The organism is Roseburia sp. AM16-25 (assembly GCF_003473825.1).
GTDB classification, from domain to species: domain Bacteria; phylum Bacillota; class Clostridia; order Lachnospirales; family Lachnospiraceae; genus Pararoseburia; species Pararoseburia lenta.
In genome coordinates this window covers 136,529-194,199 of record NZ_QUCW01000001.1, presented here as the reverse complement: position 1 = coordinate 194,199, position 57,671 = coordinate 136,529, and the positions used below count along the sequence as shown (strand labels likewise).

At 45.4% G+C, this 57,671-nt stretch carries 57 protein-coding genes, 1 riboswitch and 1 other annotated feature (2 of these 59 running past the window's edge); of the genes, 51 read left to right on the top strand and 6 right to left on the bottom strand.

Annotated features, from left to right (window positions below):
* A protein-coding gene (locus DW183_RS00930; RefSeq protein WP_118280227.1) for a WD40/YVTN/BNR-like repeat-containing protein crosses the window boundary here: on the bottom strand, window positions 1-1,147 show its 5' portion. It extends 257 nt beyond the left edge of the window; 1,147 of the gene's 1,404 nt are visible here — the first part of the coding sequence; the start codon lies at window positions 1,145-1,147; its stop codon lies beyond the left edge, outside the window.
* An 83-nt stretch (window positions 1,148-1,230) separates the two neighbouring features.
* On the bottom strand, window positions 1,231-3,006 hold the full coding sequence (gene thrS / locus DW183_RS00925; RefSeq protein WP_243069483.1) for a threonine--tRNA ligase: 1,776 nt from the start codon (window positions 3,004-3,006) through the stop codon (window positions 1,231-1,233).
* Between the two features lie 56 nt (window positions 3,007-3,062).
* Window positions 3,063-3,263, bottom strand: a binding site (T-box leader).
* A gap of 164 nt (window positions 3,264-3,427) precedes the next feature.
* Between thrS and DW183_RS00920 the strand changes: the two genes are divergently transcribed.
* From DW183_RS00920 to DW183_RS00905, 4 genes are all read left to right on the top strand, one after another.
* Window positions 3,428-3,913 carry an RNA polymerase sigma factor gene (locus DW183_RS00920; protein WP_118280226.1) on the top strand — a complete coding sequence of 162 codons (486 nt, stop codon included), beginning with the start codon at window positions 3,428-3,430 and terminating at the stop codon, window positions 3,911-3,913.
* On the top strand, window positions 3,906-4,880 hold the full coding sequence (locus tag DW183_RS00915) for a zf-HC2 domain-containing protein (protein WP_118280225.1): 975 nt from the start codon (window positions 3,906-3,908) through the stop codon (window positions 4,878-4,880). The genes DW183_RS00920 and DW183_RS00915 overlap by 8 nt, the downstream gene beginning before the upstream one ends.
* Before the next feature lie 77 nt (window positions 4,881-4,957).
* Entirely contained in the window at window positions 4,958-5,380 is a 423-nt protein-coding gene (locus DW183_RS00910) for an HIT family protein (protein WP_118280224.1), read from the top strand.
* Between the two features lie 119 nt (window positions 5,381-5,499).
* Window positions 5,500-7,935, top strand: a complete 2,436-nt coding sequence (locus DW183_RS00905) for a glycoside hydrolase family 3 protein (RefSeq protein ID WP_118280223.1) — start codon at window positions 5,500-5,502, stop codon at window positions 7,933-7,935.
* 69 nt (window positions 7,936-8,004) lie between these two features.
* Here the strand turns inward: DW183_RS00905 and DW183_RS00900 are convergent, their stop codons facing one another.
* On the bottom strand, window positions 8,005-9,429 hold the full coding sequence (locus tag DW183_RS00900) for an alanine/glycine:cation symporter family protein (protein ID WP_118280222.1): 1,425 nt from the start codon (window positions 9,427-9,429) through the stop codon (window positions 8,005-8,007).
* Window positions 9,430-9,504: 75 nt separating this feature from the next.
* Window positions 9,505-9,609, bottom strand: a riboswitch (glycine riboswitch).
* A 282-nt stretch (window positions 9,610-9,891) separates the two neighbouring features.
* Between DW183_RS00900 and DW183_RS00895 the strand changes: the two genes are divergently transcribed.
* The 8 genes from DW183_RS00895 (at window position 9,892) to DW183_RS00860 (ending at window position 16,228) form a co-directional block, all read left to right on the top strand.
* Complete coding sequence (locus tag DW183_RS00895) at window positions 9,892-10,146, top strand: heavy-metal-associated domain-containing protein (protein WP_118280684.1); 255 nt, start codon at window positions 9,892-9,894, stop codon at window positions 10,144-10,146.
* Between the two features lie 98 nt (window positions 10,147-10,244).
* Window positions 10,245-12,623, top strand: a complete 2,379-nt coding sequence (locus DW183_RS00890; RefSeq protein ID WP_118280221.1) for a cation-translocating P-type ATPase — start codon at window positions 10,245-10,247, stop codon at window positions 12,621-12,623.
* 78 nt (window positions 12,624-12,701) lie between these two features.
* Window positions 12,702-13,013 (top strand): thioredoxin, encoded by a 312-nt coding sequence (gene trxA / locus DW183_RS00885; protein WP_256386562.1) that lies wholly within the window; start codon window positions 12,702-12,704, stop codon window positions 13,011-13,013.
* Window positions 13,014-13,027: 14 nt separating this feature from the next.
* A complete protein-coding gene (locus DW183_RS00880; RefSeq protein WP_158572988.1) occupies window positions 13,028-13,609 on the top strand; it encodes an HdeD family acid-resistance protein in 582 nt (193 codons plus the stop codon).
* Window positions 13,610-13,633: 24 nt separating this feature from the next.
* Window positions 13,634-13,864 (top strand): hypothetical protein, encoded by a 231-nt coding sequence (locus tag DW183_RS00875; RefSeq protein WP_178009532.1) that lies wholly within the window; start codon window positions 13,634-13,636, stop codon window positions 13,862-13,864.
* A 12-nt stretch (window positions 13,865-13,876) separates the two neighbouring features.
* Window positions 13,877-14,929 carry an HD-GYP domain-containing protein gene (locus DW183_RS00870; RefSeq protein ID WP_118280218.1) on the top strand — a complete coding sequence of 351 codons (1,053 nt, stop codon included), beginning with the start codon at window positions 13,877-13,879 and terminating at the stop codon, window positions 14,927-14,929.
* Window positions 14,930-14,937: 8 nt separating this feature from the next.
* Window positions 14,938-15,498 (top strand): TetR/AcrR family transcriptional regulator C-terminal domain-containing protein, encoded by a 561-nt coding sequence (locus DW183_RS00865; RefSeq protein WP_118280217.1) that lies wholly within the window; start codon window positions 14,938-14,940, stop codon window positions 15,496-15,498.
* A gap of 145 nt (window positions 15,499-15,643) precedes the next feature.
* Entirely contained in the window at window positions 15,644-16,228 is a 585-nt protein-coding gene (locus tag DW183_RS00860) for a manganese efflux pump (RefSeq protein WP_118280216.1), read from the top strand.
* A gap of 56 nt (window positions 16,229-16,284) precedes the next feature.
* On the opposite strand, the gene DW183_RS00855 is transcribed toward DW183_RS00860, so the two are convergent.
* Window positions 16,285-16,947 (bottom strand): hypothetical protein, encoded by a 663-nt coding sequence (locus DW183_RS00855; protein WP_118280215.1) that lies wholly within the window; start codon window positions 16,945-16,947, stop codon window positions 16,285-16,287.
* Between the two features lie 312 nt (window positions 16,948-17,259).
* Here DW183_RS00855 and DW183_RS00850 point away from each other — a divergent pair, with 312 nt between their 5' ends.
* The 11 genes from DW183_RS00850 to rpsI all read left to right on the top strand — a co-directional run bounded on the left by DW183_RS00850 (window position 17,260) and on the right by rpsI (window position 26,459).
* Window positions 17,260-18,906 carry a VanW family protein gene (locus DW183_RS00850; protein ID WP_118280214.1) on the top strand — a complete coding sequence of 549 codons (1,647 nt, stop codon included), beginning with the start codon at window positions 17,260-17,262 and terminating at the stop codon, window positions 18,904-18,906.
* Between the two features lie 112 nt (window positions 18,907-19,018).
* Window positions 19,019-20,002: an AIR synthase family protein gene (locus DW183_RS00845; RefSeq protein WP_118280213.1), complete on the top strand. Its 984-nt coding sequence runs from the start codon at window positions 19,019-19,021 to the stop codon at window positions 20,000-20,002.
* Window positions 20,003-20,023: 21 nt separating this feature from the next.
* The gene (locus DW183_RS00840) at window positions 20,024-20,506 is read left to right on the top strand and encodes an Lrp/AsnC family transcriptional regulator (RefSeq protein ID WP_118280212.1); all 483 of its coding nucleotides are present in this window, start codon (window positions 20,024-20,026) and stop codon (window positions 20,504-20,506) included.
* Window positions 20,503-21,681, top strand: coding sequence for an aminotransferase class I/II-fold pyridoxal phosphate-dependent enzyme (locus tag DW183_RS00835; protein WP_118280211.1), 1,179 nt, complete (start codon window positions 20,503-20,505; stop codon window positions 21,679-21,681). The genes DW183_RS00840 and DW183_RS00835 overlap by 4 nt, the downstream gene beginning before the upstream one ends.
* On the top strand, window positions 21,682-22,179 hold the full coding sequence (gene trmL, locus DW183_RS00830) for a tRNA (uridine(34)/cytosine(34)/5-carboxymethylaminomethyluridine(34)-2'-O)-methyltransferase TrmL (protein ID WP_118280210.1): 498 nt from the start codon (window positions 21,682-21,684) through the stop codon (window positions 22,177-22,179).
* Between the two features lie 12 nt (window positions 22,180-22,191).
* Complete coding sequence (locus DW183_RS00825) at window positions 22,192-23,055, top strand: energy-coupling factor transporter ATPase (protein ID WP_118280209.1); 864 nt, start codon at window positions 22,192-22,194, stop codon at window positions 23,053-23,055.
* Between the two features lie 8 nt (window positions 23,056-23,063).
* Window positions 23,064-23,909: an energy-coupling factor transporter ATPase gene (locus DW183_RS00820; protein WP_118280208.1), complete on the top strand. Its 846-nt coding sequence runs from the start codon at window positions 23,064-23,066 to the stop codon at window positions 23,907-23,909.
* A gap of 4 nt (window positions 23,910-23,913) precedes the next feature.
* A complete protein-coding gene (locus DW183_RS00815) occupies window positions 23,914-24,714 on the top strand; it encodes an energy-coupling factor transporter transmembrane component T family protein (RefSeq protein ID WP_118280207.1) in 801 nt (266 codons plus the stop codon).
* Entirely contained in the window at window positions 24,714-25,448 is a 735-nt protein-coding gene (truA, locus tag DW183_RS00810) for a tRNA pseudouridine(38-40) synthase TruA (RefSeq protein ID WP_118280206.1), read from the top strand. The genes DW183_RS00815 and truA overlap by 1 nt, the downstream gene beginning before the upstream one ends.
* Before the next feature lie 167 nt (window positions 25,449-25,615).
* Window positions 25,616-26,044, top strand: a complete 429-nt coding sequence (gene rplM / locus DW183_RS00805; protein WP_118280205.1) for a 50S ribosomal protein L13 — start codon at window positions 25,616-25,618, stop codon at window positions 26,042-26,044.
* A 22-nt stretch (window positions 26,045-26,066) separates the two neighbouring features.
* Window positions 26,067-26,459, top strand: coding sequence for a 30S ribosomal protein S9 (rpsI, locus tag DW183_RS00800; RefSeq protein ID WP_118280204.1), 393 nt, complete (start codon window positions 26,067-26,069; stop codon window positions 26,457-26,459).
* 276 nt (window positions 26,460-26,735) lie between these two features.
* Here rpsI and DW183_RS00795 read toward each other — a convergent pair whose 3' ends face one another.
* A complete protein-coding gene (locus DW183_RS00795; RefSeq protein WP_147403358.1) occupies window positions 26,736-27,029 on the bottom strand; it encodes a hypothetical protein in 294 nt (97 codons plus the stop codon).
* On the opposite strand from DW183_RS00795, the gene DW183_RS00790 reads away from it, so the two are divergent.
* The 18 genes from DW183_RS00790 (at window position 27,007) to DW183_RS00705 (ending at window position 45,932) form a co-directional block, all read left to right on the top strand.
* On the top strand, window positions 27,007-27,534 hold the full coding sequence (locus tag DW183_RS00790) for a hypothetical protein (RefSeq protein WP_147403357.1): 528 nt from the start codon (window positions 27,007-27,009) through the stop codon (window positions 27,532-27,534). The genes DW183_RS00795 and DW183_RS00790 overlap by 23 nt on opposite strands.
* Window positions 27,535-27,554: 20 nt before the next feature.
* Window positions 27,555-27,836: a hypothetical protein gene (locus DW183_RS00785; protein ID WP_118280201.1), complete on the top strand. Its 282-nt coding sequence runs from the start codon at window positions 27,555-27,557 to the stop codon at window positions 27,834-27,836.
* Window positions 27,837-28,099: 263 nt separating this feature from the next.
* Entirely contained in the window at window positions 28,100-29,740 is a 1,641-nt protein-coding gene (locus DW183_RS00780) for an amino acid adenylation domain-containing protein (protein ID WP_118280682.1), read from the top strand.
* Between the two features lie 24 nt (window positions 29,741-29,764).
* A complete protein-coding gene (locus DW183_RS00775) occupies window positions 29,765-30,964 on the top strand; it encodes a diaminopimelate decarboxylase family protein (protein ID WP_118280200.1) in 1,200 nt (399 codons plus the stop codon).
* Window positions 30,965-30,990: 26 nt separating this feature from the next.
* Complete coding sequence (locus DW183_RS00770) at window positions 30,991-31,218, top strand: phosphopantetheine-binding protein (protein WP_118280199.1); 228 nt, start codon at window positions 30,991-30,993, stop codon at window positions 31,216-31,218.
* Between the two features lies 1 nt (window position 31,219).
* The gene (locus DW183_RS00765) at window positions 31,220-32,758 is read left to right on the top strand and encodes an MBOAT family O-acyltransferase (RefSeq protein WP_118280198.1); all 1,539 of its coding nucleotides are present in this window, start codon (window positions 31,220-31,222) and stop codon (window positions 32,756-32,758) included.
* Window positions 32,745-33,734 carry an SGNH/GDSL hydrolase family protein gene (locus DW183_RS00760; protein ID WP_118280197.1) on the top strand — a complete coding sequence of 330 codons (990 nt, stop codon included), beginning with the start codon at window positions 32,745-32,747 and terminating at the stop codon, window positions 33,732-33,734. Before DW183_RS00765 ends, DW183_RS00760 begins: the two co-directional genes overlap by 14 nt.
* A gap of 96 nt (window positions 33,735-33,830) precedes the next feature.
* Complete coding sequence (locus DW183_RS00755; RefSeq protein WP_118280196.1) at window positions 33,831-35,003, top strand: FprA family A-type flavoprotein; 1,173 nt, start codon at window positions 33,831-33,833, stop codon at window positions 35,001-35,003.
* A 13-nt stretch (window positions 35,004-35,016) separates the two neighbouring features.
* A complete protein-coding gene (locus DW183_RS00750) occupies window positions 35,017-36,060 on the top strand; it encodes an acyltransferase family protein (RefSeq protein ID WP_118280195.1) in 1,044 nt (347 codons plus the stop codon).
* Window positions 36,061-36,175: 115 nt separating this feature from the next.
* On the top strand, window positions 36,176-37,450 hold the full coding sequence (locus DW183_RS00745; protein ID WP_118280194.1) for an O-acetylhomoserine aminocarboxypropyltransferase/cysteine synthase family protein: 1,275 nt from the start codon (window positions 36,176-36,178) through the stop codon (window positions 37,448-37,450).
* Between the two features lie 277 nt (window positions 37,451-37,727).
* Window positions 37,728-38,402, top strand: coding sequence for a hydrogenase nickel incorporation protein HypB (gene hypB / locus DW183_RS00740; RefSeq protein WP_118280193.1), 675 nt, complete (start codon window positions 37,728-37,730; stop codon window positions 38,400-38,402).
* Window positions 38,403-38,433: 31 nt separating this feature from the next.
* Window positions 38,434-41,289: an FAD-dependent oxidoreductase gene (locus DW183_RS00735; RefSeq protein WP_118280192.1), complete on the top strand. Its 2,856-nt coding sequence runs from the start codon at window positions 38,434-38,436 to the stop codon at window positions 41,287-41,289.
* Between the two features lie 175 nt (window positions 41,290-41,464).
* Entirely contained in the window at window positions 41,465-41,959 is a 495-nt protein-coding gene (locus DW183_RS00730) for an RNA polymerase sigma factor (protein ID WP_118280191.1), read from the top strand.
* The gene (locus DW183_RS00725) at window positions 41,952-43,097 is read left to right on the top strand and encodes a hypothetical protein (protein ID WP_118280190.1); all 1,146 of its coding nucleotides are present in this window, start codon (window positions 41,952-41,954) and stop codon (window positions 43,095-43,097) included. Before DW183_RS00730 ends, DW183_RS00725 begins: the two co-directional genes overlap by 8 nt.
* 14 nt (window positions 43,098-43,111) lie before the next feature.
* The gene (locus tag DW183_RS00720) at window positions 43,112-43,501 is read left to right on the top strand and encodes an SH3 domain-containing protein (protein ID WP_118280189.1); all 390 of its coding nucleotides are present in this window, start codon (window positions 43,112-43,114) and stop codon (window positions 43,499-43,501) included.
* A gap of 123 nt (window positions 43,502-43,624) precedes the next feature.
* Window positions 43,625-44,335: a hypothetical protein gene (locus tag DW183_RS00715; protein ID WP_118280188.1), complete on the top strand. Its 711-nt coding sequence runs from the start codon at window positions 43,625-43,627 to the stop codon at window positions 44,333-44,335.
* Between the two features lie 86 nt (window positions 44,336-44,421).
* On the top strand, window positions 44,422-44,820 hold the full coding sequence (locus DW183_RS00710; RefSeq protein WP_118280187.1) for a hypothetical protein: 399 nt from the start codon (window positions 44,422-44,424) through the stop codon (window positions 44,818-44,820).
* 101 nt (window positions 44,821-44,921) lie between these two features.
* Complete coding sequence (locus DW183_RS00705) at window positions 44,922-45,932, top strand: alpha/beta hydrolase (RefSeq protein WP_158572987.1); 1,011 nt, start codon at window positions 44,922-44,924, stop codon at window positions 45,930-45,932.
* A gap of 71 nt (window positions 45,933-46,003) precedes the next feature.
* On the opposite strand, the gene DW183_RS00700 is transcribed toward DW183_RS00705, so the two are convergent.
* A complete protein-coding gene (locus DW183_RS00700) occupies window positions 46,004-46,600 on the bottom strand; it encodes a cytidylate kinase-like family protein (protein WP_118280185.1) in 597 nt (198 codons plus the stop codon).
* A gap of 191 nt (window positions 46,601-46,791) precedes the next feature.
* Between DW183_RS00700 and DW183_RS00695 the strand changes: the two genes are divergently transcribed.
* The 10 genes from DW183_RS00695 to DW183_RS00650 all read left to right on the top strand — a co-directional run.
* The gene (locus tag DW183_RS00695) at window positions 46,792-47,691 is read left to right on the top strand and encodes a GTP pyrophosphokinase (protein ID WP_243069482.1); all 900 of its coding nucleotides are present in this window, start codon (window positions 46,792-46,794) and stop codon (window positions 47,689-47,691) included.
* Between the two features lie 233 nt (window positions 47,692-47,924).
* On the top strand, window positions 47,925-48,371 hold the full coding sequence (locus DW183_RS00690) for an Hsp20/alpha crystallin family protein (RefSeq protein ID WP_118280184.1): 447 nt from the start codon (window positions 47,925-47,927) through the stop codon (window positions 48,369-48,371).
* A 127-nt stretch (window positions 48,372-48,498) separates the two neighbouring features.
* On the top strand, window positions 48,499-49,365 hold the full coding sequence (locus DW183_RS00685; RefSeq protein ID WP_118280183.1) for a DMT family transporter: 867 nt from the start codon (window positions 48,499-48,501) through the stop codon (window positions 49,363-49,365).
* 10 nt (window positions 49,366-49,375) lie between these two features.
* Entirely contained in the window at window positions 49,376-50,164 is a 789-nt protein-coding gene (locus tag DW183_RS00680) for an arginase family protein (RefSeq protein ID WP_118280182.1), read from the top strand.
* A gap of 559 nt (window positions 50,165-50,723) precedes the next feature.
* Window positions 50,724-52,544 (top strand): glutamine--fructose-6-phosphate transaminase (isomerizing), encoded by a 1,821-nt coding sequence (gene glmS / locus DW183_RS00675; RefSeq protein ID WP_118280181.1) that lies wholly within the window; start codon window positions 50,724-50,726, stop codon window positions 52,542-52,544.
* 217 nt (window positions 52,545-52,761) lie between these two features.
* Window positions 52,762-54,711 carry an alpha-glucosidase gene (locus DW183_RS00670; RefSeq protein ID WP_118280180.1) on the top strand — a complete coding sequence of 650 codons (1,950 nt, stop codon included), beginning with the start codon at window positions 52,762-52,764 and terminating at the stop codon, window positions 54,709-54,711.
* Between the two features lie 25 nt (window positions 54,712-54,736).
* Window positions 54,737-55,423, top strand: a complete 687-nt coding sequence (locus tag DW183_RS00665) for a transaldolase family protein (RefSeq protein WP_118280179.1) — start codon at window positions 54,737-54,739, stop codon at window positions 55,421-55,423.
* A 28-nt stretch (window positions 55,424-55,451) separates the two neighbouring features.
* On the top strand, window positions 55,452-56,309 hold the full coding sequence (locus tag DW183_RS00660) for an NAD(P)-dependent oxidoreductase (protein WP_118280178.1): 858 nt from the start codon (window positions 55,452-55,454) through the stop codon (window positions 56,307-56,309).
* A 12-nt stretch (window positions 56,310-56,321) separates the two neighbouring features.
* The gene (locus DW183_RS00655) at window positions 56,322-57,017 is read left to right on the top strand and encodes a DUF4867 family protein (protein WP_118280177.1); all 696 of its coding nucleotides are present in this window, start codon (window positions 56,322-56,324) and stop codon (window positions 57,015-57,017) included.
* Between the two features lie 3 nt (window positions 57,018-57,020).
* Window positions 57,021-57,671 carry the 5' portion of a sulfite exporter TauE/SafE family protein gene (locus DW183_RS00650; protein WP_118280176.1) on the top strand. It continues 150 nt past the right edge of the window, so only the first 651 of its 801 coding nucleotides appear in the window; its start codon is at window positions 57,021-57,023; its stop codon lies off the right edge, out of view.

Here is a 57,671-nt window from a genome sequence, read left to right as displayed (position 1 = left end):
CGTAAAATACGAGACCTTCGCTGACACCAATATTTCCGATAAAAGGATCTTCGGTGATCATTTCCCACGTGTTACCGCCGTCTGTTGTTTTTTGTAAGCCATAAAAACGGCTTCCTGCGGCAGCATCTAAAATCTTAAATTTCCACCCAATTTGTTCTGTGAGATAAAAATATTGTATACCATCTTCGTCAGTATCACATTTGCCGATTCCTGAGGAGTTTTTAGTAGAAGCATCCGTTTGCTCCTGTTCTTTTTGTTCCTGCAAAGATGTGTATTTGGGGTTGGCGATATAACGTATTGGTGTAACCGTATCAAGCTCTGGCATGTGTAAGGATACTTCGTATCCTTTTACAGAGCCACCGGCATTTAACTTTTGGATTTCGGAGCTATCTCCGGAAACCGTAACGAGACCATCTTTTATTTCAAAAGAACGATTTCCCAAATATAGTAATTGGTAGGAGGAGACATCATAATCTTGTTCCCACTCTGCCACCTGTTCTTTCCAATTGGCTAGAGCAAGCACATCGATCATAGGAGACAGTAAGGAGTCTGTATCAAAATCTGCCGATGCATACCCATCCATATTAACATAAATTTTTTTGCTTTTTTGGGCATTGTAACTGATTAAATAGGTGCGCGTCTGATCGTTCTCATCTTTTCCATATAAGAAACCTTCGATTGCACTTATTTTTCCAGTACCGTCAAAATCTACAGTAAATTGTTCTGCAATATAGAGTTTTTCCGGAAGGTTTAATGCGGCAGTCAAATCATCCAGAATGCCTTCTATACCAGTGTCAAAAACATTATTATGTGTCAATGTAACTTCGCGTGAATGTATCAAATCCTGAATTTTCCACGACAGAGCACCATGATAAGGGATTGCAGAATAAATGATACTGCTGGAAAAGAGAACACATGCTGCAATGACAGAAGTTAATTTAACAATAAATGCAGTTTTGTTTTTCATAGTCGCAGGTTCTGTTGTTTGTCGCAGAATGAGTGCGCCACTGAAGACGAGCAAACCGAAAAACATCCATAATAGATGACGTCTGGTACCGCCATATTTGCAAAGAACACTTAGGTGGTACAGATCAAAAATAAAGGACAGAATCATAACAATTTCTGCTATTTGGCGCTTGTTTTTCATAAAAAGCTCCTTTTACGGATGACAATTAAAAAAGGATACCCTGATCATTATAGTGCATCAGGGTATCACCTTTTGTGTTTGTTCTAGTTTACATGAATATGTTCTTTTGATTTCTCAGCAATTTCAGCTTTGATTTTTTCAACGAATTCGTCTAATGGAAGCACAGTCGTTTCTTTTTCACCATGAAGACGGAAGGAAACGGTACGGTCATCCTTTTCATTAAATCCGACAACCAGCAGATAAGGTACTTTCTGAACTTGTCCCTCACGCATACGGTAGCCGAGTTTTTCGGCACGGTCGTCAAGTTCTACGCGGACATTTGCATCTTCCAGGGCATCTACGATTTCCTGCGCATAAGCATTCAGACCGTCGTCATCTGTCTTGACCGGCATAACGCGAACCTGAACAGGAGCAAGCCAGGTAGGAAGATTTCCCTTGGTCTCTTCCAGGATATAAGCCATAAAGCGATCCAAAGATCCAAGGATGGCACGGTGCAATACGACCGGTGTCTGCTTTTCGCCGTTGCTGTCAATATAATAGAGGTTGAACTTGGCTGGCAGACAGAAGTCCAACTGACAGGTAGAGAGTGTGATCTCATTACCGATCGCCGGCTGTACGTTTACGTCAAGTTTCGGACCATAGAAAGCAGCCTCGCCGATCTCCTCGGTGTATTCGATGCCGATACTGTTTAATACATCACGCAGTGCATCTTCTGCTGTATTCCACATTTCATCATCATCATGATACTTTTCTTTATTCGCCGGATCACGAAGGGAAAGTACACAACGATAATTGGTAATTCCAAAATCCTTATAGGTATCAAAGATCAGATTTACAACGCTGGTAAATTCTTCCTTGATCTGTTCCGGTGTCACGAAGAGGTGGGCATCATTCTGACAGAAATGTCTGCCACGCTCGATACCCTTTAAGGTTCCGCTGGACTCATAACGGAAGTCGTGTGCAATCTCACCGATACGGATTGGCAGGTCTTTGTAAGAATGTCTTCTGTTTGCGTAGATCATCATATGATGTGGGCAGTTCATAGGGCGAAGTACAAAGGATTCCCCTTCCATTTCCATTGGTGGGAACATGTTTTCCTTGTAATGATCCCAGTGACCGGATGTCTTGTAAAGATTGACCGTGCCGACACATGGAGTCATAACATGGAGATAACCGAGTTTTCTCTCTTTACGCTTGATATAGTTTTCTAATTCCTGCCAGATGGTGTATCCCTTTGGCAGGAACATTGGAAGACCACGACCAACCAGGTCATCTACCATAAAGAGGTTCATGTCCTTGCCGATCTTTCTGTGGTCTCTTTCTTTGGCTTCCTCTAATAATTGCAAATGTGCATCCAGTTCTTCCGGTGTTGGGAAACATACGCCGTAGATACGCTGGAGCATCTTGTTCTTGCTGTCGCCCTTCCAATAAGCACCGGAGTGGCGGATCAACTTGAAGTGCTTGCAGAGTTTTACATTGTCTACGTGAGGTCCACGGCAGAGATCAGTAAAATCGCCCTGATCGTAAACCGTGATATTGCCATCCTCAAGATCCTCGATCAGGTCTAACTTGTAAGGGTCATCCTTAAACATTTCCAAGGCTTCTTCCTTGGAAACTTCGCGGCGGATGATCTTTTTGCCGGATTTGATGACTTTCTTCATTTCCTTTGTGATTGCTTCGATGTCTTCATCACGGATAACGTCATCGCCAAGGTCAATATCATAATAGAAACCTTCTGCGACAACTGGTCCAACCCAGAATTTAGCCTGTGGGTAAAGATGCTTGATTGCCTGTGCCATCACATGGGCACATGAGTGGTTCAGCGTATTCAGACGCTCGTCTTCTTTGAAATTTACCATTTTCATTCTCCTTTTCATTTTTAGTATGAAAAAAGCACCCATAGACTGATACATCATCTAAGGGTGCTTGCACACGGTTCCACCTTAATTTTTACTCTTGCAGCCTGTAACGGGGCTATCCGGTAACGCTTCGGAATCATCCTTCCACGTACAGCTTCGAAGTGGTCTTCATGTAATCCGTTTCTAAGGAACTTCCAGCAAATGTTCCTCTCTCTGTGAGAACCTGATTGCATTACTCTCTTCATCATTGCTTTTATGGGTACTATTCATTTCTAAATCTGCTTCATTATAGTATAATAATGGCGGAAATTCAATGGATTTTGAAAAAGTGGAAAAATTTCCTAAATTTTTAAATTTTTTTGTAACGAAATAGGGAAAACATCGTCTAACCTACGAAAAAAGGAAAGGAAGGTGAGAAAGACTGGATACCGAGAAGTTATATCGAACGTATTTTATGAAGGTATATTCGTACGTGATGAATATCGTAAAAAATCCTGCTGCAGCAGAAGAAATCACACAAAATACCTTTGTGAAAGCAATGACTACAAAAAGTGAATACGAAGGGTCATCCAGCCCATACACCTGGTTGTGCGCGATTGCGAAAAATCAGTGTTATGATTACTTCCGTAAAAATGGCAGAATTGCAGATGCTGTGGAACCAGAGCAGGAGGCAGTGTGTGCTTCGGATGTGACGGAGGATTTTGTCGTACGTGAAACTTCGTTGTCTATTCATCGGATTTTGCATGATATGGAAGAACCATATAAAGAAGTGTTTGAACTTCGTGTTTTTGGAGAACTGTCATTTGCGGAAATTGCTTCGATATTTCGAAAAACAGATAGTTGGGCGCGTGTGACGTATCACCGTGCAAGAATAAAAATAAAAGAGAGGTTAGAAGAAGATGAGTAATATAGAACAGAAATTACCGTGTGAGGTAGTGCAGGATATTTTGCCACTCTATCATGATGGTGTGTGTAGTGGTGCAAGTCGCAAAATGGTGGAAAATCATTTGCAGGAATGCCGTACGTGTAAAACACTGTTGCAGGAAATGGATGAGACGGAAATGGATATGGCACTTGCTGATGAGACAAAAGAAGTGCTGGAACACCATGCAAAAAGGGAGCGTACGTTGGCATATAAGACAGCAGTAGTTATTGCAGGACTCTTATTGTTACCAATTGTCATTGCGCTTCTCATGACACTTCCGGGCTATTCTGATTTAAAGACGGATGCGGCAATTATGGCATCTATGCTATTAGTGGCAGGTTTTACAGTAGTTCCACTGTTATCGCGAGGAAAGAAGCTGGCAAAGACCATTGTGGCATCGACAGCTGCATTGATTCTTTTGATTTTTATTGTGGAAATGTTTTTTGACCATGGCAACTGGATTACGTTTGGCGAGATTGCCTGCTCAACGATGTTTGGTCTTTCTTTGGTTTTTGCGCCATTTGTGGTAAAACAGTTAGACTTGCCGGAAACGCTGGTGAACCAGAAAGCACTTCTGACGGTGGCATGGGATACGATTTGGTTTTATCTGATGATGGTTATGTTTGCTATCGATAATCCAATTTATACGCAGGATCTTTTCCTTCCGGGTACATTTTTTGTTGCTCTTGGCTGGGCAATCTTTTGCGATTATCGTTATTTACCGGGAAATGGTTGGATGAAGACAGCAGTTTTTTCATTGTTGGTTGGTATCTGGGGAACCATTGGAAATGCTCTCGGCTGGGTATCGGTTTCTGTGATGACAAAGGCGGGAGAGACACCGCTGGATCTCAGAGGCTGGATTCTTGCGATCACCCTTGGGCTGGCAATCGTCCTCTTTGTCATTGGACTGCTCCGGCAAAAGGGACAGCCTAAGAGAATCAAAGCCTAAAGTCATGCATTGCTATTTGCCCTGGGTCTGCGTATAATAAAGACAGTCACAAGGGAAAACGAGAGGAGAATCAGGACATGATAGATCAAAATTGTGCATACTGCGTAGAGGGAGAACTGGTCGATGCTTTTGGTATCAAGATTTGCGAACTGCCGACTTCCAAGGTATATTTATTTAAGGAGCAGAGCCATCCGGGCAGAGTGATCGTGGCACACAAGAAGCATGTGAGCGAGTTGATCGAACTGAGCCCGGAAGAAAGAGCGGCTTACATGGAGGATATTGCAAAGGTGGCAAATGCCATGCATGAGATCTTCCATCCGAATAAGGTCAACTATGGTGCTTACGGAGATACCGGACACCATTTACATTTTCATCTGGTTCCAAAGTATGAAAATGAATATGAGTGGGGTGGCGTTTTTGCCATGAATCCACAGGTCAAGACTTTAAGCGATGCAGAATATACCGAAATGGTAGAAAAATATCGTAAGGCACTTGCATAATTGCCTAAATATTTGATAAAAAAATCAAAAATTTAATAGTGAGGAGAGTCCTTCTGGTTTATAATGAGTATAAATTGCACAAGTCAGTATGTGCTCAGACAAACAGGGAGGACTTTTTTATGGAATTGATGGAATATGAAAAGAAACATACAGAGGCGGTCAAAGGCTCACTTGCCGAGTGTACCGTACTCTTGAAAAAAGATGGTAAATTTCCACTGGAGGCGGCAGGCAAGATCGCAGCCTTTGGTAGTGGTGTGCGCCTGACAGTTAAGGGTGGAACCGGATCCGGCGAAGTCAATTCACACTATTCTGTGAATATCGAAGAGGGCTTAGAGCAGGCAGGCTTTGAGATCACGACCAAGGCGTGGCTGGACGCTTATGATGCCAAGCGCGCAGAGGCAAAGACGGATTTTATCAAGCGTATGAAGGCAGAAGCCAAGGCGAACCATCAGAATGTCATGGTCTATGCCATGGGAAAATCCATGCCGGAACCAAATTACCAGATCCCTTTGGAGGGGCAGGGCGACGTGGCAATCTATGTATTGTCCCGTATTTCCGGTGAGGGAAATGACCGTCCGGTAGAAGAGGGAGAGATCAAATTATCCGCTACGGAAAAGAGAGATATCTTAGCCCTCAATGAAAAGTATGATAAATTCATGCTGGTACTCAATGTCGGTGGCGTAGTCGATCTGTCCGATGTGACGGAGGTCAAGAATATCTTAGTTCTTTCACAACTTGGCGTAGATACCGGAACAGCCCTGGTAGACATTCTGCTTGGCAGACAGAATCCATCCGGTAAACTGGCAACGACCTGGGCGGCATGGGATCAGTATGCGCCGATGGATGACTTTGAGGACATCAATGATACCAGATATCAGGAAGGCATCTATGTCGGCTACCGCTATTTTGATTCCTTCCACAAAAAGGCACTCTTTCCATTTGGTTATGGCTTGTCCTATACAGAATTTGCACACAAACTGTCCGGTGTCAGCGCAGACGGCGAAAAGATCACGGTGCGCGCACAGGTGACCAATACAGGTCAGCGGGCAGGTAAGCAGGTGGTGCAGGTCTATGTATCGGCTCCAAGCGTAAAACTGGATAAGGCATATCAGGATCTCTGCGGATTTGCCAAGACTAAGGAACTGGCATCGGGAGAGAGCCAGGAAGTAGCCATTACCTTTGCCCTTTCTGATTTTGCTTCCTATGATGAGGCATCTGCTTCTTATATTCTGGAAGCCGGCAACTATATCGTGCGCATGGGCGTAAGCAGCCAGGATACGGCTCCGGTCGCTCTGCTTCGTCTGCAAGAAGACGTTACGACTCTGGTGGCAAAGAATGTTTTGGGAGATCCGGGATTTACAGACCTGCGTGCAGAGGCTGGCCAGACAGAAAATATTCCGGCAGATATCTGTGTCATCACTTTAAGCGCAGATGATTTTACGACAGAGCAGGTAGATTACCAGCCAAAATATGAGATCTTGCCGGAAGTGGAGGCGCTGTCTATCGATGAGGCAGCCCTGATGAACATCGGCGGACATGATCCAAACAAGGGTGGACTGGTATCCATCATCGGCAGCGCCGGATCACAGGTCTGCGGTGCAGCAGGTGAGACAACGACTCATGTCAAAGATTTCCCATCCCTTGTTATGGCAGACGGTCCTGCGGGCCTTCGTCTGGCGAGAGAATACTATCGCGATGAGAAGGGCTTGCATGCAGTAGGGCAGGCAGGTATTCCGGAAAGTTTTATGGACTACATGCCAAAGCCGATACTCTTTTTCTCAAAACTGATCATGGGCGGAAATAAGGGACCGAAGGCTGGAACGGAAGTAAAGACCCAGTATTGCACAGCCATCCCGATCGGTACAGCCATTGCCCAGTCTTTCAATACAGATCTGGCAGAAAAATATGGCGATATCGTGGGCTATGAAATGGAAATGTTCGGCGTACATCTGTGGCTGGCTCCGGCACTCAACATCCACAGATCTATCCGCTGTGGACGAAACTTTGAGTATTATTCAGAAGATCCGCTGGTTTCCGGTTTGATGGCGGCAGGGATCACAAATGGCGTGCAGAAGCATCCGGGATGCGGAACGACCATCAAGCATTATGCTGCCAATAACAAGGAGTTGAACCGCTATGCCAACAACAGCCATGTGTCTGAGCGTGCCATGCGTGAGATCTATACCAAGGGCTTTGGTATCTGCGTAAAGAAGTCACAGCCGCATGCCGTGATGACTTCCTACAACCTCTTAAATGGCGTACATACTGCAGAAAACCGCGGCTTAATCGAGGACATCTTACGCTGTGAATATGGCTATGAAGGCATTGTTATGACAGACTGGGTTGTACCAATGACCGCAGACAAGCGTTCTGCTAACCGCAATTCTCTGGCAAGATTTGTAGCCGCTGCCGGTGGCGACCTCTTTATGCCGGGCGGAAAGAGCGATTACGAAGATCTGAAAAAGGGCATTCAGGAAGGTGACGTATCCGAGGAACAGGTACGGATCAATGCGACCAGAGTGCTTAAGATGGCAAGAAAATTAGTAGAAAAATAAGCATAAAAACAGAAGGGAGCCTGTGACTGGAGAATCAGTCACAGGCTCCCTTTTTGTATGAAATGCATTTTATTGGATCTCTCCATTTTTATGCCGTTCAAAGAATTTCTTTGTCTCGGCAACAACCACACCGTTTAAGGCAAAGAGTGCGATCATGTTTGGCAGTGCCATCAGACCGTTAAAGATATCTGCGATCGTCCAGACAGCGCTGACGGTCATGTATGGTCCGATAAAGACGGCAAAGATATAAAGCCAGCGGAATATCTTGATGGCTTTCTGATTGCCCTTTGTCAGATATTCCAGACAACGCTCACTGTAATAGTCCCAGCCAAGAATGGTCGTAAAGGCAAAGAATACCAGACAGAGCATAAGGATAAAGGAAGATACCTCTGCCGGGAAAGGCAGCCCCTGTTGGAATGCATAGGTCGTCACGGCAACACCTTCCAGACCGTCTACCTGCCAGGCACCGGTCAGTACGATGGAAAGACCGGTCAGAGTACAGATCACGATGGTATCGATAAAGGTTCCGGTCATGCTGACAAGTCCCTGACGTACCGGCTCTTTTGTCTTTGCGGCAGCAGCGGCGATCGGTGCGCTACCAAGTCCTGCTTCATTGGAAAAGATACCGCGGGCAACACCCTTTTGCATAGCGACTAACATGGAACCGACGGCACCACCTGTGATCGCTTTTGGTGTAAAGGCTGCAACCACGATCGTCTTAAAAGCAGCCGGAACGGCAGTAATATTGCAGATCACAAGGCTCAGAACAAATACGATATAAATAACTGCCATAAAAGGAACGATGATCTGGCTGACACTTGCGATTCTCTTGACACCACCGATCAGTACGGCAGCCACACAAAAGGCAAGTACCAAAGAGGCGATAACGACCGCCCAGGAATAATCGCCTAAGAAAGGTAAAAGTTTTACCGTGTGGGCATCTGCCGGATCAAAGAAATTATGTACAGCGGAGGAGATACCGTTGACCTGACTGAAGGTTCCGATACCAAAAAGTCCTACGCACACGCCAAAGAAGGCAAATAACTTGGCGAGCCAGGTCCATTTTTTTCCCATGCCCTGCTCGATATAATAAAAAGGTCCGCCAAGGCTGTGCCCGTCCGGGGCAACGACACGATATTTCACGGCAAGTAATCCCTCTGCATATTTGGTCGCCATACCAAAGAAGGCGGTAACGACCATCCAGAACAAGGCGCCGGGACCACCGGTGCCGACTGCCGTAGCAACACCGACGATATTTCCGGTACCGATCGTAGCACTTAAGGCAGTGCAAAGTGCAGAGAAACTGGAAATTTCTCCATGACCTTCGTCCTCATTTTTGACCATCCATTTGAGTGCCAGAGGAAGTTTTCGGATCTGCAAGAAGCCCAGTCTTGCGGTCAAAAGCAGACCACCGGCAAGGATCAGCACCATGAGTGGGACACCCCACACAAAGTCATCGATTGTTGTTAAAACATCATTGATAAAGTTCCACATGTTTTTCATACCTCTTTCGTTTTAGTAAGGGATGCAAAATTCTTGTGGAGAGATTGGAAAGAAAATAGAAAGATAGATATCTTCTCTGTCCATTTGCCTGAGAGATTCCTGCGTGCATGCACGCATCTTGCACCTTCGGCCCCCGGCTCGTCGTGTCCGGGTGTCTCCAGAGAGTCGATCCATTTGCAGTTGCACCGGCACGGCCGGCACCTGAGAGTGTTACTCCTTCGGTAGACAAAAACGTCGTTTTCCTGCAAACTTCATCTCGAAAATTGCTCCAATCACTACTATATAGGTTCTTCCTATGGATTTCAATAGTTTGCATACAATTTTGAGATAAAGTGAAAAAGTATGAAGTTAGCAAAGACTAACAAAAAGGCTTGACAGTAGAAAAAAGCAGGAGTATATATAAGACGTAGATACCCGATGGGGGTATATAAAAGAAAGGAGATCATAGAAATTATGATACAGACAACTTTAAAGATCGATGGGATGATGTGCGGTATGTGCGAGGCGCATATGAATGATGTCGTGCGCAAGAATTGCCAGATTAAAAAGGTCACCTCCTCTGCAAAAGATGGCGAGACCGTAGTTATCAGCGAGAATGAACTGGATATCCCATGGCTGAAAAAGGAGATCAAAGCCATTGGCTATGAACTGGTTTCTTACGAGAGCAAGCCATACGAAAAGAAGGGACTGTTTGGCTTCCTAAAGTAAAGAAAATTTAAGAAAATCTTTATAGAATTTTTATTGCGAAATCAGGTGTCATGTTTTATTCTGATGGTAAGAAATGGCAGTAAGGAGCGTGGCACTTTATGACAATATTCCCTGAGGACAAAGAGACAGAGACCGAGATCAGAGGTCTTTGTGCGGCGGAAGTAGAGGAAAGGATTCGACAGGGAAAGGACAATCGTGCGGATGTGGGTACGGGTCTGACGACCGCAGAGATCATACGCTCGAACACATTTACTTACTTTAACTTTATCTTTCTCGTTATCACGATTCTCTTATGTCTGGTGGGATCTTTCCGCAATCTGACATTTTTACCGATCATCATTGCAAATACCCTGATTGGGATCATACAGGAGATCCGCGCCAAGCGAACGCTGGAAAAGATGAGCATTTTAAATGCGCCGCATGCGATCGTGGTGCGTGATGGCAGTCAAAAGCAGGTCGCCTCGGAAGAACTGGTCGAAGATGATGTGATCCTGCTGCGGGCAGGCGACCAGATCTGCGGGGATGCCAGTGTCCTATCCGGAGAGGTCATGGTCAATGAATCGCTTTTGACAGGCGAATCCGATGAGATCAACAAGACGCAGGGTGACGAACTTTTATCCGGCAGTTTTGTGGTGTCCGGTCAGTGCTATGCCCGACTGACCCATGTGGGCATGGATTCTTATATATCCAAGTTATCGCTGGAAGCCAAGTCCATGGAACGCACAGAGCAATCCGAAATGATCCGGTCGATCAACCAACTGGTCAAGTGGGTTGGAATCGCCATCATACCGATCGGTATTGTCTTATTCTCGCAGAGTTATTTCTTCAATGGGGAAACGATCGCCCGCAGTGTGACGGCAACCGTGGCAGCCGTCATTGGCATGATACCGGAAGGACTCTACCTTCTGGCAACGATCGCACTGGCGCTGGGAACCATCCGGCTGGCAACGAAAAAGGTGCTTTTGCATGATATGAAAAGCATTGAGACCTTATCGCGGGTCGATGTTCTTTGCGTAGATAAGACAGGGACGATCACGGAGCCGGGTATGCAGGTTTCCCATATTTTATGGCGCAGACAGGTCATGGAAGAAAATGGGGCAGAAGGCGAAAAAGGGCTGTGGGATCGTGAGGCTCTACAGGGGATGCTGGCGGATTATGTCTATGCCTCCACGGATAACAATGCAACGATGGATGCGCTGCGGGCAGCCTTAGATAAGATGCCGGAAGCCAAAGCGGGCAGGCGTAGACCGTCTCATATCCAAGCCTTTTCGTCTGCAAATAAATACGGCAGTATGACCTTTTCGGACGGCACCTATTTTCTTGGCGCGCCGGAATTTATTATGAAGGATTCCTATGATGCGATCGCAGAGGAAATCGCGTCTTATGTGCAAAAGGGCTACCGTCTGCTTTTATTTGCCAAGCAGGAAGCGGACGGCATTTTACCACTGGGCTATGTGACCTTATCCAATCCGATCCGTGCCAATGCAAAGGAGACTTTTTCTTATTTTAAAGAGCAGGATGTGGCGATCCGAGTGATCTCCGGAGACAATCCCCAGACGGTGTCTGAGGTTGCAAAGCGTGCCGGGATCGAGGGCGCAGAGAATTACGTCGATGCGACGACACTGGATAGTAAGGCAAAGATAAGGGATGCCGTAGAACGTTACGTCGTCTTTGGCAGGGTGACGCCAAAGCAGAAGCAGTTGATCGTCAAAGCCTTGCAGGAGGCAGGACATACCGTTGCCATGACAGGCGATGGTGTCAACGACATCCTGGCAATGAAGGATGCGGATTGCAGTGTGGCAATGGCATCCGGCAGCGAGGCGTGTGCGCAGGCGGCACAGGTCGTCCTCCTCGATTCGGATTTTGCAAAAATGCCAGAGGTTGTATATGAGGGCAGACAGGTCGTCAATAATGTAGGTCGTTCTGCCAGCCTCTTTTTGGTAAAGAATATATTCTCCCTTCTGATGTCGGTATTTTCGGCGCTTTTTATGATCACTTATCCACTGGAGCCGTCACAGATCTCCTTGATCAGTATGTTTACGATCGGTATTCCGGGATTTTTGCTGGCATTGGAGCCAAACCGCGAGCGGATCAAGGGACATTTTATGCGAGGGGTTCTAGTGCGGGCACTTCCGGCAGGGCTGACGGATGTTCTGGCAGTCGGTGCGCTGGTGATCTGCGGGCAGGTCTTTTCCCTTCCGTCGGAAGATATTGCGACAGCGGCGACCCTGCTTTTGTGTGTGGTCGGCTTTATGATCCTGATCAAGATATCCAAACCGATGAGTGGCATCAAATATGCCATTGTGATCGGCAATATCGCAGGACTGATCTTTGCAGGGATCTTTTGCCATCAGTTGTTTGCCTTAAGCGCTATGTCAAAAGTCTGCGTCCTTCTGATGGTCGTCTTTGCTTTTGCGGCAGAGTCCCTTTTGCGTTATCTGTCACTCTTGGTTGAAAAAATTGACTGTAAATTTTAGGTGTTATATAATATATGTTCATTCAATGGAACATAATAAAATGTAAGTGCCCGTCAAGGGCAGGAAAGGCAGGAATTTATTATGGTGAAAAAGATTGCAAATAATGATATGACAGAGGTTTTAGCAGAAAAGGTCGCACTGGTCGACTTCTCGGCAACATGGTGTGGTCCTTGTCAGATGCTGGCACCGGTTGTGGATGCTTTGGCAGAGGAACTGGAAGGACAGGTGGCTGTCTATAATGTAGATGTAGATGCCAACTCGGATCTTGCTATGCAGTATAGAGTGATGAGCGTTCCGTCTTTGCTCCTTTTCAAGGATGGACAGGTGGCAGGACAGACTGTAGGCTACCAGAGTGCGGATGAGATCAAGGCATTTATTACAAACAATTAGGAGGTATGACCCTTATGATGGATAAATTAAAAAGTATTAAGATTGATGTGACCTTAGCAGCAGTGCTGAGTGTGGTACTGGGGGTACTGCTCGTGATATGGCCGGCAACCGTGATCACGGTCTTGGCACGCGTGATCGCTATTATCCTTATGGTATCGGGGATCGTTTCTCTGATACCGCGCCTGATGGATGAGGTCAAGTCTTATACCTCAATCATTGTTTCCCTACTTATTACACTAATCGGTCTTTGGATGTTCTTAAGCCCGCAGGCAGTCGCATCCATCATCCCGATCGCGATCGGTGTCCTTTTGGTGGTACATGGTGTGCAGGATCTTTCCCTCGCCCTTGAGGGCAAAAAGACCAAGGCACACAACTGGTGGAGTATTCCTTTGATGGCGATCTTAAATATCGTCTTAGGTGTGCTTTGCATCTGTAATGCTTTTGGTCTGGTAAAATTAGGCATGATCCTGATCGGTATCATGCTGATCTACGATGGCTTATCCGATATGTTCATCGTACATAAGGTCAACAAGGCATCCAAGGAGTTTGTGGACTCTACTATCCTTCACGAAGAAAATCTGGATGACTACATGTAAGATAGGAAAGTTGGCGAAGCATTTATGAGACAGATGGAGTTTAAGATGGAGAGACAGAATCTGGTTGAAGTAGGACAGACTCTCTCGGTAACAGAAAGCAAACTCCCGAATTCCTACTACTATACGCTGGAGCATGCCTATGCCATGTCCGGCAACTATACGACCTTGGAACGTTTGAAATCGCGTCAGGGCAAGGTCGTGGATATCAAGGAAACGCCAAAAGGTTTTTTTGTAACCATGGAATTTGACGAATAAAGAGGTAAGATAATGCGATATGTTCCAGCGGGGCAGCTGCAGCCGGGTATGGTCCTGGGGCAGGGGCTTCATGATGCATCGGGGCGGATGCTTTTGGCTCCGAATACATCACTGACAAATGAAAATATTACATACATAAAGTTTTTGGGAACCGCTGGGGTCTATATCGATGATGAGATCACAAGAGATATTCAGGTAACGGACGTGGTGCGTCCGGAGGTCAAGAGCGAAGCGGTATCCATGATCCAACAGTTTTTTTGCCGTTCGGCAGAGAATGTGGAACTGGATGCAGAGGAGCGCCTGGTACGCCTGGTGGTTGAGAATGTCGTAAATGATGTGCTTTCCAACGAAGCCGTCATGTATAATATGGTCGATATCAAGACCTATAATGATTATACCTATTTTCACTCCATGAATACCGGGGTGATGGCTGGTATTTTAGGTGTGAAGATGGAACTGCCGGAAGATGATCTAAATGACTTGGTGACGGCGGCGTTTTTGCATGATGTCGGAAAGGTCTTAGTCCTGCCGGATCTGGTCAATGCGACACGCAAACTGACACCGGCAGAGGAAGAAGAAATGAAGAAGCACGCCTGGGCGGGCTACGAGTATCTGCGCAAAGAATATTCTTTTGGCGACCAGGTCAATGAGACAGTCTATCAGCACCATGAGTGGTACAATGGCGGTGGCTATCCCAACCACTTAAAAGGCAGGGAACTGTTGCGCAATGCAAGGATATTAAAGGCGGCAGATGTCTATGATACCATGACCTCACAGCGGCCGGGACGTAAGTCTTACCAGCCGGCAGAGGTGATCGAATATATCATGTCGCGCACCGGCATGGAGTTTGATCCTAAGGTCGTGGAGACTATGAACGCAGGCTTTTGTATCTATCCGGTGGGGAGTGAAGTCGTCCTGTCGGATGGCAGGCATGCGATCGTTGTGGAAAATCATCCGGGATTTGTGCAAAGACCGACCGTCCGCCTCTTGGAGGATGGCAAGGAAATCAATCTGCGCGGAGATAGGAACGCATACAACATTACCATTGTAAAACTAATGATCTAGGAGAGCATATGGCAAATCAGGGCAAGAATGGGATCGATGTGATTCTTGCGGAAAGTCTGAAAGAATTAAGTAAGACAAGACCCATCGAAAAAATTACAATCAAGGAAATAACGGATAAGGCGGGCGTGATCCGTCCGACTTTTTATAACCATTTTCAGGATAAGTATGAATTGTTGGAGTGGATCGTGCGCGAAGATCTGATGGAATCGGCAATGCCGCTTTTCGATAACGGACTTTTGCGGGAGGGGATTACCTATCTCTTTACTGCCATGGAAAAGGAGCGGGATTTCTATGAGAAGGCAGTCCGCTTAGAGGGGCAGAATTCTTTCGTGGGGATGATGGAAGATGCTGTGCAGGAGTTGATCTTACAGCGGATGAACAAGGATAAACTGCGGGAAAAGATTACCTATTCCTGGCTGAGCCCAGAGAGAGTCGCGGCTTATTACGCCCACATGGCATGCAATGTTGCCGTGCAGTGGATCGAGGGCGGCATGCAGGTGCCGATAGCAGAATTGGTCGAAGTTTATGTGATTATGGCGCAGAAATCCATGATCGAAATCATCAGTTGATATATACATATCAGTTAAAATGTATAGTGCTTTATTACAGTGGTCTGTGTTTGCATATGTAATGGAGCAAACAAGTCTCTTATACTAAAATAGCGGTTTCGGCAGAGACCATAGTTTGATTCTAAGTTATCGGTAGGAGGATTCCATGAGTTGGATTGAAAATATATTGATCATTGCAGGTATCAGTCTTGATATTTTTGCCGCAATGGAGATCGAGGGGGCTATGCTTGCAGATGTCAAGCGTAAGTCGTTGATGATCGCAAGTACGATCGTGACCGTATTACAGTTGATCTTTTTCTTTGGCGGCTATTTTGTCTGCTATGAGTTGGAAAAACATCAGATCATTCAGAATGCAGAGGAAATCGGATATATCGTGGCAACCGTTGTGTTTGCCCTTCTGGGAATCCGCCTGATCGTCAAGGCGATCAAACGTGAATTTGTCCAAGAAAAGCGCAGGGATGATATCCGTGTGCGTGACTATATCAAGATCATCGCCATTACCAGTTTTTATACCCTGTGTGCCGGTTGTGCCTGCGGCTTTGTCGGTACATCCATTGCAATGATGGGGCTTGTTATTCTGGTATGTTCGATCTTAGTCGTTGTTTCCGGTATCTACACGGGATATCATTTCGGTTTTGAGTCCAAGACCGGTGCTTATGCTGCAGGAGCACTTTTGCTCTGGGTCGCAGGAGGCGAGATCTTACTGCGCAATGTGATGCATATGATCTAATAAAATAAGCCTGTATATATCAAATAAAACTTTGGTATATACAGGCTTTTTGTGTCTTAATTTTTGTTTATCTCAAAATTTTCCGGGGTTTTTACGGGACCGTCTGTGCTGTCTTCGGACAAAAGCCCCCGCAAATGCCGCAGGATACTTGGTGCCAGCATGAGGTTTCTGGATTCGACCTGTTCGATCAGATAAGAGATCTTGTCTGTCTTTCCGAGTGCCAGATAACAGTCGCCCAGCATGTTGTAATTCTGGCTGATGTCGGTGCCGATGGCAACGCCAAATTCTAAGACGCTGATGGCATCTGCCAAAAGACCCTGTTCGATCAGGGCAGCACCATAATCCTTGAGGGTAATGGTCAAAAGATCAAAATCCTCGCCGATGGACTGCATGGTCGTCAAGTTAGCAACGCCGTAGGCTTCCTTCAATTCGGTGTTAGTCTTACCGGTCAGATTTAAGAGGCGTTTTTTAGATAAATCTCTCAGGCTATTTTCCAGAGAACAAATCGCGGGATCTTTTGAGAAACCCAGTGGAAATTTATCCAGAGGAATGGTAATATATTTAATATTGTCAAGATTGGCAGTGGGAGCCGCGTTGGCAGTCGCCTCTCTTTCCCAGAAAGATTGTGTGACTTCATCCTGCTTCTTGTTGAGGCTTTTATAACGGATGGCAAGAAAGATGCCAATGCCGAGAAATATGGCTAAAAAAGGGAACTGCATACCCTGTCCTTTCTGAAACAAAGTCGTATTTACGATATGTTTCTTAAAATAAATGAAAACTAAGCGAGGTGTTTGAAATGACATACTATAAGCAGTCAAAAAAAAGAAGGATCGCATCTGCTGTGATCATTTTGGTGATCATCGGATGTATGCTTGCTACGATGCTTCTTGCCTGTCTTCTTTAAAAATATACTAAAACTGCCGGACCACGTCAACGATATTCGTCTCTTTGAATATTGAAAAGCGGGGGCAAGGTAGTATAAAATGAACTCTGAACCGATAGAATAGAGATAATAATGATGAGAGGTTATTATGAAAAATAGAATGAGAATGTTAGTTGCGGCATTTGGGATCGTATGCGGTATAGGTCTTGCTTTCCCGGTGCAGCAGGTTGCAGCAGAAGAGAATACCGATGATACAACACAGGACAGTGCAGTTATCCCGGAGCATATTTCCATTGGCGGAACGGATGTGTCCGGTATGAGCCTGGACGAGGCAAATGCGGTTGTGCAGCAGTATGTCGACCAGTATCAGGATGTGACTTTCACCCTGACCGCAGATGATAAGAGCATTGAGGCGGATGGCGATGACATCGGTCTTTGTGCCAAGAATGCAGATGTGACAGAGCGTGCCCTTAATTATGGAAAAGAAGGCAATCTGATCGAACGCTTCAAGGCAAATGCGGATATGCAGGCTGGAAAGGAAAAGGACTTTTCTATTTCCCTGACTTCCGATACGGCAACGGTCGAGGCTTTCTTAAATGAAAACAAATCAGACCTTGTTACAGAGGCAGTGGACAATACGGTAAAACGTGTGGATGGCAAGTTTGAGTATGTGGAAGGATCTGAGGGCGTGACCCTTATGACCGGAAAATCTGCGGTCAAGATCGCTGATTTCATTTCTACAGACTGGGATGGCAAAGATGCTTCCATCGAACTTTTGACAGAAAAAGATGAGCCGAGAGGCACCAAGGAAGAACTGGAAAGCATTCAGGATGTACTTGGATCTTATCATACAGACTTTGGTACGGTGGTAAACGGACGTACCAACAATATCAAGACCGGCGCAAGCAAGTTGGATGGTCTTGTGGTATATCCGGGAGAGACTATCTCCGTTTCCGAAGCCATCGGACCGACAACCGCAGAGAACGGCTATTATCCGGCTGGCTCTTATGAGAACGGAACGACGGTTGAGACCTATGGCGGTGGTATCTGCCAGGTATCGACGACGCTTTACAATGCAGTTATCCGTGCAGAACTTGAGATCGTGACCAGAGCCGCACACTCCATGATCGTTTCCTATGTAGAACCGTCCATGGATGCAGCGATCGCAGATGGCATCAAGGATCTGCAATTTAAGAACAATCAGGAAACTCCGATCTATATCGAGGGTTACACCAGTGGCGGTATCATTTACTTCAATATTTATGGTAAGGAAACCAGACCTTCCAACCGTCGTGTGGATTTTGTCAGTGAAGTGACAAGCCAGACAGAGCCGGAGAAGGAATATGTTGCCGTTGGCGATCAGCCGGTAGGCTACATCGAGACAACGACCAAGCCGCACATTGGCTATACGGCAAGACTTTGGAAGATCGTTTATGAAAATGATGTGGAAGTCAGCCGCAAGGTATTTAACAACAGCAAATATAATCCTTCCAAGGAAGTGATCTCTGTAGGCGTTGGCGGTGCTACGCCGGAAGCGGCAGCAGCCATCAATGCGGCGATCGCAACCAAGGATGATGCAACGATTCGTGCTACGGTTGCGAATTATACGCCAGAGGCACAGGCGGCAGCGGCGCAAGCGGCAGCAGACGCAGCTGCGGCACAGGCAGCAGCTGCTGCAGCAGCACAACAGCAACAGCAGCAGACACAGACGACTACAACGCCATCTGCAGCGGGAACGCCAGCAGGTACCACTACGGGGGCGACACCAGGTACGACATCTGGAACAGCACAGTAAATGATGTGCTGTGATAAATGAAACAAATAAGGATAATGCAACAAGGCTGCTTGGTTTCAAGCAGCCTTATGGTACATATATATAGGGAATAGAACAAGAGGATAGAACGAGGATGAAAATAGGCAAAGTTCCGGAAAACGTGTTAAAACGTTCTGTTATGAAACAATTGCATTACAAACGCGATGAAGTCGTTTTGGGACCAGGAATCGGAGAAGATTGTGCGGCATTAGCATTGGCAGAAGATGAAATTTTTGTGATGTCAACAGATCCGATTACCGGTACAGCCAAAGATATCGGAAAATTGGCAATTCAGATTACAGCAAATGATCTTGCCAGTGCAGGGGCAGAACCGATTGGCGTGTTGTTAACAATTTTACTTCCAGATGGAACAAGAGAGATTGCATTGAAGCGTATTATGGAACAGATGGAACTTGCCTGTCGAGAAGCAAAAATGCAGATTCTCGGTGGACACACCGAGGTGACAGCGGTAGTGAATCAGCCGGTAGTGAATGTCGCTGGTGTGGCAAAGGCAAAAAAAGGAAAACTGATTTCTACGGCAGGAGCCAGAAGTGGCATGGATATTGTTGTCACAAAATGGATTGGTCTGGAAGGAACAACCATTTTTGCCAAAGAAAAAGAAATGGAATTAAAAGAACACTTTCCGGCATCTTTTGTGGATACGGCAAAAGCATTTGATCAGTATCTGTCAGTTGTACCGGAGGCGGCAGTCGCCGTGAAGTCTGGCGTCGCGGCAATGCATGATGTCACAGAAGGAGGCTTGTTTGGTGCACTCTGGGAGATGGCAGAAGCATCCGGCGTTGGACTGGAAATTGATTTGAAGAAGATACCAATTCGTCAGGAAACAGTGGAAATCTGCGAATATTTTGATGTCAATCCATATGGACTCATATCCAGCGGCATGATGCTGATGGCATCAGAAGATGGAAATGCACTTGTGCATGCGCTTGCAGAGGCAAATATCCCGGCAACAGTCATTGGAAAAGCAACAGAAGGAAATGATCGTGTGATTGTCAGAGATGAAGAACGCAGATTTTTAGAGCCGCCGAAGACGGATGAATTGTATAAAGTTTTATAATCGAGTGTGAGGAGAAATCAAATGAGAGAGAAGATTTTAAATTATATTGAGACGAATAGCAGAATTGATATCCACGATCTTGCTATTATGATGGGAACGGATGAAACAACCATCATGAATGAATTGGAAGAAATGGAACAGTCACATATTATTTGTGGCTATCATACATTGATTAACTGGGAAAAGGCTGGAATTGAGAAAGTAACAGCAATGATCGAAGTGCGCGTTACACCGCAGCGTGGCATGGGATTTGATAAAGTGGCAGAACGTATTTACAATTATCCGGAAGTTAATTCTGTATATCTTATTTCCGGTGGATTTGATTTTATGGTGACATTGGAAGGAAGGACATTGCGTGAGGTATCTGAGTTTGTATCGGATAAGTTATCACCATTGGATTCCGTACTTAGCACCAAGACAAACTTTATTTTAAAGAAGTATAAGGATCATGGCACAATCATGGCGGAACAGCGCAAAGATGAGAGAGAGTTGGTGAGCTTATGAGAAACCCACTTTCAAAGACCATCGTAGAAATTGAACCTTCGGGTATTCGTAAATTTTTTGATATTGTCAGTGAAATGGAGGATGCGATCTCACTGGGTGTTGGTGAGCCGGATTTTGATACACCTTGGCGTGTGCGTGACGAGGCGATCTACTCTTTGGAACGTGGACGTACGTTTTATACCTCCAATGCAGGTCTCAAGGAATTAAAGATAGAAATCGCAAATTATCTGCATCGCAGATTTGATCTGGACTATGATTATCGGGATGAGATCCTGGTGACGGTCGGCGGTAGTGAAGCGATCGATATTGCCCTGCGTACTATGTTAGATCCCGGGGATGAGGTCCTGATCCCACAGCCGAGTTATGTCTCTTATCTGCCATGTACGGTTTTGGCAGGAGGCGTTCCGGTAGTGATCAACCTGAAAGAGGAAAATCAGTTCCGTCTGACGGCAGAGGAATTGGAAGCAGCCATCACGGATAAGACCAAGATCCTGATCATGCCGTTTCCGAACAATCCGACCGGGGCTGTCATGGAAAGAAAGGATCTGGAAGCGATCGCGGATGTGGTAAAGAAACATGATCTTTATGTCTTAAGTGATGAGATCTATGCAGAACTTACCTATTTGGAAAAGCATGTGTCCATCGCATCTTTGCCGGGCATGAAGGAGAGGACTGTCCTTATCAACGGATTTTCCAAGTCCCATGCCATGACCGGATGGCGACTGGGCTATGCCTGTGCGCCAAAGATCATTATCAAGCAGATGTTAAAGATCCATCAGTATGCGATCATGTGTGCGCCGACGACCAGCCAGTATGCGGCAGTTGAGGCATTGCGTCATTGTGACGAGGACGTGGCACACATGCGGGAAGAATACAATGGGCGCAGACGCTATCTGATCCATCGTTTTGAGGAGATGCATCTGCAATGCTTTGAGCCTTTTGGTGCTTTTTACATTTTCCCATCTATTCAGGAATTTGGCATGACATCGGAAGAATTTGCGACAGAATTTTTGAATCGAAAAAAGGTTGCTGTTGTGCCGGGTACGGCATTTGGTGCTTGCGGAGAGGGATTTTTGCGAATTTCCTATGCCTACTCTTTGGATAATCTGAAAGTGGCATTGGATCGTCTGGAAGAATTTGTGACAGAATTAAGAGAAGAAAGAAAAGGTGCGTAAATGGCAGCGCTGAATATTATTTTACATGAACCGGAAATTCCGGGAAATACAGGAAATATCGGTCGTACCTGTGTGGCTACCGGGACAAGACTGCATTTGATTGAGCCGCTGGGCTTTCAGTTGAATGACAAGACTGTCAAACGCGCGGGCATGGACTACTGGGATCAGTTGGATGTGACGCGTTATGACGATTGGAATGACTTTTTGGAACGCAACCCGGGAGCAAAGATTTATTATGCAACGACCAAGGGAAAACATGTCTATTCGGATGTGTCTTTTGAGCCGGACTGTTTTATCATGTTTGGCAAGGAGAGTGCAGGTATCCCGGAGGAGATCTTAGTCGAGCACCCGGAGGAATGCATCCGTATCCCGATGATCGGTGAGACAAGATCACTCAACCTGTCAAATTCTGTGGCGATCGTCCTCTATGAGGCATTGCGTCAGAATCATTTCGACCACATGAAACTGGAGGGCGAGTTGCATCGCCTGCACTGGTAAAAAGGAACAGATATGGGAATCATTGAAGCAAAAGATTTAGTACATGAATATATCATCCGCGATGAAGAAGGCAATGTGGAGAGCATCCGCACAGCCCTCGATCATATGGATCTTTCCGTGGAAGCGGGACAGTTTATCGCGGTATTGGGGCATAACGGATCGGGCAAGTCTACCTTTGCCAAGCATCTGAATGCTCTTTTGACACCGAGCGAGGGAACTCTGATCGTAGACGGCATGGATGTATCGGACGAGAGCCTGACCTATGATATCCGACAGGAAGCCGGTATGGTCTTTCAGAATCCGGACAATCAGATCATTGCCAGTGTGGTACAGGAAGATGTCGGTTTTGGACCGGAAAATATCGGTGTGCCGACAGAGGAGATCTGGGAGCGGGTGGAAAAGAGCCTGAAGGCTGTCGGTATGTGGCAGTATCGGGAACACTCTCCCAATAAATTATCCGGTGGACAAAAGCAGCGTGTGGCAATCGCCGGAGTTATGGCGATGGAGCCAAAGTGTATCATTTTGGACGAGCCTACTGCTATGCTGGATCCGAATGGACGAAAGGAAGTTTTGGAGGCTGTGCATGCGCTCAACCGTGAGAAAGGTGTGACCATTATTTTGATCACACATTATATGGAAGAAGTTGTGGACGCAGACTATGTATATGTCATGGATCAGGGCAAAGTCGTTTTGGAGGGCAATCCGCGTGGTATCTTTTCACAGGTGGAGACACTCAAGGAACACAGGCTGGATGTGCCGCAGATCACGCTTTTGGCGCATGAACTGCAAAAAGCAGGACTTGCTATACCGGATGGTATTCTGACAAGAGAAGAATTGATCGATGCCCTGCAAAAAGTGGCAGACAAGAGAAAATAAGGTGAATTATGTCATTTATATTAGATAATGTATCTTATCGTTACAGTGAAAAAACAGCATATGAGATCACAGCACTGGATCATGTGAATTTGCAGATCGGTGACGGTGAATTTATCGGCGTGATCGGGCATACCGGGTCCGGAAAGTCGACCCTGATCCAGCATCTGAACGGGCTGCTGAAGGCGACGGAAGGCACGATCTACTTTAATGGACAGGATATTTATGAGGAAGATTATGATCTTCGTGATCTGCGTATGCAGGTGGGCATGGTCTTTCAGTATCCGGAACATCAACTTTTTGAGGAGACAGTCTTTAAGGATGTCTGTTTCGGTCCTAAGAACCAAGGCTTGCCGGAAAAGGATGTTACGCTTCGTGCCTATGAAGCATTGCAAAATGTGGGCTTGCCGGAAAAATATTTTGATGTTTCTCCTTTTGAATTGTCCGGAGGACAAAAGCGTCGTGCTGCAATCGCCGGTGTGATCGCCATGAAACCGCAGGTGCTGATCTTAGATGAGCCAACGGCGGGGTTGGATCCGAAAGGACGTGACGAGATCCTGGATATGATCGCAGATATGCATGCCAGATATGGCAACACGGTTATATTGGTCTCTCATAGTATGGAAGATGTGGCAAAGTATGTAGACCGTATCATTGTCATGGATCACGGACATGTCAAGTTTGATGATGCGCCGCGTCAGGTCTTTCATCATTATAAGGAGTTGGAGGAGATCGGACTTGCGGCACCGCAGGTGACATACCTGATGCATGAGATGAAGGAAAAGGGCATGGATGTGTCAACAGAGGCGACGACCGTAGACGAAGCAAAAGAGGCGATACTACGCCTGATAGGATAGAATTATGTTAAGAGATATTACATTAGGACAATATTATCCGGCGGATTCCATCATTCATAAACTGGATCCCCGGACAAAGTTATTTGCAACACTTCTGTTTATCATCAGTGTCTTTTCTTTTGACGGCATTGTGGGATTTATCGTCATGACCGCCTTTTTATTCGGCGTGATCGCCCTGAGCAAGGTGCCTTTGTCTTTTATGCTGCGCGGACTCAAGGCTATTATGATCCTGCTTGTGATCGCGGGTCTTTTTAACCTTTTTCTGACACCTGGACAGGTGCTCTGGAGTATCTGGAAGATCCACATCACGCGGGAAGGACTGCGCAATGCGGTGCTGATGACCATCCGCATGATCTATCTGATCATGGGATCGTCGGTAATGACGCTGACGACAACCCCGAACCAGTTGACGGACGGCTTGGAAAAGGCATTGAAGCCTTTGCAGAAGATCAATGTACCGGTGCATGAGATCGCAATGATGATGTCAATCGCCCTTCGTTTTATCCCGATCCTGATCGAGGAGACGGATAAGATCATGAAGGCGCAGATGGCAAGAGGTGCGGATTTTGAAACGGGTGGACTTGTCAAAAAGGCAAAGAATATGGTGCCGCTCTTAGTACCGCTTTTTGTATCAGCGTTCCGCCGTGCCAATGATCTGGCACTGGCGATGGAAGCAAGATGTTATGTTGGTGGCGAGGGCAGGACCAAGATGATACCACTGGCCTATCATAAGGTCGATCGTCTGGCGTATGTGGTCGTGATCGCCTACTTTGTCCTCTTGATGGTCATAAAGGTGGTGCTTTAATGCGGGTAAAACTGGTTGTGGCATACGAGGGAACCAACTACTGCGGATGGCAGATCCAGCCAAACGGGATTACGATCGAACAGGTGCTCAATGAGACCTTGAGTTCTCTTTTAGGGGAAGAGATCACGGTGACGGGAGCCAGCCGGACGGATGCCGGTGTGCATTCTCTGGGCAATGTTGCTGTTTTTGAAACCCATACCAAAATGCCGGCGGAGAAGATCTCTTTTGCACTCAATCAGCGCCTGCCGGAAGATATCGTGGTGCAGGAGTCCTGCCAGGTGCCAGAGGATTTTCACCCACGTTTTTCCAAAAGCAGGAAGACATATGAATATTGTATTTTAAATTGTCGTTTCCGCCAGCCGCTGGAGAGAAGGACAAGTTATTTTTATCACTATCCGCTGGATGTTCGTGCCATGCAAAAGGCGGCGGCTTATCTGGTGGGGGAACATGACTTTACTTCCTTTGCGTCCATGCATGCGCAGACCAATACTTATGTGCGCATGATCTATGCACTGGATGTGGTGCGTGAGGGAGACATGATCCGTATCCGCGTGCAGGGGAACGGATTCCTTTACAATATGGTGCGCATCATAGCCGGAACCCTGATCCAGGTGGGCGCAGGGATCAAAAAGCCGGAGGATATGGAAAGCATCCTTGCGGGAAAGGACAGAGAATTGGCAGGACCGACAGCACCGGCGCATGGACTTACCATGATCGGGCTGGAATATTTATAGAAAAGAATTGACAAAAAGCCGTGTGCGTAATATAATGTAACGGCTGATGTAGTTTAGAAGCACAGTTTCATTAGCCCCGAAACGTGTTTTGACTATAGACATGTCAGTGATCGTATTTCGGACATTGTACGAGACTGACGCTTTATGTTATTTAAGGAGGAAACCAAATGAAGACTTATATGCCAAACCCAAGTCAGGTTGAGAGAAAATGGTATGTAGTAGATGCAGAAGGACAGACATTAGGTCGTCTTGCTTCTGAAGTTGCTAAGGTATTAAGAGGAAAGAACAAAGCGATTTACACACCTCATGCTGATTGCGGAGATTATGTGATCGTTGTTAATGCAGAGAAGATCAAGGTTACTGGTAAGAAGTTAGACCAGAAGATCTATTATCATCATTCAGACTATGTTGGTGGAATGAAAGAGACAACTTTAAAGGAGATGTTAGCTAAGCATCCTGACAGAGTTATCGAACATGCAGTTAAGGGAATGCTTCCAAAGGGACCTTTAGGAAGAGAGATGTACACAAAGTTATTTGTATACGCTGGCCCAGATCACAAGCATGCAGCTCAGAAACCAGAAGAGTTGACATTTTAATTCGGTAAGGAGGTAAATCACATTGGCTAATACAAAGTATTACGGAACAGGAAGAAGAAAATCATCTGTTGCTAGAGTATATTTAGTACCTGGAACAGGTAAGATCACAATCAATAAAAGAGATATCGATGAGTATCTTGGACTTGAGACTTTAAAGGTTGTTGTTCGTCAGCCACTCGTTGCTACAGACAATCTTGACAAGTTCGATGTTTTAGTAAACGTTAAGGGTGGCGGTTACACAGGTCAGGCTGGTGCCATCAGACACGGTATTGCTAGAGCGTTACTTCAGGTAGACGCTGATTACAGACCGGTTCTGAAGTCTAACGGATATCTTACAAGAGATCCTAGAATGAAAGAACGTAAGAAGTACGGCTTGAAGGCAGCTCGTAGAGCACCGCAGTTCTCAAAGAGATAGGATTTTCACAATTCAGAACATCCTACGATGTTTCAGAAGAGTATATTACACCTCAGGACTTTTGCCCTGGGGTGTTTTTTAGTTAGAAAATATCCATCTTCTAATCGCATCTTCTTGCAGAAATTGCGGATACAAGTACAAGTACACCGACAAATGTCATACCAACATAGGAAATCTGCATTGCCGCTATAATACCTATACTATCTTCCAGTATGGCTTCCAGAGACATAAAGATGGTGCTGCCGAGCGCACCGGAAATTGTGCGAAGGGATGTGATCAAAGACTGACCGAAAAACCGGTTGAAAGTTGAAAGATCGAACCTTTACCGAGGTTGCTGATACCATACAAAATACCGGTAAATCCAGTAACTGCGAGAATGGCAGATAAAATATCCAGTTTACTATGTTCATTTTCCAGAACATTATCCATGGCGAAAAAAGCAACCACAAGAGCAATGATACACAAAACTGCCAGACTATAAAAGATCATGCGCCAGCCCCAGTGATCGACAATGATACCGGCAGCCTGCATTATTCTGCCAAGCATCATGACAGTAAAACTTTGTGCCAATCCATTCAAAATCACCCCGATAGAAAACAGCAATGAACTTTGCTATGCAACAAGTCAGAACTACAATGGACCTTACCATTTTGGCGGAACCATTATTTCCAATGGAGATGTGGGATACCACGGAAGGAGTGGGGGAAATCGTACCAATCAGACGGCAAACGACCATGGAAGTCTGGCATGCATAAAGGGACAGTGGTATATTTTCCACCACAGACAGACGCACAGTGGTACTTTCAGCCGACAGGCATGCGCAGAACCGGTAAGGATCGCAGAGGATGGAAGTATTGCCCAGGTAGAATGTACTTCTATGGGATTCCATAGGGGAGCACTGGAAACGAAGGGATCTTATCCGGCAATTATTTCCTGTGTCTTGACCAATGGTGCTATGCCGCACATTACCAACACTTTGATACAGGAGGATATCATCTTCTCTGCCCGACCGAAGATGTGGTGGGTATTATTGCGGCTAATTTTGAGTGGCGCTTTCGTACCATACCGGCATTGAAGCCGCAGGCTGGACACAGTATGGAAAAGAGTTATGAAGAAGGTTGTAAACTCTTAAAACTTATGGATATTGATGATGTTCCCATCTATCATGGAGTCAAAGATTTTATAGAAAACAGGGCAGATCTTCCAACTTCCGAGGGATCGCGTTTCATTATTGAAGAAGCCATGCGGGAGTGTGAGGAGCCGTTGTATATTGCACTGCTTGAAAATGTCGCAGGACAAAAGCGGCATATAGAAAAAGCACCGCGGATTCTGGATGATTTTTTTGCCAGATTAAAACTTTGTTATGGCAATGAATAAATTCTTAAGAAAATCTTAAAGACTTGCCTCATTGAATCTTAATGCTATAAAAGCCACAATGGATATGTAAGAAAAACATATCTCTTGTGGCTTTTTTATATGGATCGTACATCTGTTTCCAAAGAAAAGATTTAGAAAAGTTAAGAAGTGTTTTTAGGGGATTGTTAAGAAATAAACACCATACTATAGGACGAAAAAAGATTGTAACAAATGATAGGTTTCTGCGTCTAATGATAGAAGACAAGAGAGAAAGGACAGAAAAGATGGAAAATGTACTGGATTATTTGGAAAAAACGGCAAAGAAGTATCCGACACAGATTGCCGTGGAGGACGAAAATACATCTTTGATGTGGGCGGAACTGGTCTATCGGGCAAAGCGGATCGGCAGTGTCCTGTGCGATCAGATGAAAAGACAGGATGCCGTGGTCATCGTTGCGGAAAAGAGCACACAGACCCTGGCACATATGTTTGGCGTTTTGTATGCAGGAGGCTTTTATGTGATGGTCGATCCTATGCAGCCCCAAGACCGCATCCAGAGGATCTTTTCGGTTTTACGACCAAGCCTTGTGATCGCAGATGAAAAATACATGGAAAATGTAAAGCAGATCCTGAGTACTATGCAAAAGAAAGAGACAGAAGACAGACCAAGGCTCACGGCTATGCAAACGCTGCTGCCTTCCTATGATGTGACGGATAAGGTTACAGAAGGTAGTGGCACTGCGGAAAATACAGCCGACCAGCCTTGGAATGATCTGGTCGCAGAAGTCAAATTACAGAAGATCCGAGCCAAGAGCCGGCCGACCGATATTCTATACGGTATTTTCACTTCCGGCTCCACCGGCATGCCAAAAGGAATTGCAGTCAGTCATGGTGCTGTCATTGATTTTATTTCACATTTTACACAGACCTTTTCCATCACAAAAGAGGATCGTCTGGGAAATCAGGCTCCCTTTGACTTTGATGTGTCGGTCAAGGATATCTACTCCTGTGTGATGACCGGAGCAACCTTGGTACTGATTCCGCGCACCTATTTTTCGGCACCACCACTGCTTTTGGACTATTTGTGTGACCGGCATGTGACCAGCCTGACCTGGGCGGTATCGGCACTGACCATTATTTCTTCTTTGGGAGGCTTGAAGTACCGGGTGCCGACAGAGATAAAGCGTGTCATGTTCAGTGGCGAGGTTATGCCGAACAAACAGTTAAAACTCTGGCAGGAGGCTTTGCCGGACGCTATGTTTGTCAATCTCTACGGACCATCGGAGATCACCTGTAACTGCACCTATCACATCATCAACCATGCGGTGACCGAGGGTGAAAAACTGCCGATCGGAAAGGCATTTGCCGGAAGAAGCGTCTTTCTTTTGGATGAGCATCATAGGCTCATCACAGAAGCCGGGCGACAGGGGGAGATCTGTGTAAGCGGGCAGTCCCTTGCCAACGGTTATTATAACAATGAACTGGAGACAAGAAAGCAATTCTGTTATTTGGAAAAAGAGCAGTTGCCAACTGACATAACAGGACAAGTTCTGACGGAGGGACAGCGTTTTTATCGCACGGGAGACTTGGGATATTTTGATGAGGAAGGACTGCTCTATTTCTGTGGGCGTAAGGATTTTCAGATCAAACACATGGGGCATCGGATCGAACTTGAGGAGATCGAGCAGGCTTTGGATATGGTGCCAAATCTCAAACGTTCCTGTTGTCTGATGGATACAGCGCACAATCGGATCGTTGCCTTTTATCTGGGAAATGTGAAAAGTGCAGAGATCCGCAGGGCTCTGAAGGAACATGTGCCGGATTATATGGTACCGCGTAAGTTTATCCAGGCAGAGACTTTTCCGCTCAATAAAAATGGAAAGACTGACCGTGCTTATTTTAAGAGCATATTGGAATCGGCATAATGAAAAAGATAGGAGACAGGAAACATGCAAGAAGAAAAATTTCCTTACATAGACCGGTTGGACGAGACCGTTTTAGATGAAGCCATCCTGCGCTTTGGTACACCGACCTATGTCTTTGATGTAGAGCAGGCAAAAAAGCGTGCCCGGGCATTCCGGGGGATCATAGGGCAGGCGGCGGATCTTTGTTATGCCATGAAAGCCAATCCCTTTTTGGTAAGAGCCATGGCAGAGGAAGTCAATCGCATTGAAGTGTGTTCCATGGGCGAATTCCGCATCTGTAAACAGAAGGAGATTCCGGCGGAGAAACTTTTGATCTCCGGCGTGATGAAAGACCGGGATGATCTGTGGGAGATCTTGGAGACTTATGGAAACCGCTGCCATTATACGATCGAGTCCTTAAATCAATATGCCATTTTAAATGAATGGGCACGAAGCAGCGGGAAAAAGGTTCCGGTATATTTGCGCCTGACTTCCGGTAACCAGTTTGGCATGGATGAGGAAACGCTGACCAATATTGTGGAACTGGAACAGGATAAAGATCTTTTGGAGATCTGTGGCATCCACTATTTTTCCGGGACACAGAAGAAGCGGAAAAAGACCTTGGAGGAATTGACATATCTGGATGAAGTCTTTGCCCGATTAAAGGAAAAAACAGGCTATCAGGTGACGGAACTTGAATACGGACCGGGGCTGGCAGTACCTTATTTTGCCAGACAGGCGGATGAGCGTTTTGAGACTTTGGAAGCCATTGCGGATGCCTTGGCAAAAATGCAGTGGCAGGGCAAGGTTACTTTAGAAATGGGACGTGCCTTTGTGGCGGATTGTGGCTATTATATTACGACGGTCAAGGATACCAAGCGAAGCGGTGACCAGAATTACTGCATTGTCGATGGCGGTATGCATCAGGTCAATTATGACGGACAGATTCGGGGCATGTATCAGCCCAAACTGACCATCCGTCCGCAGGGAGCCAGAGGAATCTATCAAAACTGGACGATCTGCGGCGAACTCTGCACGGGAAATGATATCCTGGTGCAGAATATCAAGATTGATGATCTGCGGGTCGGCTCGACCATCATCTTTGAGAATACCGGAGCCTATGCAGTCACGGAAGGGATGGCACTTTTCTTAAGTCATGTGCTTCCGTCGGTCGTTCTCTACGATCCGGTCGGTGGTTTTACGCAAGTCCGGGCAAGACGCGAGACTTATGTTTGGAACTCATAAAATACAGAATAAGAGGAGAAATAAAAATGGAAGAATTACTTACTATCTTAAATGACGTGGATGACAGCATTGATTGGGAACATGAGGAGGGATTGATCGATAATCGCATCTTAGATTCCTTTGGCGTGATCTCCCTTGTGGCAGAATTGGACGAGACTTTTGATATTGAGATCGAAGCATCCGAGATCATCCCGCAGAATTTCAATTCTGTGCAAGCCATTTATGCTATGGTAAAGAGATTGCAGGAGAACTAAGATGGCTTACCATGAAGTGACCTATCTCTTTCTCTTTTTGCCACTGGTGCTGATCGCCTATCAGATCGTGCCACAAAAGAGGCGCTGGTGTGTCCTGCTTCTGGCAGGATATGCATTCTTTTGGTCTTTCAGCAAAAGTCTGGTATTGGTGTTGATGGCAACGTCCATGTTTACGCATTATATCGGACTTTGGCTGGAACGGGTCAAAGAGGACGGAGATAAGAAAAAACAAAAGTGGATTTTATTTTTCGGTGTCTTTGTCCTGCTGGCTGTCTTGGGCTATTTAAAGTATGCAAATTTCTTTGTAGAAAATGTCAATGGTCTGCTGACGGCAGTGGGTAAGTCAGGCATGGCACTGGAGACGAAAAAAATAGCCGTTCCCATCGGTATTTCTTTTTACACCTTGCAGGCGATCGGCTATATGGCGGATGTCTACTGGGGCAAGATCCCGGCAGAACGACATCTTGGGAAAGTGGCACTTTTCCTAGGCTTTTTCCCGCAGATCATGGAAGGACCCATTGCCATGTATTCCCAGACAGCGGATGCACTGTGGAGTGGAGAAAGCCTGAAATCCGAAAATCTGGCGCAGGGATCTATCCGTATCCTCTGGGGACTTTTTAAAAAGATGATCATTGCAGATCGCCTTTATTATCTGGTAACAGAGGTCTTTGACCACTATGAGAACTACAGCGGTGCCATCGTGATCGTGGCAGCCGTTTCCTATGCCGTGCAGTTGTATATGGAGTTTTCCGGCTGTATGGATATCGTGATCGGAAGCGGACAGATGTTTGGTGTGAGACTGCCGGATAATTTCAACCAGCCCTTTGCCTCCAAGAGCGCGGCAGAGTTTTGGCGCAGGTGGCATATGACACTGGGCGTATGGTTTAAGACCTATGTCTTTTATCCGGTATCTGTTTCACCATTCATGCGAAAATGGAATAAATTTGGAAAAAAACATGTGGGAAAATATATGACAAAACTGGTGGGGTCTGCCATCGCTCTTTTCCCGGTCTGGCTTTTTAACGGACTTTGGCACGGACCGCAATGGAACTATATCTTTTATGGTATGTATTATTTTGTCATCCTCTTGCTGGAAGTGGCATGTGAACCGCTCAAGGAGAAGTTTTATGCTAAGACCGGTACAAGCGAGACAACCGGCTGGTGGAATGTCCTGCGGATTGCAAAGACCTGGATCATTATTTTTACCGGAGAACTTTTCTTCCGTGCCAATACGCTGACGGCGGGCTTTTCCATGTTTGCAAGCATTTTCCGGGGATTTGCACCGGAAAGGCTCTGGGACGGAACCCTGCTTCGCATGGGACTGGACCTGGCAGATTATAGCATTATCATTGCCGGCTGTATCGTAGTCGGTATTGTGGGACATTTGCGGGAAAAGAAAAAATTGAGTCTGGATCAGATCGCTGGCATGCGTCTGCCGGCTCGCTGGGGACTTTATTACGCGCTTATTTTTGCCGTGATCCTATTCGGCGCATATGGCGTGGGTTATCAACAGGTGGATTTGATTTATGCTGGATTTTAAAGAAAAAATGAAAATAAAAAAATATAGAAACAGCCTATTTTTTGTCATACTGGCACTGCTGATCATCGGCAGTTCTGCCGGGTTGTCCTATTTGTCCATGCAGGACGATCATCTGCTCCAGAGCCGCAATAAGAGCATGATCCGTATTCAAAAACAGAGGGAGGACTCACTGGATGCCCTCGTGGTCGGAGACAGTTTGAGTTACAGTGCTATCTCTCCTATGAAAATGTGGGAAGAGAAGGGCATTGCATCCTATGTCTGTGGACAATCCGGGCAAAAGCTACAGGAGACCTATTCCATGCTGGAGATCGCCTTTAAGACCCAGCATCCCAAGGTAGTAGTCATGGAGACAGGACCTCTCTTTCGTGTGCGCGGTAAGAGCGAGGAGATCAAGTCAACGCTTTCCGAGATGGGCAACCGCTATTTTCCGATCTTTCGCTATCATGATGTCTGGAAGACCCTGCTCTTTGGCAAAAAGTATGCAGAACAGGATTTTGAGGGCTATCTGGTGCGCGGAACAAAGATCCCTTATGCCCATGGCGATACTTATATGAGCGAGGCAAAGACGCTGGAGGAGATCAAACCAAGCATTGATCTGTATATGCAAAAGATCATTGCACTGTGCGAGCAAAATGATGCCAAACTTTTGTTGGTAAGCGCGCCATCACCGCACAACTATAATACGGCACGCTGTAATGCGATCGCGGCATATGCAAGGGAAAATGATATTGCCTATCTCAATCTCAATGATACGGCAAATCCGGTCGGGATTGACTGGTCAAAGGACTGTCTGGATAAGGGAGATCATCTGAATGCATCCGGCGCAGAGCGGGTCAGCATCTATCTGGCTGCCTATCTCAAGGAAAACTATGATCTGCCGGATCACAGAGGAGAGGAGGCTTATGCGTCCTATACACAAATGGAAAAACAGTACGATCGGATCGTGAATGAGAAAATAAAAGAGATCCGTGAGTAAGGAAGAAAAAGACAGGGAGTTCCCCCTTGTCTTTTTTTGTATTTTTGGCTAAGATACAGAGTATAGAGATATAGAAAAGAGCAGGAGGTTTTTCATATGAAAGTAACAATTTCAGATGCTATTCGATACATCGGTGTGGATGATACCACCATCGATCTGTTTGAAAGTCAGTATGTTGTGCCGGAGGGCGTTTCCTACAATTCCTATCTGATTCTGGATGAGAAGGTCGCGCTTATGGATACAGTGGATGCCAGAGGTGCCGAGGCATGGGAAAAGAATCTCATGGATACTTTGGCAGGACGCAAGGTAGATTATCTGGTGATCTCCCACTTGGAACCGGATCATGCCGGAAGCATTGGCAGACTGGTGGAATTGTTTCCGGAAGTGACGCTGGTGGGCAATGCTAAGACTTTTGCCATGCTGCCACAGTTTTTCCCGGATGGTGTGATGGAGTGCGAAAAATTAACGGTCAAAGAGGGCGATACCTTATCTTTGGGCAGCCATACACTGACCTTTGTCATGGCACCCATGGTACACTGGCCGGAAGTTATGGTTTCCTATGAGTCCAGTGAAAAAGTCTTATTCTCTGCGGACGGTTTTGGCAAGTTTGGCGCCCTGTCTTTGACAGAAGATGCGGACTGGGCTTGCGAAGCGCGCAGATATTACTTTAATATCGTAGGAAAATACGGCAATCCGGTGCAGGCACTTTTAAAGAAGGCGGCAGGACTTGATATTGCCACGATCTGTCCTTTGCATGGTCCTGTTTTAAAAGAAAATCTGGGTTATTACATCGGACTTTATGATACCTGGAGCAAGTATGAACCGGAAAGCAAGGGCGTTTTGGTGGCATATGCATCCATCCATGGAAACACGAAAAAGGCGGCAGAAGCGCTGGGGCAGATGCTTCGGGAAAAAGGCGTAGAAAAGGTGGTTGTCAGTGATCTTGCCAGAGAGGATATGGCAGAAGTCATCGAGGATGCTTTCCGCTATGACCGTATGGTACTTTGCGCAGCATCTTATGATGGCGGCGTATTCCCATGCATGCAGGACTTCTTACATCATTTGCAGTCCAAGGCATATCAGAAGCGCACGATCGGCATGGTAGAAAATGGTTCCTGGGCGCCATGCGCAGCCAAGGCAATGCGTGAGATCGTGGATACTTTCAAGGATGTGACTGTGGTAGAACCGCTTGTGACGATCCGCTCTACCATGAAGGACTCTGATCGTAAGACCATGGAGGCTTTGGCGACCGCAATCGCAGAGGCATAGACTTTGGGTGAAAATGAAAGAGAGAGATTATTTATTTGATAATTACAAGGCATTTCTGATCGTACTGGTGGTTGTTGGACATTTTATTGAAGTGGCATCGGATGACAATGTGGTGATGGAAACGACAAAGTGGATCATCTTTTCCTTTCACATGCCTGCTTTTGTATTTATCTCAGGGTATTTCTCGAAAAAAACACAGGGCATCTACAAGTTGTTACAACAACTTGTGGTGCCTTATCTTGTGTTCGAGATTCTTTACTACATACTTTATACTTACATTCTGAATAGGGACACGGAACTGGCGTTTTTATATCCAAAATTTTCTCTATGGTATCTGCTTGCCATGTTTATGTGGAAGATGATTACACCGCTGTTTCGTCGACTGCCGGGTTATCTTTGGATTGCATTTGTGCTGGGACTTTTCGTAGGGGCATCATCCTTGGATGATAACTATCTGACTTTGCCGCGTATGTTTACCTTTTATCCCTTTTTCCTATTGGGGATGGACTTAGATCGGAACAGGATTGACCTACTTCGTGCGCGCATCCGTCGTATGTGGGCATTTGGTATATTTTTAACCATCAATGCATTTTTGGCATGGGTTGCAGTAAGTGATCGTATTTCTATCAAAATTTTTTATGGCAGGTACGACTACGAATATCTGGGATTGTCTGTGCCCATGGGGATCGCACTTCGCGCAGCCTGCTATCTGATTTCCTATATTATGATCTATGTTGTTGCTATCATGATTCCGGGAGCGAAAAACAGTCTTTCTGCCCTGGGGCAAAAGACCATGGCGATCTATCTGTTTCATGGATTGATTTTTGCAGTCTTCCGGCGCGGAGAAATCTGGTATCAGAGTTTGGGGGAGATTGTGGAGGATGCTATTTTGGTGGAGGCATCCATCGGAACCATCTGGCTTCTCTGCCAACGGCCATTCGTAGCATTTACGGATTGGGTAACGCATATCCCGATGCCGTTGCTGCAAAAAATCGCTAACTTCGGGTTTATAGGTCGTTTGGAAAAATTACGTGGTGTAGGGCAACAAAAATTGTAAGGAAAACAGGAGTCTTGTCTTGCTATGAACCAAATCCTAGTATAAAATAGGAAAAGATGTTAAAAACACCGTCAAACATTGCGGTGATCAAGATAGCACAGATAAGGAGGAGACTATGGAACAAAATACGATTTGTGTGCAGGGAGGTTACACACCGGGCAACGGCGAACCACGTCAGATCCCGATCATTCAGAGTACAACCTTTAAATACGATACGAGTGAGGATATGGGAAAATTATTCGACCTCGAGGCAGAAGGCTATTTTTACACGAGATTGCAGAATCCGACCAATGACTATGTGGCAGCAAAGATTGCCCAGTTGGAGGGCGGTACAGCGGCAATGCTTACCAGCAGCGGACAGGCAGCCAATTTCTTTGCCCTCTTTAATATCTGCGGAGCAGGGGATCACATTGTATCTTCGACCAGTATCTATGGCGGAACTTACAATCTGATCTCGGTGACGATGAAGCGCATGGGAATTGACGTGACCTTTGTAGACCCGGATGCATCGGAAGAAGAACTCATGGCAGCTTTTCAGCCAAACACCAAGGCAATGTTTGGTGAGACGATCGCCAACCCGGCACTGACGGTTCTGGATATTGAGAAGTTTGCGCGGGTTGCTCATGCAAATGGGGTACCGCTGATCGTGGACAATACTTTTGCAACACCGATCAACTGCCGTCCGTTTGCATGGGGTGCAGACATTGTGACCCATTCTACGACCAAGTATATGGACGGACATGGCGCCGGTGTTGGTGGCGCCATTGTTGACAGTGGCAACTTTGACTGGATGAAGTATGCGGATAAGTATCCGGGACTTTGCACGCCGGATGAGAGTTATCACGGTGTGACCTATGTGGAGCGTTTTGGTAATGGAGGTGCATTTATCACCAAGTGTACGACACAACTGATGCGTGATCTGGGATCGATCCAGAGCCCGCAGAATGCCTTTATCTTAAATCTGGGCTTGGAGAGTCTGCATGTGCGTATGGCAAAACATTGTGAAAATGGACAGGCTGTGGCAGAATTCTTGGAAAATCATCCAAAGGTTGCCTATGTCAATTACTGCGGGCTTCCGGGGGATAAGTATCATGCGCTGGCAGAAAAGTACCTGCCAAACGGCTCCTGCGGTGTTGTCTCCTTTGGTCTGGTCGGCGGAAGGGATGCGGCAAGCACCTTTATGAAGCATTTAAAGATCGCAGCCATTGAGACCCATGTGGCAGATGCCAGAACCTGTTGCCTTAATCCTGCATCCAGCACACATCGTCAGATGAATGATGAGCAGTTGAAAGAGGCAGGTGTTCCTGCAGAACTGATCCGTATCAGTTGCGGTATCGAAGACAAGCGTGATCTGATCGCAGATCTGGCACAGGCACTGGAAGCCATCTGATGACAAGAATTCCTATCGGTTTATAGGAAAATGCGAGACCCCAAAAAATCAGGGCTGGGGCATTATTCCTCAAGGCGAAAAACAGTGAGGACTTGTACGCAAATAAGAACACAATCGGCGCATTTGAATGGGAGAAATTCTGTTGAAATGTGCCGATTTTTACGTTACCATAAATGTAGATATACACGTCTCTTTTGGACTTTGTTTTGTCAAAAAATTAACAAAGCAGGGGCTTTGGTGAGTGGGGTGTGTGATAAATTTATGAGGAGGAGAATAAATGCAAGATTACAAGGTCATCGAAGTAAAGCGCAGTATCTTTGAGGACAATGATGCAGATGCTGCCAGACTTCGTGATGAATTGAAAGAGCAAAAGACTTTTCTTTTGAACCTGATGTCTTCACCGGGAGCAGGCAAGACGACCACACTTCGTCAGACTATTTCCCGTTTGAAGGATGAAATGCGCATCGGTGTCATGGAAGCAGATATTGATTCTGATGTTGACGCAGCAACCATCGCAGAGACAGGTGCAAGAGCCATCCAGATCCATACCGGTGGTATGTGTCATCTGGACGCAGACATGACCAGACAGGGCATCCATGAATTTGGTACCGATGATCTGGATCTGGTCGTTTTGGAAAATGTCGGCAATCTGGTCTGCCCGGCAGAGTTTGATACCGGTAGTGTCAAGAATGCTATGATCTTATCGGTTCCTGAGGGGGACGATAAGCCTTTGAAGTACCCGCTTATGTTTTCTATCTGTGATGTGGTACTGATCAACAAGTGCGATACACTTAGCGTATTTGATGATTTTTCAAAGGAAGCAGTAGAGGAGCGTATAAAGAAATTAAATCCAAATGCTCAGGTGATCTTTGTTTCCGCAAAGACCGGAGAGGGATTTGATGCCTGGTGTGACTGGCTTCGCAAGGAAGTAGCAGACTGGCAAAATAATTAATAAGCATAAGAAGAGAAATGTGGAGGAAAGTATGGAAAGAAGTAAGGACGAAAAGTATCTGATGACACCGTATTCATTGGATGAGGATCGTAACAAAAAGGATCCGAGAGCGGGATATTGTATCGAAGAGTTAAAGAATAAGCCGTTCCGTGAGCCACTTGCAAAGTTTGCAAAGGCTGTTACCGACCGTGCAAAGGTACAACTTGGCAAGGAAGATATCACAGCAGAAAGCCCGGAGTACTGGGGACTTTACAATCTTGTTACAGATGAGCAGTGCGAGATCGGTATCAAGATGGAGAAGCGTCATCCAAGAACACTTGCTGATATGAAGGCTCTTTGCCCGGAATATTCTGAGGAAGAACTCTTGAAGCAGTTGGAAGAAATGTCTTATAACGGTGTGATCGAGTGGAATTATGAGAATCCACAGCATGAGAAGCAGTGGGTACTTCCTATGTATGTACCGGGTTCTGCTGAGTTCGGCAACATGAATGCAGACCTTTTGGAGAGACATCCGGAAGTAGGACCATTCTTCGAGCGTATGAGCCGTATCCCATTGGAGGGGCTGACCCAGATGGTACCACAAGGCGGCGCAGGCGTTGGTATGCACGTTATCCCGGTAGAGGATGCTATCAGCATGGAGAACAATTCTTCTTCATTGGAGCATATCTCCTACTGGCTGGACAAGTACGAAGGAAAATATGCAGCCAGCCCATGTTCTTGTAGAAAGTCCCGCAAGACTTTTGAAGAAGGCTGTGCGGATGATCCGGAAGGCTGGTGTATCGCAATCGGCGATATGGCTGACTACGTTGTTGAGACAAACAAGGGTGGCCGCTATATCACCAAAGAAGAAGTATTAGAGATCTTAAAGAAGGCTGAGGACAATGGTTTTGTTCATCAGATCACCAATATCGACGGCGAGGAAAAGATCTTTGCTATCTGTAACTGTAATGTCAATGTATGTTATGCACTGCGTACATCACAGTTATTTAACACACCGAATATGTCACGTTCTGCTTATGTAGCACATGTTGTAAAGGATAACTGTGTTGCCTGCGGACGTTGTGTTGAGGTTTGCCCTGCCGGTGCCGCAACCTTAGGACAGAAACTCTGCAAGAAGGACGGATCTGAGGTCGTATATCCTAAGATGCCACTCCCAACCGAGCAGAAGTGGTCTCCGGATATGTGGACAGAGGATTACCGCAATATCAACCGTATCAATACACACAAGACCGGTACTGCTCCATGTAAGACAGCATGTCCTGCACACATTCCGGTACAGGGTTATTTGAAGATGGCTGCACAGGGCAGATACGAAGAAGCCTTGGCTCTGATCAAGAAGTACAATCCACTTCCGGCAGTCTGCGGACATGTATGTAACAGACGTTGCGAGGATGCATGTACTCGTGCAACGATCGATGAGGCGATCGCTATCGATGAAGTAAAGAAATTTATCGCAATGCAGGATCTCAAGGCAGACAAGCATTATGTACCAAAGAAGGTCATTCCAAAGATCCAGGGTGGCTTCGACGAAAAGGTAGCCATCATTGGTGCAGGTCCTGCCGGTATTTCCTGTGCATATTATCTGGCAGAAAAAGGCTACAAGCCAACCTTGTTTGATAAGAACAAGAAGCCGGGTGGAATGGTTACATACGGTATTCCTTCTTTCGTTATGGAAAAGGATGTTGTTGAGGCAGAGGTTGACGTACTCCGTGAGATGGGCGTTGACATTCGTCTTGGTGTTGAAGTAGGTAAGGATATTACCTTAAAGCAGTTGCGTGAGGAAGGCTACAAGGCATTCTATATCGCTATCGGCTGCCAGGGTGGACGTGGTGTCAATGTTCCTGGTGAAGATGCAGAAGGTGTAATGAAGGGTGTTGACCTTTTACATACCGTTATTGACGATGAGTCTTACACACTTTCCGGTGACACCGTTGTTATCGGCGGTGGTAACGTAGCCATCGACGTATCCCGTACCGCAGTTCGTTGTGGATCTCCTAAGGTAACACAGGTTTCTTTGGAGACACGTGATATCATGCCGGCACTTTCGGAAGAGATCGAACTGGCTGAATCCGAAGGTATCGCATTCGCAGGCGGATGGGGACCAAAGGAGATCCTTACAGAAAACGGTAAGGTGACCGGTATCGTATTCAAGAAGTGTACACAGGTTAAGAATGCAGAAGGACGTTTTGATCCGAAGTACGATGAGAACGAGACGATGACAATCGCATGTAGCAACGTCATCCTTTCCGTAGGTCAGGCAACCATCTGGGGTGACCTCTTAGAAGGTGAAAATGTCGAGTTTAGAGGACCGGCTCCGGTTGCAGACAAGGTTACCTTCCAGACAAGTGTTCCGGATATCTTTGTCGGTGGTGATATGTTCTACGGACCAAGATTTGCTATCGACGCTATCGCATGTGGTAAGGAAGGCGCAATCTCTATCCATAGATATGTACAGCCGCATTCATCACTTACGATCGGTCGTGATTCAAACTACTTCTTAGAGTTGGATAAGGATGATATCAAGGTTGAGAACTACGACAACACCGGTCGTCAGACAGCAGTGATCAAGAAGAATGCAGATGGCAAGTTGACCTTCCGTGATATGAAGGAAACCTTTACCGAAGAACAGGTGAAGGCAGAGACAAGCCGTTGCTTAGGCTGTGGTGCGTCTATCGTTGATCCGAACAAGTGCGTAGGTTGCGGTCTTTGTACAACCAAGTGTGAATTTGATGCGATCAAACTTACAAGAGACAATCCAAAGGCTTCTACTATGCGTAAGTCAGAGGATAAGTTGAAGTATATTCTGCCAAATGGTGCTGCACAGGCAATCAAGCGTCCATTTATCAGAAAGACTCCAAAGGAGACTGCTTGGTACGTTGAAAAATAAGATATAAAAAGAATAGACACTCTCCCTGTTGGTATGTGATACTGACAGGGGGAGTGTTTTTGTATTTGACGAAAGTAAACCAGAAGACTTTTAAAAAATATAAAAATCAGGGAACCAAATGGAGTTGTAGCGACTCTAATATATATAACCGGTTAAACTTATCAAGAGGACATGCATGAAATCAGTGATTACAGAGGATGAACTGATGGGGTTCATCCAGGAGAATCGCAGAGAGATGTATTATTTTGCCATGTCTATGATCGCAAATCCGACAGAAGCACAGGATGTGGTCGGAGAGGCAATCACGAGGGCGTTCGAGCACAGACATCAACTGCGAAAGAAAGACTCTGCCAAAGCGTGGCTTATGCAGATCGTGGCGAACGAAGCCAAGAAGATTTTACGCGGCAGAAAAAGAATTGTTTCATTAGATGCGATGGCACTGGAACAATCCAGTGAAGAGGGAGAAAGTTATGAGGATGTATGGCATTACATACAGGCATTGCCGTCAGCTTTTCAAAGTGTGACGGTTTTGTATTATTATGATCAGTTATCTGTTGAGGAAATTGCTAAGATATTGAATATTTCTGTCGGAACAGTGAAATCCAGATTGAGCAGAAGCAGGGCAAAACTTGCAGAAATGATGGAAAGGGATGGGTATTCGTATGAGTGAACAGGATAAAAAGATAGATGCTGCAATACGGACATACCTTCGCAAGCAGCCGACAGAGCCCCTCCCAAGAGATTATGATGCATATGTTGACCAACAGATTTGGAGCGCCAAGCAAAAAGTAAGGCATAGAAAAAAGTGTTTGCGGATAGCGTTCTATGTAGGGATAGTTTGTCTGACTGCTATGAGCGGCTTGGGCGTTTATGCGGCAGCAGGATATGTACAGACCCGAATGCAAAATATGTCAGAAATTGAAAAAGATGAGTACTTCGATGAGGTACAAACATCAGAAGCCAATCGTGATCATTTTTCTAGAGAGTTGACAGAAAATGAAAAAGATAGAATGGCACAGTTGAAGATACAGTATGAAAACGAAGGTCGCTTTCCGATAGACAAGGTTGTTCGCGTAGATTCCGAGAAAGATATTGTGGCGAATCGGGTTTGCTTCGAAGCAGGCAAAAGTATTTTTTATTTGCCAGAGGGGGAGATGAGTGACGAGGATTTGTTGGAGATCATAGATTTTTATTATGCCAGAGATTACAGTTTGGCGAATATAAATCCTAGCAGGCAGCCCACACGACCATACTTGAAAGATGAGAGGAGGCGGAAACTACAGAAAAATGCAAGAGCAGGAATAGAAAGGATTTTCTTAGTAAATCTGGCGGAGGCAAAATGTTCGTATACAATTGGTTGTTATGAGGATGTACGGAATAAAGAGATTACCATGATTGCCTTCTCGTTTAAGACGGCAGAAATGCAATATGACATTACGCTGGATGTCGATACCGGAAAAATATATAACATTTATGATATGAATCAGAATATTACGGATGCTTTAGAAGATGTTGAAGTATCTGATGAAAAATTTGACGAGGTAGAAAAATCTGCAAAAGATATTGTGGAAAGATGTGTACAGGATGAATCTGTGCATGCGGATAGCGTAATGTATGAGTTAGATGAAAGTGGCAGAAAGATAAAAGGAGGGATGGCAGAATATTGTTATGATATCGGGGATGGTATAGTGGCAAGCAAAATGGATATGAAAAACGATAAGTGTATAGCATTAAACTATTATACATATCAAGAGTTTGAAAATATGCTTAACAGTATGCCGGAATTACAACAGAAATTTTGGAAGTAGAGAGGTAGGAACTTATGAAAAAAGAGAGCATCGTTTTAACGCTAACATTAGCACTAGTGTGCTGGCTATTGTTAGGAGAGGGAGCAGTATTGTTCGCAAAGGAAGACTATAAGAAAGTAGATAATAAAGAAAGTTGTATTGTTGCACAGGGGGTGGAAAACAACACACTGGAAAATAAAAGTCTTGCAGCAATAGGACGGGCAGGAAATAGTGGTTATGTCAATGGAGACGGGGTCAGACTGAGAATGCAGCCAAGTACATCTGCAACAGTGTTGGGCACTATGTATAAGGGGGAACTTGTATGGATTGACTGGAGCCAATCAAATAGTTCTTGGTACAAAGTGACGCGTCAGAAAACAAATCAGTCAGGATGGGTAGCAAAATCTTATATTACAAAATTATAGCGGAAAAATATAAATACCAATATGGTTGAAAGGAGGGAAAATATAGGACAAGTGGTATTTTATATATGAAGAAAATGAAAAGAGAACAGTAGAAGGAAATATTATTTCAAGATTGGAGAAAAAATGAAAAAATACAAAAAAAATTTATCAATTTTGGTAATGGCAGTTATACTTCTGTCATCAAATCTAGTTTCAAATGCGGCACCAATGAAAACAAATGAAAAGTTACAGGGACGTTCGCTGGGAGAACAAGTACAGTTGAAAAAGCAATTCGAAAATATGTTCCCAGAAGAATATCATTACATATTAGAATATGAACAGAATGGCGTTTCTGAAATGGATGTCAATGATGTTAAAGTGATTTTTGATGAAACAAAGAAAGATGGTAAAATGGAGTACAACCTGATTGTGTTCAATAATGGGCAGGTGTTTACAAATACATCAGAATTGTTGAGTGAAAGAAAAAAAGATGGGATGATGCGTGCAAGTGAGAGTACAGTATACACGAAGAATTTTACAGTCGGAGACGTTGGAAAATATGCAACTTTTAAGGCAACGTATGTGATTGAATTATACTCGAATGACACGTTATCATCATGCGATGTTGTGCGTAGTGATTTTGTTCTTTATCCATTCAATAAAAAATATAAAAGAATGGAAGATAGTAATGGCAACGCATACTTTGGATATGTGAATTGCCCGACAAATGTTGAAAATTCTGGAGTTATGTATGATATTGGAGTGAAAGTAGGTAATAATAGGGCAAGGGGATTTGCTCGTGTATCGACAGGGGTTGATGCGGCAATCTGGTATATGCTAAATCCGTATGTATAATGGGATTTGGATTAGTTGATATAGAAATCCGACAAAAAGAATATAAAAGATTGCCGAGTGATTAGAGACGTTAGGGGGGAAAAGAATTGAGAAAGAAAAAAATCATACAGTGGATGTCCATCATTTTATTGCTTATCTATGCGGTTATCTTTGTTATCATGCTGGTTAATTTGGGGATGATGCAGCAGGCGGCAGAGGACATGAGCAGCGGTGTTCTTGCAACGACAAGGGCAGCGGTTTATTATGCCCTGATTCATGGTGGATGTAATTTATGTTTCAATGCTATGGCACTCTTGTCCTTGAAATATAGAAAACTTACGATACCAACTATATTTGTGGGACTGCTAATTTCTGTCGTTATGTGCTTTGTATCAAATTATTTGTTAGGAACGTATTGGAATAGTTCACTCGCCTTTGTTCTGCGGATGGTTATGATAGTATTACTGTCCTTACTTTATCGGGATACTATCAAGGACAGGTACTAACCCATAAATAAAGCAGATCCCTGCAGGGCGCATCTTTATTTCTCTGGCAGAATATGGTACAATGCTCTGACAGAATTTGTTTTTTAAGGGAGATAAGTGCTATGAGTGCTATGCCGGGCAACAACTGGGGAGAAATTTTTTACAATCTGCTTGTTATTTATTTGTTTTTGTCATTGGTGCTGACTTGTTATTCGGTCATCCGTATGTATATTGTTAAGCATTTCTGCAATGGCGTAAAATATGGCAAGGCGCGTATCAAGCAATTGACAGCCCAGGGACGTTTTCGTCAGTTGCCGGTCTATTCTCTGGACGAGATTTATGAGGATAAAGACTTGGGAACTGTTCGTTTGAGTGTATTTCCGAATGATTCCGGAGAAAAGACAAAATATGTGCTGATCTTACCGGGCGGTGGCTACGCGCATTGTGTGACACGAGAAGAAGGCTATCCGATCGCGGCAAAGTTTAACGAGATGGGATATACCGCTTTTGTATTGGAATATCGTACCGGCTTTCACTGTACCCCATATGCACCGATGGAGGATGTATCGCGTGCAATCAAGCATATTGAGGAGCATCAGGTTGAGTACAACATCGACCCGGAAGGCTATGCCCTCTGTGGTTTTTCAGCCGGAGGCAATCTTGCGGGTATCTATGCCAGCCATAATCATGGATATGAGGAGTATGGCACACGCCGTCCGGCAACTATCATGCTGGGTTATCCGTGGACCAATATGCAGCACTGGCTGGATCACCCATATTGGAATATCTGGAAAGGAATCATGGGTGTCTGGCTGTCTGAGCGTGGCTTTATCTATATGTTCGGCCGTTCCTGCAATCATGAAAAGAGAGAGTCTCTATGTGTGCAAAAGCAGGTGCGAGATGATTATCCGCCGACCTATATTTTTTCCGGTGGACGTGATGTACTCGTTCCGGCGTCCCATCATGCTGAGGTCATGGTAGATGCGCTCGAAGACCATCATATCAAGTATCGCTACCGCAGGTTTTTCGCCCTGCCACATGGCATCGGTCTGGGACTGGGAACCAGTGCAGAAAAATGGTTGAAAGAGGCTGTGGATTTCTGGCAGGAAAATGTAGCAGAAAAAGAAAATTGAGACGAAGTAAGTGCATATATAAAAAGTGGGTACCAAGGATGGAAAATCCGAGGTACCCACTTTTAAAATGCTTATTTTTTGTTGTAGAGTTCGCAGATAATGTGAACACAAGTTTCTTCGCCGAGTTCCCCACTATCTAGGGCTACATCGTAATTGTGGTAGTTACCCCACTGCTGATCGGTGTAGTATTTGTAGTAGGTCTTACGTTGCTTATCCTTTTTGGCAAGACGTTTTTCAATGCCGACATTCTTAATCTCGCCATAGCGTTTGAGAACACGCTCTGTACGATGTTCCATGTCAGAATGGATAAAGACGTTCAGACATTTGACGTCCTCTTTGCGCAGGATATAATCCGCACAGCGTCCGACAATGACGCATGGTCCTTTGGCTGCACAGTCAAGGATGACGCGCTTTTGCGCGATGAAGATCTCGTCCTGTGGACTTTGGAAATACATGGCACTGGCTGCTGAAATGTCAAACCATTTATTCGCAGAGGTAGAGTATTCGCCCTGTTCTTCGATCAATTCTTTGGCATAGCCACTTTCTTCTGCCACGCGTGTCACAATTTCCCCGTCATAAAATGGTATACCGAGTTTGGCTGCAACCTTTTCGCCAATGCTGTGTCCGCCACTACCAAACTCTCTACTTATCGTTATTACTGGGTACATATGCATTACCTCCCTTCTTTCTTACCCTTATTATATTTAAAATTGTCAGAAAAATCAATGCGAAATCTCGAAAGATTTGTTAAATTTGTCCTGCAATTATAAACTTTATTTAATAAAAAGTTAATATCCAGTTCACCCACTTTTACCGGAAATTGGATATAATAAGAAAGTAAGTTAGGGGGATTGATAGTATGTCAAGCGCAGCGAGAGCAGTACGAAAACAGACCGTGGCATCTGTAAATATGGGGACAGATGCAAAGACCAAGAACAAGGGGAAGAAAATGAAAAAGGGGAAACAGGATATGGAAGAAAGACAAGAAGAAACAATCGAACAGGATATAGAAGTGCAGGAGACCTATGAAGAAGAACGGGGTTCAACGGCATACCAGACCGTCGATGGTAGGGCAGAGACGATCGAGGTCTATGAACTCATGACCTCACAGGCGACGACCGGGGAAGATATGCGTCATATGGCGGATATCCATGATGAATTTATGCACACCATGGATCCGATCCTTCGCATGTATAATGCGGCTATGAACGTTACGGAAACCCGTATGAACATCATCAAGGATGAGTTCAAGTATCGCGGACTCCGCTGCCCAATCCATCATATTGATACGCGATTAAAGTCTATGAAGAGCATTGTCGGCAAGTTGGAGAAAAAGGATCTGGATCTTTCTTTGAATGTTGCCTGCAACAATATCTATGATATTGCCGGAGTTCGTGTCGTATGTCCTTACATCAAGGATGTATATCTGATCCGTGACCGTTTGATGGCACAGGATGATGTACATATCATGGAGATCAAGGACTACATTGCCAATCCGAAAAAGAACGGCTACCGCAGTCTGCACATGATCATCCGTGTGCCGGTCTATTTTATGAATAAGAAGCAGTTCGTACCGGTCGAGGTGCAGATTCGTACCGAGGCCATGGATATGTGGGCAAGTCTGGAACATGATATCAAGTACAAGTCCCTGTATCAGGATATCGGTGTGGATTTTACAGGTGAGTTATTGGAGTGCAGCAAACTCATCTATCAGGCAGAAGAGAAGATGGAATACATGAATAATGTGTTGGAGGGATAGAAAGTTCTATTGACTGACAATAAGATAAAAAGTGTGAAAAATATGTGAAATTAGCACTCACCTCTTGACAGTGCTAATAAATGGTGCTATAACATAGTCAGAACAAAGGAAGAGGGAATAAAAAGAGAACCAGATGTTCCCCGAGTTTCCTTAACAACTTCGTTCCAAAGAAACAAGGTAAACAAGCATGAGGTGTTGCCAGAGGCGGCACGGTAGAAAAGGAGAGATGACTTATGTTAATGCCTAGTATTTTTGGAGAGAATTTATTTGATGAGTTTGATAACTGGATGGACGCTTCCTTCCATGATGTTGACAAGGCTTTGTATGGTAAACATGCGAAGAACATGATGAAGACAGATGTCAAAGAGACAGAGAAAGGATACGAAGTCGATATTGACCTTCCGGGATTTAAGAAAGATGAGATCCAGTTGGAATTAAATGATGGTTACCTGACCATCAGTGCAGAAAAAGGATTGGATAAAGACGAGGAGGACGAAAAGAAACACTACCTGCGTCGTGAGCGTTATGCCGGCAGCATGAGCAGGAGTTTCTATATCGGTGAAGGTATCACCGAGGAAGATATTCATGCGAAGTATGAATATGGTATCCTAAAATTATCTATTCCGAAGGAGCAGCCAAAGGCGGTTCCTGAGAAACACTTCATTTCCATTGAAGGATAATCGGACGATCCAGAGCCGGTGCTTTCGGGCACCGGTTCTTTTTTTTGTCCTTTTTCCTGTTTGTAACCTTATTTGTCCGGGTGTGCTATAATGAAATGAAATGTTTTATGATAGGAGTTAATCACACATGAAGATCAATGAAAAATATAAGGGGATTTTCTATATTATCCTGGCGGCATTTGGTTTTGCCTTTATGAATTTATTTGTCAAACTGGCGGGAGATCTTCCGGCGATCGAAAAAAGTTTCTTTCGGAATCTGGTCGCCGTCTTTTTTGCCTTTGTTGTCATGAAAAAGGAGCATATAGCCTTTTCTATTCCCAAAGGCAGCGGCAAGTATATCTTCTTTCGTTCCCTTTTTGGAACCGTCGGTATTTTTGCAAACTTTTATGCGATCGGGAAACTCTATATTGCAGATGCATCCATGCTCAATAAGTTATCCCCTTTCTTTGCCATTATCTTTTCTTATTTCCTATTAAAAGAGAAGATTCAGCCATACCAGTTGATCTGTGTGATCACGGCATTTATCGGAGCACTTTTTATCCTGCGCCCGGGCTTTGACAGCGTTGCAACTTTGCCTGCATTTATTGGTATGATCGGCGGTATGGGAGCGGGGCTTGCCTACACTAATGTGCGCATTGCGTCCAAGCATGGGGCTCCGGGACCGCTGATCGTCTTTTGCTTTTCCGTATTTTCCTGCCTGTGTGCCGTTCCTTTTATCATCGTCGATCACCAGCCTCTTGCCTGGTGGCAGTTGGCATCCCTTTTGATGGCGGGACTTTCCGCAACGCTGGGACAGTTCTCCATCACGGCGGCTTATACCTATGCGCCGGCGAGCGAATTATCCGTCTATGATTATACGCAGATCGTCTTTGCTGCCCTGCTTGGCATCATCTTCCTTGGGGAAGTGCCGGATGTTATCAGTATTCTGGGTTATCTGATCATCTGCGGCGCCGGTATTGCCATGTTTTTGATCCGCAAGAAAAAAGAAGCATAAGAGGGTAAATATGAAAAAACTCATGGTTGTTATGCATATGTCCGGGGCATATGCCGAGCAGACATTTTATAAAGAAAAGAAAGAGGGCTGGCAAATATGTCAGATCACTTGTCAGGATATCGAGGGGACAAATTGCTACTGCGATGATGCGGCAAAAGAAAGCCTGCGTGAGAGGGTAAGACCTTATTCTTATGAGGGCATACATTTTTTGGATTCCGGAAATTATCACTATCTGTCCCTGCTCTGGCTGGAAAAGATAAAAGAACCTTTTTCTTTGATCTTATTTGATCATCACCCGGACTTACAGGCTCCGTCCTGGGGCGGTATCACCTCCTGCGGCGGCTGGGTAAGGGAAGCACTGCTGACCAATGAAAAGTTGCAAAGGGTATATCTTGTGGGTGTGGATGCGCATCTGATCGAGGACGTACGCGCAGAAGATGAGGCAAGCAATAAAGCAGGCGTGCAAATGTCTGATGCGACAGGAAATACGATATCTGCAAAGAAATTGTGGGAAAAGATCCGGATCGGCATGCCGGATTTTTTACAGGAAAAGCATCCCATCTATGTCTCTTTTGACAAGGATGTTTTGCGTGAAGAAGATGCTGTCTGCGACTGGGATCAGGGAGATATGACTCTGGATGAAGCAGTGGAAAAATTGCAGGAGATCAGGGAAAGAGCAGACAAAATTCTTGGTATGGATATCTGCGGGGAGGATGCGCGCTGGAAGCAGACACAGGAGGCAGGCACCTGTCAGATCAATGACCGGTGCAACCGGAGACTTGTGGAAACGCTGGAATAAGCACTTTTATCTAGCAAGGAACACAAAGGAATGTGCCGAAATGCATGTTCATGCCTTACACAAAAAAAGAAAGTGATGCAACGCACACATCACTTTCAAGTAAGGGGGAGTTATGAAAAAGTTATGTTCTTGTCTTTCGACATTATTTATATTACAGGTCAGATGTGACGAAACTGTGTTGCCTTTATTAAAGAAATATGAAGAATTTCAGAAATAAAATTTATAGTTTTCATATGCTGATAGCAGGCATATAAAAGCGGCGCAGTTTGACATTTTTATGGAGGCAGTATATAATCTCACGGAGAACTTTGACAAGTGAATAATTGATAATATGTGACACATTGTCCTCAGTTTAGCGCCAGGACCTTAGAAAAAGGTCGACGAGGAGAAGGGTTATCGAAAATTCGGCGGATGCCCTTCCGTAGATCTCAATGCGACATATATTGGCAAATATGTGGGTAACTACAAAACAAATCCAATATAATGAGAGTAAGAAAAAATAATTGCAGTCCGGTGGATCATCCGGCTGCTTCGTATAGAAAGAATGAGGATTTAAAATATGTGTGGAATCATAGGATTTATTGGAAATGATGCTTTAAATGGCATTTTAAACGGGCTGGAACTGCTGGAATACAGAGGTTATGACAGTGCGGGATTTGCTATCCGAAGAGCCGGCGAGAGCCTGCCGGAGATTCACAAATGCCAGGGACGTGTCAAAGACCTGCGGGAGATTTCTCCGAAAACCGGTGACTATACCTGTGGCATCGGTCATACAAGGTGGGCGACCCATGGCGGCGTGTCTGATACAAATGCGCATCCACATCGTGTGGGAAAAGTAACTCTGGTCCACAACGGGATCGTGGAAAATTACAAGGAACTGAGTGAAGAGTATGAGGTGGAAGACCAGTTGGTATCAGAGACGGATACCGAGGTGGTAGCGGCTCTTTTGAACAAGTTTTACAAGGGAGATCCGAATGAAGCCATCCGCAGAACGGTCAAGAAATTAAAGGGTACCTATGCTTTAGTGGTCATGTTTGATGATATCCCGGATACCATTTATGCGACCAGAAACGTAAGCCCGATCGTTGTGGCAAAGAACGAGGAACTGACCATTCTGGCATCCGATCCGGCTGCCTTGTACGAGTATTCCAAGGAGTTTTTTGTCTTGGATGAAAAGTGTATCTTAAAGGCGACCAAGGCGCAGGTTTCTGTTGTTGATTTCAATGGACAGGAAGTGCAGCCGAAAATGCAGGTCGTTGACTGGGATGCAGGAAACACCGGCAAGCAGGGCTATGCTTATTATATGGAAAAAGAGATCAACGAGCAGCCGGAGGCTTTGAAGCGGATCCTGACAAACTACCTGGTGGATGGCAGTATCGATCTTGGCTATGAAGGGGCTGTGGATAAAATGCTGACCTCTTTTAACCGCGTCTGCATCGTAGCATGCGGAACCGCTTTGCATGCAGGCATGATGGGAGCTCATCTGTTTCGGAAATGGCTGGGTATTCCGGTCGAGACAGAGATGGCATCGGAATTTATCTATTCGGACACCGTCTTGGATAAGGACACACTCTTTATCGCAGTATCCCAGTCCGGCGAGACCATTGATACCATGGAAGCATTAAAGAAAGCGAAAAAAGAAGGCGCTGCCTGTCTGGCAGTCTTAAATGTCAGAGGTTCATCCATTTCCCGTATCGCAGATTATACGCTTTATACCGATGCGGGACCTGAGATCGCGGTTGCCAGCACAAAGGCATATACGACCCAGTTGATGATCTTTTATCTTCTGGTATTGCGCTGTGCATCTTTGCGGGGCAGGATGACAGAGGCGGATCTGGAGCATGCACTGGAAAATCTCAGAAGAGTGCCGGATGCTATTACCCAGGTCATTGCCATCAAAGACGACATCCATCGTCAGGCTAAGGAAGTGATCATGGCAAGCGACCTCTTTATGATCGGTCGCGGCATGGATTATCTGGTTCTGCTGGAGGGAGCCTTAAAACTCAAGGAGATCTCTTACATCCATTCCGAGGCGTATGCTGCCGGAGAATTGAAGCATGGACCGATCGCCCTGATCACAGACGGGACACCGGTCATTGCAGCAGCGACCCAGACCAAACTGATCTCCAAGGAACTTTCCAATGTAAAAGAAATCAAGGCGAGAGGTGCCAATGTCGTGCTCCTGACCAAGGAAGAACTGAAAGCGGACTTTGCCCAGAGCGATGAGTATCATGTGATCGGTCTGCCAAATCTGGACGACGAATATATGTCATTCCCGGAGATCGTTGCTTTGCAACTCTACTCCTACTATGTGTCAGCAGATAAGGGGCTGGACGTAGATAAGCCAAGAAACTTGGCAAAAGTTGTAACTGTAGAATAAAATCGAAAAAAATGAGGACAATGTCATATTATCAACACAGGTCAAAGAATTGGGAAAGCAGATATATCTGCTTTCTCTTTTTTATGCAGACATCAATTATTTAATAAGTTTAAAAAATATACTTGCATTTTACTGATCTAGGTTCTATAATTAGTTAAACGAATTAAAAAATTAAAGCGAGGGGGTTTTTACAATAAGAATTGAAGAGATTTTAAAAATGGAAGTAAGCATTGGTTCCGGGGAGAATCAGTTTTCCATGTCCAGAGGAAGTTTCAAGTACAAACAGAAGATTTCCGGGAAAAGAAAACTGACCTTACAGAATCAGGAGAAGACCGAGGAGGGCTATCTTTTGACCTATGTAGATCCGAAAGGAAGCAGTGCCAAAGAGCAGGTACATCAGTTTGCCGTGACCCAGCAGGGTTCACAGATCCGTCTGGCTTATGTGGGAGAGGAAAAGCCGGGGGTCAATCGTTACTGGCTGACCTTTGTGACCAATCCAAAGGAGCATATCTACGGTTGTGGGGAGACCTATTCGGAACTAGATCTGAAAGGACAGAATGTACGTATCTGGGTGGCAGAGCATCAGAACACCGGACGTATTTCCAAAAAGATCATTAAGGAAAAGTTACTGGGTAAGCACCCGGACAAGAAACTTTCCTTTGACAAATACGAATCCTACTATGCACAGCCGACCTTTGTTTCCAGTGACAAATATTATGTGCATTGCGATATCAATGCCTACAGCGAGTTTGATTTTACCGATGCCGGAAAGATCACCTTATATTTCCAGGAGCCGCCGGTCATCATCACAGACAGCGGTCAGGATTTTGCAGAGGTATCCCGCAAACTGACAGGACTCCTTGGCAGACAAAAGGCATTGCCGGATTGGTTATATGACGGCGTGATCCTGGGTATCCAGGAGGGAACAGATGTTGTAGATGCCAAGATCAAAAAGGCAAAGGAAGCAGGCGTTCCTGTGGTCGGTGTCTGGTGTCAGGACTGGTCAGGCTGCAGAAGAACCGGTTTCGGCTATCAGGTCATGTGGAACTGGGAGTGGGATCAGGAACTTTATCCGGGACTGGATAAAAAGATCGCAGAATGGAAAGAAGAAGGTGTCCGTTTCTTAGGCTACATCAATCCATTCATTGCCATTGAAAAGGACTTATATGCATATGCATCTGAGCACGGTTATTGTGTCCAGGATCGCGAGGGCAAAGATTATCTGGTGACCATTACGACTTTCCCGGCAGCTATGGTTGATTTTACCAACCCAGAGGCATACGAGTGGTACAAGGGACTGATCAAGGAAAATATGATCGGACTTGGCATGGGTGGCTGGATGGCAGATTTTGGTGAGTATCTGCCGATCGACGCTGTGCTTTACAGTGGAGAGGATCCGGCGATCATCCATAACCAGTGGCCGGCGATCTGGGCAAAGATGAATCAGGAAGCCGTTGCAGAATGCGGCAAGGAAGGTCAGGTATTCTTCTTTACCAGAGCAGGACATACCGGAACGATCGCACATTCCCATATGATGTGGACGGGCGATCAGCATGTTGATTGGTCTATTGATGACGGACTGCCGGCAGTGATCCCGGCGACCTTATCTCTTGCTATGAGCGGTTACGGTATCGCCCATTCGGATGTCGGCGGTTATACCACTATCATGCATATGCGACGCAGCAAGGAATTGCTCTTGCGTTGGGAGGAAATGAATGTATTTTCACCACTCTTCCGTACCCATGAGGGCAACCAGCCGGTCAACAATGTGCAGTTTGATGATGACGAGGAACTGTTGGCGCAACTTGCCAAGTGCGGCAGGATGCATGTCGCTTTAAAAGATTATCTCAAGGGTCTGGTGGCTGAGGAGATCAGCGATGGCACACCGGTCATGCGCCCGCTCTTTTATCATTATGATGAGGCAGAAGCCTACACCGAAAAGACAGAGTATCTTTTAGGCAGGGACCTTCTGGTAGCACCGGTTTATGAAGAAGGCGCAAAGAGCCGCACGATCTATCTGCCAAGCGATGGCTGGGTCAACATTTTTGACGGCAAGGAATATGTAGGCGGACATATGATCGTGGAAGCACCGATCGGCAAACCACCGGTATTTGTTAGAAAAGACAGTAAAGACTACGAAGCACTCATGCAAGTAGCCCAAGCATAAAATTTATAAAAAGGAGATTACGAAAATGAAGTATTTTTTAGACAGTGCAAAAATTAACGAGATCCGTGAGGCATATGACACATTTGGTATTGATGGTGTTACAACAAACCCAAACCACATCATGTTGTCCGGTAAGCCATTCAAGGAAGTTTTAAAAGACATGGTAGAGTTTGTAGAGGAAAAGGACATCGTAGGTTATGAAAAGTTCCCAATCTCTGTTGAGATTAACCCACATCTGGATGATGTAGATGAAATGGTGGCTATGGGCTCTGAGATCGCTGCCATGTGCGACAACTTTGTCATCAAGATCCCTTGTACACAGTCCGGTATCACGGCCGCAAGAATTTTGGAGAAAAAGGGTGTCAGAACCAATGTGACCTTAGTTTTCTCAGCATCACAGGCTATCGTTCCTGCAAAGAATGGTTCCCTTTTCGTTTCTCCATTCATCGGATGGAAGGAAAACAGTGGTGAAGACTGCAAGGAATATATCCAGGATATCGTTGATATTTACAAGAATTATGGATTCTATGGCAAGACCCAGATCATCTGTGCAGCCGTTCGTAACGGTAAGCAGTTTGTTGACTGCGCAAGAGCAGGTGCTGATATCGTGACCGCAGGATTGCAGGTATATAAGGACAGCATGTATCATCCATTTACAGATTACGGCATGGCAAAATTCCAGGGCGCATGGGATAAGACAGTCACAGAGTAAATTTGCAGGAAAATCAGGAGGTTAGGTAATGAAGATCGGATTTATCGGACTCGGCATCATGGGCGAGTCCATGTGTGAAAATATTGTAAAGAAGCATGACGACAAGGTATATGTTTTTGACTTTGTCGAAGCAAAGGTAAAGCAGTTGGAGGCAGTGGGAGCCGTAGCATGCAGCAGTTCCAAGGAAGTAGCGGAACATGCAGATGTCATCATTTCCATGGTGCCAAAGTCAGAACATTCCAGAAGTGTCTACAATGAAGTCCTTCCGGTACTGGATGCTACAAAGACCTGTATCGATATGTCAACGATCGATCCGTCTGTTTCTGTTGAGATCTCAGAGATGGTCAAGGCAACAGGCGCACAGTTTATCGATGCCCCGGTTGTTAAGAGTAAACCTGCAGCTATTGCAGGTAAACTCGGTATCTATGTCGGTGGTGACGAGGCTACTTTTGAGGCTATGAGGCCAATCCTTTCTTATATGGGAGAAAATGTGATCCGTATGGGAGACAACGGCAAGGGGCTGGTCATGAAGATCTGTCACAACGCTTTGGTTTCACAGATCCAGAACGGTGTCAACGAGACATCTACTTTGGCGGCAGCCAATGGCATCGACATCATGACTTTTGCACAGGCAATCTCCTATGGTGGAGGTCAGAACTTCTACCTGGATTCTAAGAAGGAGCCGATCTCAAAAGAGGATTATACCACAGCATTTTCTATCGAAAATGAATACAAGGATGTCAATATCTGTATGAACCTTGCAAAAGAATGTGGCGTATCCATGCCGGGCGAGGAAAATGCACTTCGCGTTTATCAGGCGGCTATGGATGCAGGCTATGGAAAGGAAGATTTCTGCGCAACGATCAAGGTCGTAAGAGAGCAGTAAAGGGATAAAAAGATGGAGTTATTGGAAGCGTTAAACGCATGTAATGATGTGAAGATCTATTCGGTTGAGGATGCAGAGTTTTCCTCCTTCGGACGGATTATCAAGGGATATGATTTTGAAGAACTGGAAACCTATATGAATCTGACGTCACAGATCCCGGAAGATGGAAATGTCTATGTGGCATCGGTGGAAGAGATGGAGAGCGAGCCGGTAGCAGAACAGATCGCTGCAAGTTTTTACGGTGGTATGCCGATCCAGATTGGTTATTGTAATGGCAGAAATACGACATACAATGGCTTTGAATATCATAAAGGCAGTGAGATCAATATCGCGATCACGGATTTTATGCTGGTCTTAGGACATAATTATGATATCTGTCACAATACTTATGACGTATCGCAGGCGACGGTTTTCTTTGTACCGAAGGGAACGGCAATCGAGATGTACCAGACCACGCTTCACCTGTCTCCTCTGCGCGTGACGGACGAGGGATTTAAGGACATCGTTATTTTGCCGCGGGGAACCAATACCCCTTTGAGCCAGGCAGAAAAGCAGGCAAAGCAGCAAACCGGGGATGAGGAAGCCATTCTTTTGTTACAGAGGAACAAATGGGTCATTGCGCACCCGGATCGTGAGCCTCTGATGAAGCAGGGAGCCCATGGTGGTGTGACCGGGGAGAACAAGGAATTGTTCTATCCAAAGGAGTAAGTTATGTCCGAAATACTGTTTTACATAGTGATCTTTTTGGCAAACATTATCCAGGGTATCACAGGGTTTGCGGGAACGATCCTGGCAATGCCTTTTTCTATCCATCTGGTGGGCTATTTGGTCGCAAAGCCGGTATTAAATGTGCTGGGGATCATCGCCGGCATATATGTTGTCGTGGGTGGTTATAAGAATGTAAATATCAGAGAACTAAAGCGTGTGACCTGCTATATGGGCATTGGTATCATCGTCGGTATTCTGGTAAAACATTTCTTTACCGGACACGAACGTCTGCTGTATGCGGCGCTGGGCATCTTTGTCATAGGTATCGGTGCACGAGGTCTGATCGCTTTTGGCAAGTACGCATGGGAAAACGGCTTTGGTATCATGGATAAAAGTCCAAGAAAGTCCAAAGGGTCTACCGAAGAACGAGAGCATTACATTGAAAAGGGCATGACGGCGAGTGCCAGAGCCTTGCTTCTTTTTTCCGGTGTCGTGCATGGTATCTTTGTCTCCGGCGGACCACTGATCATCACCTATTTGTCCAATCACACCAAAAGCAAGGAGGAATTCCGCAGGACGGTATCTGCGATCTGGATCATCTTAAACAGCATGATCCTTGTCAGCGACATCATGGCAGGTTACTACACTATGAAC

Bases quoted from the DNA above. Each gene is read 5' to 3' on its own strand.
- DW183_RS00655 (WP_118280177.1), top strand. From the start codon at position 56,322: ATGGAGTTATTGGAAGCGTTAAACGCATGTAATGATGTGAAGATCTAT.
- DW183_RS00905 (WP_118280223.1), top strand. From the start codon at position 5,500: ATGGAATTGATGGAATATGAAAAGAAACATACAGAGGCGGTCAAAGGC.
- truA (WP_118280206.1), top strand. From the start codon at position 24,714: ATGCGGGTAAAACTGGTTGTGGCATACGAGGGAACCAACTACTGCGGA.
- DW183_RS00860 (WP_118280216.1), top strand. From the start codon at position 15,644: ATGAGTTGGATTGAAAATATATTGATCATTGCAGGTATCAGTCTTGAT.
- DW183_RS00760 (WP_118280197.1), top strand. From the start codon at position 32,745: ATGCTGGATTTTAAAGAAAAAATGAAAATAAAAAAATATAGAAACAGC.
- DW183_RS00730 (WP_118280191.1), top strand. From the start codon at position 41,465: ATGAAATCAGTGATTACAGAGGATGAACTGATGGGGTTCATCCAGGAG.
- DW183_RS00780 (WP_118280682.1), top strand. From the start codon at position 28,100: ATGGAAAATGTACTGGATTATTTGGAAAAAACGGCAAAGAAGTATCCG.
- DW183_RS00845 (WP_118280213.1), top strand. From the start codon at position 19,019: ATGAAAATAGGCAAAGTTCCGGAAAACGTGTTAAAACGTTCTGTTATG.
- DW183_RS00840 (WP_118280212.1), top strand. From the start codon at position 20,024: ATGAGAGAGAAGATTTTAAATTATATTGAGACGAATAGCAGAATTGAT.
- DW183_RS00770 (WP_118280199.1), top strand. From the start codon at position 30,991: ATGGAAGAATTACTTACTATCTTAAATGACGTGGATGACAGCATTGAT.
- DW183_RS00720 (WP_118280189.1), top strand. From the start codon at position 43,112: ATGAAAAAAGAGAGCATCGTTTTAACGCTAACATTAGCACTAGTGTGC.
- DW183_RS00690 (WP_118280184.1), top strand. From the start codon at position 47,925: ATGTTAATGCCTAGTATTTTTGGAGAGAATTTATTTGATGAGTTTGAT.
- DW183_RS00835 (WP_118280211.1), top strand. From the start codon at position 20,503: ATGAGAAACCCACTTTCAAAGACCATCGTAGAAATTGAACCTTCGGGT.
- rplM (WP_118280205.1), top strand. From the start codon at position 25,616: ATGAAGACTTATATGCCAAACCCAAGTCAGGTTGAGAGAAAATGGTAT.
- DW183_RS00915 (WP_118280225.1), top strand. From the start codon at position 3,906: ATGAGTAATATAGAACAGAAATTACCGTGTGAGGTAGTGCAGGATATT.
- DW183_RS00890 (WP_118280221.1), top strand. From the start codon at position 10,245: ATGACAATATTCCCTGAGGACAAAGAGACAGAGACCGAGATCAGAGGT.
- DW183_RS00775 (WP_118280200.1), top strand. From the start codon at position 29,765: ATGCAAGAAGAAAAATTTCCTTACATAGACCGGTTGGACGAGACCGTT.
- DW183_RS00865 (WP_118280217.1), top strand. From the start codon at position 14,938: ATGGCAAATCAGGGCAAGAATGGGATCGATGTGATTCTTGCGGAAAGT.
- DW183_RS00765 (WP_118280198.1), top strand. From the start codon at position 31,220: ATGGCTTACCATGAAGTGACCTATCTCTTTCTCTTTTTGCCACTGGTG.
- DW183_RS00700 (WP_118280185.1), bottom strand. From the start codon at position 46,600: ATGTACCCAGTAATAACGATAAGTAGAGAGTTTGGTAGTGGCGGACAC.
- DW183_RS00705 (WP_158572987.1), top strand. From the start codon at position 44,922: ATGAGTGCTATGCCGGGCAACAACTGGGGAGAAATTTTTTACAATCTG.
- DW183_RS00875 (WP_178009532.1), top strand. From the start codon at position 13,634: ATGAGACAGATGGAGTTTAAGATGGAGAGACAGAATCTGGTTGAAGTA.
- DW183_RS00735 (WP_118280192.1), top strand. From the start codon at position 38,434: ATGGAAAGAAGTAAGGACGAAAAGTATCTGATGACACCGTATTCATTG.
- DW183_RS00665 (WP_118280179.1), top strand. From the start codon at position 54,737: ATGAAGTATTTTTTAGACAGTGCAAAAATTAACGAGATCCGTGAGGCA.
- DW183_RS00755 (WP_118280196.1), top strand. From the start codon at position 33,831: ATGAAAGTAACAATTTCAGATGCTATTCGATACATCGGTGTGGATGAT.
- DW183_RS00825 (WP_118280209.1), top strand. From the start codon at position 22,192: ATGGGAATCATTGAAGCAAAAGATTTAGTACATGAATATATCATCCGC.
- DW183_RS00725 (WP_118280190.1), top strand. From the start codon at position 41,952: ATGAGTGAACAGGATAAAAAGATAGATGCTGCAATACGGACATACCTT.
- glmS (WP_118280181.1), top strand. From the start codon at position 50,724: ATGTGTGGAATCATAGGATTTATTGGAAATGATGCTTTAAATGGCATT.
- DW183_RS00715 (WP_118280188.1), top strand. From the start codon at position 43,625: ATGAAAAAATACAAAAAAAATTTATCAATTTTGGTAATGGCAGTTATA.
- DW183_RS00880 (WP_158572988.1), top strand. From the start codon at position 13,028: ATGATGGATAAATTAAAAAGTATTAAGATTGATGTGACCTTAGCAGCA.
- DW183_RS00745 (WP_118280194.1), top strand. From the start codon at position 36,176: ATGGAACAAAATACGATTTGTGTGCAGGGAGGTTACACACCGGGCAAC.
- DW183_RS00685 (WP_118280183.1), top strand. From the start codon at position 48,499: ATGAAGATCAATGAAAAATATAAGGGGATTTTCTATATTATCCTGGCG.
- DW183_RS00850 (WP_118280214.1), top strand. From the start codon at position 17,260: ATGAAAAATAGAATGAGAATGTTAGTTGCGGCATTTGGGATCGTATGC.
- DW183_RS00695 (WP_243069482.1), top strand. From the start codon at position 46,792: ATGTCAAGCGCAGCGAGAGCAGTACGAAAACAGACCGTGGCATCTGTA.
- DW183_RS00785 (WP_118280201.1), top strand. From the start codon at position 27,555: ATGGAAAAGAGTTATGAAGAAGGTTGTAAACTCTTAAAACTTATGGAT.
- DW183_RS00815 (WP_118280207.1), top strand. From the start codon at position 23,914: ATGTTAAGAGATATTACATTAGGACAATATTATCCGGCGGATTCCATC.
- DW183_RS00870 (WP_118280218.1), top strand. From the start codon at position 13,877: ATGCGATATGTTCCAGCGGGGCAGCTGCAGCCGGGTATGGTCCTGGGG.
- DW183_RS00900 (WP_118280222.1), bottom strand. From the start codon at position 9,429: ATGTGGAACTTTATCAATGATGTTTTAACAACAATCGATGACTTTGTG.
- DW183_RS00910 (WP_118280224.1), top strand. From the start codon at position 4,958: ATGATAGATCAAAATTGTGCATACTGCGTAGAGGGAGAACTGGTCGAT.
- hypB (WP_118280193.1), top strand. From the start codon at position 37,728: ATGCAAGATTACAAGGTCATCGAAGTAAAGCGCAGTATCTTTGAGGAC.
- DW183_RS00855 (WP_118280215.1), bottom strand. From the start codon at position 16,947: ATGCAGTTCCCTTTTTTAGCCATATTTCTCGGCATTGGCATCTTTCTT.
- DW183_RS00820 (WP_118280208.1), top strand. From the start codon at position 23,064: ATGTCATTTATATTAGATAATGTATCTTATCGTTACAGTGAAAAAACA.
- trmL (WP_118280210.1), top strand. From the start codon at position 21,682: ATGGCAGCGCTGAATATTATTTTACATGAACCGGAAATTCCGGGAAAT.
- DW183_RS00895 (WP_118280684.1), top strand. From the start codon at position 9,892: ATGATACAGACAACTTTAAAGATCGATGGGATGATGTGCGGTATGTGC.
- DW183_RS00670 (WP_118280180.1), top strand. From the start codon at position 52,762: ATGGAAGTAAGCATTGGTTCCGGGGAGAATCAGTTTTCCATGTCCAGA.
- thrS (WP_243069483.1), bottom strand. From the start codon at position 3,006: ATGGTAAATTTCAAAGAAGACGAGCGTCTGAATACGCTGAACCACTCA.
- DW183_RS00680 (WP_118280182.1), top strand. From the start codon at position 49,376: ATGAAAAAACTCATGGTTGTTATGCATATGTCCGGGGCATATGCCGAG.
- DW183_RS00790 (WP_147403357.1), top strand. From the start codon at position 27,007: ATGACAGTAAAACTTTGTGCCAATCCATTCAAAATCACCCCGATAGAA.
- DW183_RS00660 (WP_118280178.1), top strand. From the start codon at position 55,452: ATGAAGATCGGATTTATCGGACTCGGCATCATGGGCGAGTCCATGTGT.
- DW183_RS00750 (WP_118280195.1), top strand. From the start codon at position 35,017: ATGAAAGAGAGAGATTATTTATTTGATAATTACAAGGCATTTCTGATC.